We start from the raw sequence: 57,671 nt of genomic DNA, 5'->3' as shown, positions 1-57,671 counted from the left end.
AAAACTGAGATTTGAAAACCACCTCTGTCTATATGTAAATTTTCATTTTTCCCAGAAAGATGGTCAGATTTTCTTCCTGGGTGGCGAATCCATAGACTTTTTTTATTATACGGAACATAAAATGTCATTGAATCACCTCCATTGAAAACGAAAACACGGCCGCTAATAAGAAAAACCCGGAAAGAAGTTCCAGCCGAATATCGCTGCATTGGAACACTTCCCGGCCATATTTTTCATTCTTGAATACCCAAATCTCTTTTCCAATCTTTTTCCTTTGCACCGTTCTCCAGTCAAGACAACCCTATACTTCAAGTACAAAGGGAAGAATGAAGCTGCCATGCAAAACAATCCCAACATCATCATATCACTTATCTCCTTATGCAGACATTATAGCATTTGCCCGATCTCTCGTCATCCTTTTTCTACTGCCTGATTGGGAAATGAATGGGTGACAAATTGTGAAGAGATATCACTGATTGTCTTTGCAAACAACATGATTTTTATAGAATAGACGATATCGCCATTTGCTTTATGCGGTCTGTATGATATGATATTTCTATATCTAATATAAGATATTTTCTCCCTCTTCCATTACATAACCAGTGACAAAATCCTTTCACATACCTACTGATTGATTTCTCCGGCAAACAAATGAGAGGCACATTCTGATTCTCCATACCTCAGAAGCAGCCACACAGAAACAAAAGGAAAAAGAAGCAAAAAAGGAAAAAACGAACATGAAAAACTCTGAAAAAAAGAAACACATCTACTTGAAAAACTATCCCAATGTCTATCGAATCTTTCAAAAGACTTTACGATTCTGGTATGCAAAAGCCATAGGAAGTATTATTCTCTGTATCTTCATGACAATTATTTCCATCCGTTTGCTTCACAAAGGATCCATCGAAACAGCGATTCTCTTCGGATTTTTTACGTTACTTATCGGGGTGACAACGCTGCTCTATTTTCTCGGGAAATACCAGATGCTTACTTCCTCTGATCTCACGAAATTAGAAAAAGCATTGCAGACGTTACAAAAGACCGTTGGAAACCGTTTCTTTTTTACAGAATCAGCAATTATCATTCTGAATGATTTTTCTCTTTGCTATTATGACTGCCGAAAACTAAAACGAATCTATTTTTCCGATGAACGGGAACGTGGTAATCTTTACCAGAATGCAGTAATCCACTTTGTCAAAAAAGATGGCAGTGAAGAAACCATTTCCCTTCGGTGCGATTGTTCTGAATTTCTCAGAACAATCCGGACTTACTATCCAAAGATTCAATTGCCGAAAATACCTCTGACTTTCCAGCCTATTTCTGAATCTTCCTGGAAACGTCCTTAATCTTCTCTTTCAGAAGTTATTTTGATTTTTTATGCCAATTTCCCTTTCACTTTTTCAACTGATTCTTTATCATCCAGCACTAAGGAGGTGTTCGCATTGTCATCCGGACAACAACATGATTATAATTATCTCGAAAATGAGACAGTCTTGCTCCAGAAGGAGCAGTTGATCAAACAAAATTCTCGGAGTGCCCGCCTTATAGCAACAGGAAAGTTTTTGGAACGGTCTTTCTTTGTGCTTACCGCATCAGGTATATTCCTCCTTCTTCTGGAAGGCGGACAAGTACACCACGACTGGGCAAAGATTCTACTGCTTATCATTTCCATCGCTCTGCTGCTTTCTCTGATTTTCAGCGTTGCCCTGCTATATTCCTCAGATATTCTGCACCATCGTTTCTGGAAATGTCCGAATTGCGGCGGTGAACTTCCGCTTCTGACCATGCCGCGGACATTTCTAACCAAACAGAGATCTGTACAGAATCCTGACCTCTATGATCTATGTATAAAAAAGCAGATTCAATGCGTACGACTTCCCGGAAGTAATCTTCTGATTCCTTCCCGCTGCCCGCACTGTGGTGAAAAGTTCTGGAAATACCAAAAAAACATAACAGACAATAATACTTCTCCCTCATAATACGAAAGGACTGATCTTCCATGCAAAAAATATCCGCTGGAGTTTTTAAAAATTTCCCCCGCTTCTTTTTCATTCCATTCCTTCTGGCATTTTTATTTCTTACGCTAACCGCCTGCCAGTTTGAGGATTCCTCTCTACGAGAAGATACGACTACTTTTTCAAAAATTCCTGAACAATATTTGTCTAAGATCCAGATTTCCGACATCAAACAAATTGAGCGTATTTCCATCACGGGTGGAAAGGATTCTCCCACCTCACAGAACCTTTCCAAAGAAGAAATTTCTGCCTTCACTGACTGGATGCATCAACTCCGTTTTCACGGGGAGATTTCGCGCAAGGAAGCGCTCTCTTCCGGTGCGGTCACTTACTACCATATTTTCTTCTTGGACGGAAGCAAATTAACGATCAGCCCTGGGGAAATTATGCAGATGAATGACACTTACTATCGCATGAACGCGGAAGTTTCCACGATAAAACCACCATGTTAACTTGCGTTGCTTGCCTTTTCTTCCCCTGATTTTTATACTGGCAGTGGAACATCAATCTACATGTGAAAGGAGACTTCGATATGTTAGGAGATCAAATTAAAAAATATCGAAAAGAGAAGAAAATGAGTCAGGAGGAACTGGCAATCCCTCTGAATGTTGTCCGGCAGACCGTATCAAAATGGGAAAATAATCTCTCCGTACCGGATGCGGAACTTCTGATCCGTCTCGCAGAAGTGTTAGAAATTTCTGTTGCAGAACTGCTTGGGACAGACGAACAACCACGTTCAGAATCCCTCTCTGCAGAAACTCTTGCTATAGAACTTGCTCGCCTCAATGAAGAGCTTGCCAAACAAGTGCAGGAACGGAGTCTTTCTTCCCGCGCCGAGCAAAAGCGGAATCTGATTCTCTTTTTCTCGATGCTTTCTATGCTCTTTGCACTGATCATCGACAATACTATTGTTTCCGTTTTACTGACCTTTGCCTGCCTTCTGACAGCAGTCATCATTCTGTACCGGAATACTGCTCTGCTCACCCGCACGACAACCTCCGTAAAAAAACTCGGTGCCGTTCGAATTACAACCCTTTTTAATATTGGCGTCCTCACTGTCTGTATTGTAACTTTTGTCTTGTCCGAGATGGGCATCCTTCCTTTTTCCAATACCGATGGGAAATTTTTTGCAATGCTGCTCGTATCTGCCATTATCCTTTTTACCGGCATGATATCGACAAGACTTCCCTTCAACAGACATACCGGATTGCGACTTCCATGGACCGTACACGACGAAGATACCTGGAATGTAGCTCATCGTGTCCTTCATGATCTGTCCATCCCGATTGTGCTTCTCTATCTGGTCTGCACACTGACTGTCCCGGATTTTGAGACTGTCACATTATGTGCGGTGGCACTTTGGGTCGGTCTTCCTTCAGTAATCTCCGGCGTCTTTTTCTGGAAAAAGATGCATGGCCGCTAAAAAAGTACACGTTTCAAAAAATGGGAGATTGCTGTAGCATGATTTCATTCTCTACTGCATCATGCTACAATACAAAAAAATATTCTATTAGATACAGGAGGTTCTACGCCTATGTCACAACTGCAAGCAAACCATTTCAGCCATATAACACTCAGACCTTACACCCCGAAGACTGTGAAGAAATCAGCATTCTTTTCTGTCAACTACCCACGACCTAAAGGTCATGGGCTTGTAACTGCCCAGTCGTACGAACGACATACGTCTCCGACTTTTAACCCCAAAAGATATTGCTATCTAAAGTGGCGTTACATCATAGGGTGGTTGACAACACCCTTTACGGATAAGATATGCTCATCTGTAACTGTATCAGGTACTAAACTTCCCATGCCATACAGTAATAATGTCTTTACGATTAAGATTTTACGCAGTACACGAATTTCGTATTGCAACCTCATATCTTGTCAATGTACAAAAGAGTGCCTTGATGAGCAGCACATCGAACGGTTTTCTCTTTAAGAACTGCTACAGTCAGTGTAGCATATTTAACAACAATCAACTAGGCTCCTCCCGCCAGCAGATGGATGTATGGGCGACCGGTTCCATAGATCTTGCTGCATGGAATAAGTCTTTTCTCGCGCATACATCCTTTGTCGCTGTCGATGGGGAAACAATTGCTGGATTCGGCGATATTGATTCCTCCGGCTACCTAGACCGTCTCTATGTCCACAAAGATCATCAGGGAATCGGTATTGCTACTGCACTCTGCGAGAAACTGGAAGCATCTGTGGAAAGTGCGACAGTTACCACACATGCCTCCATCACTGCAAGACCATTTTTCGAGCACCGTGGATATGTTGTAAAAAAAGAGCAACAGGTCGAACGACAGGGAATCCTGCTGACCAACTATGTAATGGAAAAACAGCAAAAAAATACAACCTCGCAACGTGTACTTTCTAATTCACTCTAGAGGTTGTATTTCCATATTTATATTCTTAAGATTTTGAATAACTTTTATTTCATATTTTTCTATTCCCTGCTGTCTTCCACTGCCTTGGAAACCGCCTCATTAAAAGTCGGATGTGCACGCATCGCATACATTAGCTGTCGGGATGTCAGACCGTTGGCGATCGCTGTCGCCAGTTCCCCGATCATATCTGTTGCCCGCTGACACATGATCTGTGCGCCCAGCAGTACGTCACTGTCTGCGGCAAACAGTACTTTGATAAATCCCACTTCCTCTTTTGATAAAATCGTCTGTCCATTTGCGTCCATCCGGTAACGCCCACAGCGCACTGGGATGCCTTTCCTCTCTGCCTCTTCTTCAGTCAGTCCGACCGTTGCAATCTCCGGATTCAGATACAGACAGTTTGGGATGATCGACATGGAGACAAACAGACAACTTGGCACGATGGATAAGATGACTGACGGTTCTAAATTGTTCATGCGCTCCACAACATATTTCGCCTGAGCGGAAGCAACATGCGCAAGCTGAACTCCTCCGATCACATCTCCAATCGCATAGATGCCCGGGATATTTGTCATGAAGAATTCATTGACAAGCACTTTGCCGTGATCCATGCGAATCTTCAAGTCTGCTGCAAACAATTCTTCCGTATAAGGTTCCCTTCCCACAGATACCAGCACTGCATCCGCGGAAAGAATCTGCTTTTTCCCTTCGGACATCAAATGACAGCTTACACCATTCTCTTCTTTCTCGAACCGCTCTATCAAACTTTTCTTATACACATGGATTCCACGCCCGACAAGAATCTTCTCCAAAGCCTCAGCAAACTCAATGTCCATCGACGGAAGAAGCCGCTCTCCCAATTCTATCACAGTCACTTCTGAACCGAGCGCCTGAAATACAGTGGCAATCTCCAGTCCAATGACACCGCCTCCTACAACAACCAGCCTGTCATAACATCTGTCCTTCGCCTGAAGCAGTTCTTCACTCGTCATTACTTCCGACAACTCCTCCCCAGGAAGCCCAAGTTTCCTCGGCGCTGCTCCGGAAGCAATTAGAATTTTATCTGCCTCATAGATAACGGTATCTAGTATATCGGCCGGGTTCTTTCCATCATCTGACAGTCCACTGCCAACGGTACGCTTCTGCATATGTGCCATTTTTACGACCACTCGTTTATCTGCCTGAACCTGTGCAATTCCCTGTACAAAAGTAACACCAAGTCTTGAAAATTCTTCCTCGATTGCTTTCCGCATTTCTACGACGGATTCCTCTTTATACTGATATAATTTCTGCAAGTCAAATCCGATTTCCTTTGCATAAAGTCCGAATTTCTCACAGTCTTTCATATCTTTATAAATCGTGGAGGCATGCAGCAATGCTTTTGTCGGAATGCACCCTCTGTTTACGCAAGTTCCCCCTGCCTCTTTCTTATCTACAACAAGTACCTTCATTCCCCGTTTTGTTGCCTCAAGCGCCGCTACATATCCCCCCGGTCCGGCGCCGATAATCAGAAGATCATACTTTTCCATAGTCACTTTCCTCTCTTTTCTTTTATTTTTCAATCGTTCACTCTATCTTATCAATCTGCCAGTCAACCGGCTCCACTCCATTTGCCATTAAAAATGCATTTGTCTGGCTAAACGGTCTGCTTCCGAAAAAACCACGGTAGGCAGAGAGCGGACTTGGATGTGGCGCTTCCAAGATCAGGTGTTTCGGATTATTTAACATTGCTTTCTTAGTCTGTGCCGGTCTTCCCCACAAGATAAATACGATTGGTCGATCCTGTTCATTCAGTACCCGAATCGCTGCATCTGTAAATTCTTCCCAGCCAATTCCCCGGTGCGAATTTGCCTGATGAGCGCGCACCGTCAGAACTGTATTGAGCATCAATACGCCCTGTTTGGCCCATTTGACAAGGTATCCATGATTTGGAATTTCACATCCAAGATCATCATGCAGTTCCTGATAAATATTCACCAGTGACGGTGGAATGTCTACTTCCGGTTTCACTGAGAAGCAAAGTCCATGTGCCTGTCCTACGTTGTGGTATGGATCCTGCCCTAAAATGACTACTTTCACTTCATTTAATGGTGTCAGATGAAATGCATTGAACACATCATCCGCAGGCGGAAAGATCTGTCTCGTCCGATACTCCTGATTGACTGTCTCAAATAATTTCTTATAATATGGCTTCTTAAACTCTCCTTTTAATGCTTCTAACCAAGCTCCGCTAATTGCCGCCATCTTCTTTTCCTCCTGCTTTTCCTAACTTTTCTTTTGTTTCCTTTTTCCTGCCGGTATCTGTTATTTCATATCCAACTCGAACCAGAATGCTACCCCATTGTCATAATTTTCTACCCCAAATTTCTGATGAAAGGACTCCATGATCGCCTTCACGATAGAAAGTCCGATTCCATTTCCACCGTACTCCCGCGAATGCGCTTTATCTACTTTGTAAAACTTATCCCAGATCCGTTCCACATCTTCCTGTGGAATCGATTTTCCGGTATTGAAGACAGAAATATGTGCTTTCTCTCCTGTTTCTTCTACTTTGATCTCGATAATCCGCTCTCCCTCCACATGGTGGATTGCATTGCTGATATAATTTCGCAGCACCTGCTCTGTCTTAAATTCATCTGCCCATACATAGATTGTCTCTTGCATTTTCAGGCTCACCTTCGCCTCGGCCTGCTGGATCAAAATCTCACAGCTTTGCAGCACTCCGCGGATTAAGCCTGCCAGATCAAATCTTGTCATGGACAATCCGTCATCTCCAGATTCCAACTGATTTAATGTCAGCAGATTTTTTACCATCTGGTTCATCTTATTGGCCTCATCGATGATGACGTCACAGTAAAATTCCATGCTCTCCGGATCATCATGGATCCCTTCTTTCAGTCCTTCTGCATAACCCTGGATCAGTGCAATTGGCGTCTTCAACTCATGGGATACATTTCCGATAAATTCTTTCCGGCGCTCTTCCTGTTTTTCCTTCTGTTCAATATCTTTTTGCAATTCAAAGTTTGCGGTCTTTAACTGGGAGATTGTCTGCTCCAGTTTTTCCGACATTCGGTTAAAGCTGTCTCCCAATACCCCAATCTCATTGTCACCGCCGCTTGTATATTTGGCATTGAAATCAAGATTCGCCATCTTCTGCGAGAGCATAGCAAGCTCCATGATGGGATCTGTGATCTTTCTGGAAAAATACCAGACGAGAATACAGCTCACTCCGATCATAATGCAGCCCACATACGCAAGAAATCTCGTAGAAAGTTTTGCTCCCTCCCGAATACTGTCAAGCGGTGTCCGAATCAGAAAATGGTATCCACTGTCAAAACTTCCCCACATTTCAATATATTCTGTTCTGCTTCTGATATCCTTCGCCTTCCGTATTTCATAATAGGATGTCTGCTCTAAGATCTTTCCGTCCTGCTTATCAAGAAGATAGCCGTTTAACTGACTGTTCAGCTCATCCTCTCCCTCTTTCATCATACCGATGACCGGATTTCCTGATCGGTCGCGCACGATAAAAGATATATTTGCCCGCTCTGCAAGACGTTTCATAGCTTCCAAAGACTCCGTGTAAATCACACTGCTTCCGACAGACTCATTTAACATCTGGTACATATTTTTTAAGTCCTCTTCCTTGTTTGCAATGTAATAACCTTCCATGAATCTTCCATTGATCAAAAGTGCGATGATCATAGTAAATGCAACTATCCCGACACTTAAAATAGTAATCTGACGTTTGATCGAATCTCTCATTACTCTACCTCAAATTTGTATCCCATCCCCCAGATGGTCTTAATGTACTCACCTTTGTCCCCCAGCTTATTTCTCAACTTCTTGACATGTGTATCGATCGTTCTCGCATCCCCAAAATAATCGTAATTCCATACATTATTCAAAATCTTTTCTCTCGAAAGTGCGATTCCCTGATTTTCAATAAAATATGCCAACAGTTCGAACTCTTTGTAACTTAAATCTATCGGAACTCCGTCAATCTTCACCTCATGTGCTGCCTTATCCACAGAAATGCCACCTGCATCCACAACTTCATCTGCCGCAAATACATTCGTTCTTCTTAAAATAGCCTCAACTCTCGCAACAAGAATCTTTGGACTAAACGGCTTGGAAATATATTCGTCTACCCCAAGTTCGAATCCTTGCAACTCATCCCGCTCCTCTCCTCTGGCCGTCAACATGATGATCGGTACTTTCGAGTGCATACGCACCTCCCGGCACACCTGCCAGCCATCCATCTTTGGCATCATCACATCGAGAATGATCAGTGCAATATCATTCTGCTCATAGAAAATGTCCATCGCCTCCATACCATCTGCTGCCTCGACAACCGTGTATCCACTTCTTGTCAGGAAATCTTTGACAAGCTTTCTCATTCTGCTCTCATCATCCACCACCAATATTTTTAATTTATCCATCAAACATTCGCTCCTTCGTTTTTTCTCATCATAACAAATACTTGTGTCACTTTTGTGAAAAACAAAAATATCTCCAGGTACGAGATTTATTATACCATACCCGGAGACATCCCCGACACTTTTTTCTAAATGCAGTCTGAATTTTTCAATAACATTCTCGTCGTCTTCTGTTTCTTTCTATTCAACACTCTTTAATGATTCCACCATATTGATCTTCTTCAGTTTGAAATACATCACACAATTTACAAAAACAGAGAATCCACATGTAAGCAGTGCGCTGTACAGAAAACTAAACCCTTTGATCGTTCTTGCAAACATCACAGTATCAATCTCAACAGTCGTAATCACGAACCGGTGAAGGATACTGCCCAATATCACCCCGACAACTGTTCCAATCAATGTCAGAAGAATATTTTCACGGTATACATAGGCAGAAACTTCATTATCATAAAATCCAAGTACTTTGATCGTCGCAAGCTCCCGCTTCCGCTCATTAATGTTAATATTATTCAGATTGTAGAGCACAACAAACGCTAACAGCCCCGCAGAAATAATCAGCACAACGATGACAATATCCAGACTTTCCAGCATCTCATCCATTTGTTCCTCTACATTATAAGTATAGGAAACATTGAGCGCCGCACGCTCCTCGAGCACTTTTTCTCCGATTTCCTTTAACTTTTTCTCATCAAATTCTTTCATCTTAAAGTAAATATTATTTGCTTTTGGAAATGCACCAAACATTTCTTTGTAAATTTCAGGAGATACATAAAGATAATGCTCCATATAATTTTCACATACATTTGTGATCGTCAGTTCTTTTTTGTCACCATTTTCCCCTTTCACTGTAATCGTATCGCCCTTCTTTACCTCGAGTGTCTTTGCCATCTTCTCTGTCAAAATGACGTCCCGCTCTCCAAGCTCAAATGTTTCCTGTGTCTTTCTGTCACGGTAGACTAAAAATTCCTGATTTTTCTCTAAATCTTCCGGCACATACAGATATACGTCTTTCTTTATCTTTCCCTTCTCTACATTTGTTTTCTTTAAATATCCTTCTGAAGCCTGACTGATCTCCTTCTCCCCTTGCAGATACTGCTCCAGTGATTCCTTATCCTTTTCATCTGCATCTGTATTTAAGATAATCATCCCATCATATAAATTCAGTTCTTGATATTGAATCCTTCCTACATCAAAGATAGAATCCCTCAGTCCGAATCCGACGATCATCAGCGCCATACATCCACCGATTCCAAAGACCGTCATAAAGAATCGCTTTTTATATCGGATCAGATTCCGGATCGTGGATTTCCATATGAAACTTAATCTGCTCCAAATAAATGTGATACGCTCTAAGAAAACGCGTTTTCCCTGCTTCGGAGCTGGCGGGCGCATCAACACTGCCGGTTGGGATGCCAGTTCTTTATAACATGCAAGAAGTGTCGCCGCACTTGTGCAGATCACTGCCGCACCTGTTGCCATCGCCGCATATCCCCAATGGTAAGGGATCACAATATCCGGCATATGTATATAAATGATCTTATATGCAGTTACAATAATATACGGAAATACTTTCTCTCCGAACAATACTCCGAAAATACTTCCTCCGATCGTTGCCATCAGCGCATAATTCAGATATTTCCCTGCAATACTGAATTTCCCATAGCCAAGCGCTTTCAGCGTTCCGATCTGTGTACGCTGTTCCTCAACCATCCGCGTCATCGTTGTCAGACTGATCAATGCCGCCACAATGAAGAATAGTATCGGAAATACTTCTCCGATTGCCCGCATACGGTCTGCGTTATCTCCATATCCTACATAGTCAGAAAGTGTGCTTCTGTCATTGACATACCACTTGGCATCTTCAATATCCGCAATCTTCTGCTCTGCATCTTTGATCTTATTTTCTCCATCTTTGATCTCGGCTTCGGCTTCTTTTTTTCCATTTTCATATGCTTCTTTTGCCTCAGCAAGTTTCTTTTCATTGACTGCGATTTCATTTTCTCCCGCCGCAAGCTCAGCCTCCCCGGCATGGATTGCTTCCCATCCGGCATCAATCTGCCGCTGTCCTTCTGCCGCCTGCGCTTCTCCGGCATACAGCTCATTTTCAGCTTCTGTAAGCTGTCCTCTTGCTGCTTCGATCGCAGTCTTTCCTTCCTCCAACTGTGTTCTAGCCGCCGCAAGTTCCTGCTCCTTCTGTACAATCACCTGTTCTGCCTGCGCGATCTGGTCTGCTGCCTGCGCTAACTGCGGCTCCAATTGTGCGATTGTCTTCTGAAGCGCTGCAATCTGCACCTCTGTCTGTGGAATCTGTTCCTCTGGGATCATCCCATTTTCCAGCGCCGCCTGCAGTTCTGCCAGCGTGATCTTCATCTGATCTAATCCTGCTTTCCCTGCCTCGTACTCGGCTTTCTTTGCTTCCAGTTCTATGCGTCCGGCTGCAATCTGCTTCTCTCCGGCTGCAATCTGTTCCATACCTGTCTCGTACTGACTTCTGAATTCCTCTTCTTTCGCCGCAAACTCTGCTTTCCCCTGTGCAAGCTGTGCCTGTCCATCTGCAATCTGTGCATAAGCTTCATCGACTGTCGTCTGGCTCACGAGAAGTTCATTTCTTCCTGCTTCCAGTGCTTGTTTTCCACTCTCCAGCTGTTCTTTTGCACTTTGTAACTGCGCCTCAGCATCTGTAATCTTTGCTTTTCCGTCAGAAAGTTCTTTCTCTGCTTTCTTCTTTCCTTCTTCCAATTCCGCTTTTGCATCGGAAAGTTCTTCCTTGGCATCTCCACGGATTTCCTCTGCGCGGAGCGCTCCCTGCCGTTCTCCAATGGATTCAATCCGCTCTGCAACCTTCTCCACCTTCTGATCGTATTCCTCTGTAAATGCGGTCTCCTCTTCTGCTCCCTCCACTGAAACGTAACACTCTGTGTATGCTTCTGTCACAAAAGATTCTTTTGGCACGGCAAGAAAACCGCTGACCTCTCCATTTCCGATCATACTGCTTCCACGGTGAAAAGAAATATACTCCGGACTGCTTCCTGCACCTACGATCCGAAATGTTTCCTTCGTAAACGTATCTGTAACCAGATCCTTCGTTCCACTGATCAGCGTGATCTCATCCCCGACCTTTAAATCTGATCCCTGGATAAAATCTTGATCGATCAGACACTCTCCGTCCTTTTTCGGCATTCTTCCTTCTTCCACAGTATACTGGTTCATCGAATCTAAAATCGACGATACATGAAGCACTTTCTGATTTCCATCACGCTCAACCATTACATCCGCGGAGTAGCCGGGTTCTGCCTGTGCCACTCCTTCCAGTGACCGGATTGCTTGCACATCATTCTCTGTCAGCCCAAGCGTTCCCATCACCTTCAGATCCATCAAATGATTCCGGTCAAAATAAGCATCCCCGGAATAGCGCAGATCCGGCTCAGATGCCCGGATTCCTGAAAAGAACGCGACACCCATTGCCACGATAAAGAAAATGGACAAAAAGCGCCCCAGACTCTTTCGTATTTCCATATAAAAATCTTTTCTCAATGCTCGTTTCTTCATCTGTCTCCCTACCATTCAATCGTTTCTACCGGTACCGGATGTGCATTCATCTCCATACTCTCCACACGGCCGTTTTTAATATGGATCACACGATCTGCCATCGGCGCAAGTGCAGAGTTATGTGTGATAACGATCACGGTCATCCCCTTATTTCTACAAGTATCCTGAAGCAACTTCAAGATTGCCTTCCCGGTATTGTAATCAAGCGCTCCCGTCGGTTCATCACACAAAAGCAGCTTTGGATTTTTTGCCAGCGCCCGGGCGATCGACACTCTCTGTTGTTCCCCTCCAGAAAGTTGTGCCGGGAAATTATTTAGTCTTTCTCCCAACCCGACTTCCTCAAGTACCGTCTTTGCATCCAGCGGTTCCTTACAGATCTGAAGCGCCAATTCTACATTTTCCAACGCAGTCAGATTCGGAACAAGGTTATAAAACTGAAAGACAAATCCAATGTCCTCTCTGCGGTAGCCGATCAGCTGCCGGTTAGTGTACTGTGCCACATCATTTCCATCAACAAGCACTTTGCCGCTCGTTGCCGTATCCATACCGCCAAGAATATTTAATACCGTCGTCTTTCCCGCACCACTCGGGCCGACGATCACGACAAACTCACCTTTTCCAATCTCAAAGTCAATGCCATCCACTGCTCGGATCTCGACTTCTCCCATTTGATATATTTTTCTTACATTTTCCAGTTTTACAAAATCCTTCATGTTATGCCCCTTCTTCTTTTATGATAATCCCAAGCCGCTTTGACAGTTCCACTGCCTGAATCATCTTCCGCAGGGAAGTCTTAAAGAAATTCACTTCACTTAATTCCACATGCTCCCACCGGACTTTCCTGCAAAAGCAGTCTGATATGCCTGCTGCACGAAAACTGCTCTCTGCCGCTTCTATCAATGGTTCCTGCCTCTTCATACAGTCACCTCCAAAATAGCGCCTTCCAGCCCTTTTGTCATCAGCTTTCCGGTAAGCTCCGCCATCTCCTTCGGGCTTTCCATACAGCCCCGCTCAATCCAGTACAGCACAATTCCGATCACCCCGGACGTACAATAGCGAAACTGTACCTGAAATGCAAATGCCTGACGATTACAGGAATCTTCAAATGCAGTCAGATATTTCTCAAAAACTGATTCCAGCACTTTCTGCCCGACTGAAATCCGAGTGCGATTCTCCAGCATCAGCATGCAATATTCTCTTCGCTCCTTCAAATATGAAAAAATAATCTCAAGCACATCGCTTGCATTCTCCCGCAGCTGCTGCGGAGTAAACTGCTCTGTGGCCTCAGCTGCCACAGTACACATGTGATTTTCCAGATCATCCAGAATCCCATAAACATCTGTATAATGAATATAGAATGTGTTTCTGTGGATCTTGGCGCGCTCTGTCAGCTCCCGGATGGAAATCTCATTGATACTCTTCTCTTTCGATAGTTCCAAAAGTGCCTCTAATATTTTCGCCTTCGTCCGCTCCGTTCTGCGGTCTGTTGCCGTCTTTTCCATTGCAAGCTCCTTCAATTCATTTCTGTGTATTTTCCTATGCATTTGCACAGTAAATATAATTTTATAGTAAAATTTCATTTGGAATTTGTCAATAAAGGAAATATGAAATTTCTATAAAAGAACAGCGCAGGCAATTCTGACTGGATAAGCATATCTATGCGATATTTTCTTATCTTTCAGTCAGACAGCCTGCGCTGCTCTATTCACTTTCTACTCTTATCACAATCGTAAACCTGTCTTTGGTTCTAATTATTTAAAACCGAAATAAATTCAGCCCGATCTCTTCATCATGATATCGATCGACTTTCCCATCGATCACATGGATCACCATCTCACAAGTCGCGCTGATCACTGCCCGATTTAAATGTCCTCCAAACACTTCTCCCTTTTCATTTCCTGCGCTCATATGAAGGTGGCAGTAAAACTCGTCATGCATTGTATTGATCGTTCCGGTCAGAGACACAATCTCAAAGCTTCCTTGAAATTCATTCGCCAGATATTCTTTTTCCTCTGTCTTAAATACGCCGACCGTAAACTGGTCAACCGCGCCGAGTGCCTGCACACTTGCAAAACTTATTTTCTCTCTCAGTGCAATTTCCTTTACCTGCTCAAGAATTTCCTCTCCTTTATCCATCCGTGCAATGATCGTATTTCCAAATCTTCTGTAGTCCATCTCTCTGTTTTCCTCCTGCTCTTTTTATATTTCACATTCTGTTTCTGTTGTTTCCTCCGGATACACAAGGCTCCAGCGCTGTCGGATTTTTGTCATGATGTCCATCACGTCAGAAGTATAGGACAGATCCATCTCATTCTTTCCGCCTAATACCGCCTGTTCCATATCTTCCACCTCATAGAACAATGCCTCTTCCTTTCTACCGCAAGCGACTATCTCCTTCCTGCCATCTTCGGTATAAGTGATCACTGCCTGATCTGCCCTTGGATAATCATAGATTTCCACATACCCTTTCTCAAAGATCACAACCCCTCTTTTTGGTTGTTTTGCATGGAGTGTCAGTGTGACTGTAACCATCTCGTTTGCCGGATTTGCCATCAGAATTCCGACCTGCTCGTCAACACCACTCGGTGCAGTCCTCACCTTGGATAAAATCTGATCCGGCGCCTGAGACAAAAATATCCTGGCAAATGCAAGGGCATAGACACCAATGTCCATCAAAGCTCCTCCTGCCAGTGCCGGATCAAAAAAGCGGTTGCTCATATTATACTCTTTATAGCTTCCAAACGATACCTGGATCATTTGTAGTTTTCCGAGCTTCCCATCTGCAACTACTTCCTGCAGCTTTTTATAAAGTGGCATATGATAAATGGTCATTGCCTCCGCTAAAACTATGTCCTGTTTCTCTGCAAGTTGTCTTGCTTCTTTCAGTTCCTCTGTATTCAATGTGACTGCTTTCTCACAGAGCACATGCTTCCCGGCTTTCAGTGCCTCCCGCAAATATTGGATGTGCGTATTATGAGGTGTTGCAATATAGACAATATCTACCTGATCATCCGCAAACACCTCCTCAATCTTCCCATATATCTTTTGGATTTGATATTTCTCCGCAAATGCCGCTGTCCGCTCTTGATTTCTCCCTGCCACTCCATAGAACATCCTGCCATGCTCTGCCAACGTCTGCGCCATCTCATTTGCGATGGCACCATAGCCAATCACTACCCAACGATATGTTTCGATCATTCCTGCGCTCCTTTCTCTGCTCCTGTTTTTTATGTTTCTTTATTTACAGATTACAGGCAATGTCCCACATCTGTCAAGAACCTCCTTTTTCCATCGGAGGTAAGCGTAAACCCTATAAAATAGTCAATCCCCCTCTGAAAGTGGGATTTGATTCATCAGTCCTCTAAAACCGCACAAAAACTTCTCCCCCTTCTTCCCAGTTGCCTAATACCAATTCTCCTTTGTGTGCGCGGATCGCCTGTGCGGCTGACCACAACCCCAGACCATGGTGTCCATCTGTCCTGCGGGACTTTTCTCCCCTCCACAGCCGCTCAGCCGCATGGCGCACTGCCTCCTCATCAAATCCTGTCCCTTCATCTTTCACGCAGACCTGCCATCCGTTGTCTGTCATTTTTCCTTCCAGATAAACTGTTTTTCCCTTCGGCGTATATTCCACTGCATTAAGCACAATATTAAATATCCCACGCTGCAAACGCTCCGGCTGAATTCTCCAGGATCCTTCCAGTCTGTTATCCGTTATCAGATTTACTCCCTTTGCTTCCGCAGCAGCCAGAGCATTTTCCCGCAGTTTTTCAAACCATTCCCCCAACTGCATTTTCGTAAATGCTTCTTCTTTTCCCGACGAAGTCTCCAGAAGACTTGCAACATACTCCTTCGCCCGAACAGTTGCCTCCAAAATTTTTCTGATCAGTCTCTCATAATCCTGCGGCAATTCTTCCTCAAGCAACAGCTCTGCATTTCCGCCTGCAAGCGTCAGCGGTGTCTTCAGGTCATGAGCCAGCGCAGCAATCTCTGCCTCGCGCTGCTGCTGCGCCGCCCACTGAGAGGTCAGTGCCTGATACAGAGCTTCCCGCATCTCTTCCATCGCATCCAGTGCTTCATCGTACTCACGGATTCCCGCATGCGGAACTGTAAAATCAAGTTCCTGCGCCGCCACCTTTTTGCTGATCTCCTGAAACAGTTTCAATTTTTTCCCAAGAAATTTTCCAAGCCATATCGTATGCAGAAGCAGTGACAGCAAAAGCCCCATCCCAAGCAAAATCAACCCGAGTGTTTCCGCCGGAGGGAGCGTCTGTCGAAGCGACGGATCGGTAAATTCCTTCCGGAAATGCCAGCGGATCAGTGCAGTGCTCCCATCTGCATAAGTGCGCCTGGAAAGGTGTGCCGCATATCCGGAAACGTATGAAAACTTTTTCTGGTCTTCTGCGATTTCTCTCTCCACATTCGTCTTTAATATAGTTCCTTTGGCATCATACAACGCATATTCGCCCGGAAAGCACTCATCCGGTTCTGTGAATTTCCCACTACTTGTCCCAAGGATCTCTTCTACCTGATGATTGATCTCAGATCCAGAACAGATAATCCCTTTCTGCTCAAGAAGAGACATCACAAGTGACCAGATCATAAAACACAACAGCATCGTAACAAACATTCCCGCCACAAATCGGAGTAACACAAAAGAAAGACTTAACGTATGTTTTCTTTTTTCCATTTATATCCCATCCCCCAGACTGTCTCAATCGGACTTTTCCCATATTTCTTTAATTTTGCGCGGATATTTTTAATATGCTCTGCAATCGTCCCCGGATCCCCCTCCGCATCGAAACCAAAGACCGCCTCATACAACTGTTCTTTGGAAAACACCTGCCCGGCATGAAGCGCCAGATGCTCACAGATCTCATACTCCCCTTTGGTAAGCGGAAGAATCTGCTCCTCAACCATAGCCTCTTTTGCCTGCATATCAAACCGTACCCCGCCGCGTGCCATCGCCCGCACTGGTTGCCGTCCTTCTCTCCGCAAATGTGCATTGACCCGCGCCCGCAGTTCTGCGATGCTGAATGGCTTTTTGATATAATCATCTGCTCCGAGCCCAAATCCCTGCACAAGCGCCGCATCTTCTGTCTTTGCCGTCAGAAATAAGATTGGACAATCCACTTCTGCCCGAATCCTGCCACAAAGTGAAAACCCATCTTCGCCTGGCATCAGCACATCCAACAGAAGCAAGTCATATATCCTGCAGCGCTCTGCCGATACCCGCTTTACATCTTCTTCTGTATCCACCTGATGTCCATCACGTTCCAGCGCCATCTTCACCAGTTCCAGCATCTCTTCTTCATCATCTACTGCCAGTATTTTCCCCATTTCTTTTCCCCCTTTTTATCTCCCTGCATCTTGACTGTTTGAAAAAGGAAGCACTGCCGCAAGCAGTAAATATGCAAGGATTCCATTTGGAAACAACAGACACAACCCAAAACAAAGAATCCTCACACTTTTTGGAGACAGTCCCAGATAGGCCGCAATTCCTCCACATACTCCGGTAATCTTCTTATCTGCTCTGCTTTTTCCTAACCGTTTTTCTTTATTTCGTTCCATTTCTTTTCTCTCCTCTTATCATATCACATTTTTCCCGTATCCAAAAGATGCTCAGACATCCACATAACAGCAAAACAACCGCACTGATCATTCTCCTCTCCAGCGATGCAATCTGATATCCGGACACATTAAACACTGCCGTGATCGGATAAAAATCTTTCACGCGATCCGCCATCCCTGCAAATAATCCAAATACCGAATAGATTTCCGTAAAAAGGAAGACGGACCAGCAGTTTTTCTGTCTTCCTGCTGCAAATGCAATGATCGGAAATACTGCAAAGAATATGCCGATCCCGCCAAGAACATATTCTTTCCACAGCATAAACACGAATGATGCCGACAGATCTTCTATATGTAGCACGGCCTCTGTCAAAAAGGTGATTCCAAAACACAACATGGAAAGCCCGATGCTAAAAAGCAGTGTCAGAATCATTTTCACCCGCATCAGGTCAATTTCCCGCAGCGGTATCAGGCGCAAAGATTTCATCGTGTCCTCTTCTTGTTCCCGCACACTTAAATAGCTCCCAAACAGAGCTGTCATACCCGGAATCACAAAAAAGAACGCCCACGGTTGCACCTCATCCATATACCAGCCCGCATTTTCAAGGTACCGCATCCCATCTCGCATCACCTTCAGCCCATAATGCACCTCCGATCCATGATACACTTCCAGTCCGCCCACAAATAGAATCCCTGCCGTCAGAAAGACTGCTGCTACCGCGATCAAAATCACTTTTGAACGGCGAAGCTTCCTGCACTCCGCCCAAAACAAATTTCTCCAGTTCATATTCCTATCCCCCTATTTTCTTTTGGACAACTGATATTTTACAAGCCCAAAGGAAATAATGTCCCACACGAAAATACAAAGAACCGCCTTTCCCACACAACTCTCCTGCGTCACAAGCAGCCCCGAAATGTCTTTCTTTCGGATAAGGATCGCTCCCATACTTGTGATCGGATGAACATACATATTGACCGGCATCAGGAAAAAACCTGCCAGCGCATATACAACTGTCATACAGGCAGGCATCACATAGCCTCTTCCCACTATCGCCAGCGCCAAAATCGGCAGCATTGCAAATGCAAGCAGAATGCCAATTTCCATACATTTCTCAAATAAATACATCATATCTTCTAGACGAAACGGTACAAATCCCGGAAGCACACTGCAAAGAACAGATGCCACTGCTGTCAGCATCATAAATCCGACTGACAAAACTAATACCATACAAAATTTACTGAAAAAGTAACTTTCTTCCTTCACCGGCACAAGCCAAATCTGCCTCACGATCTGCAATCGTTTCTCTTCACACACGATCATCGTTGCAAAAATCCCAAGGATTACCGGAAGAATGATCCATGTCGTATATCCAAACGCAGACCATTTATAAAATTGTGCCGGCTCCACCTCTGCCTGCCCCAGATATCCGAAATAACAGACCGACAACGCCGGCATAAGAAATGCAGCAAGAACCATCATCCACACGCTCTTTTTCCGTCTCAGCTTGTAAAATTCCGTCTCGATCAGTCTAAGCAATGCCAACACCTCCCGTCACATTTCTAAAATATGTCTCCAGTGTCTCTTCACCTTTTTTGAGTTCTTTCATGTTTTTCTGTGCCAGCAGCACTCCATGATCCATAATTCCAACGCGGTCCGCTACCAGCTCGATTTCCGAAAGAATGTGGCTGGAAATCAATATCGTCTTTCCTTGCTCTCTGCTAAGCTTTACGAGAAATCCTCTCATTTCCGCAATCCCAATCGGATCCAGCCCATTCATCGGCTCATCCAGAATGAGTAGCTTCGGATCATGTAAGATTGCATTGGCAATGCCAAGCCGCTGCTTCATGCCAAGCGAATAGTTTCCAAAAAGCTTTTTATCCCTGTAAGGAAGCCCCACCACCGCAAGCGCTCGCTTGACCGTCTGCTCCCTCTTCAGCCCTTTCAGTCTTGCAAAAATCTCAAGATTTTCTGTCCCGGTCAGATTCGGGTAAAATCCCGGTGCCTCGATCATCGCGCCAATCTGCAGATAAATCTGCTTTTCCTGCCCTCGCAGCTTTCTCCCAAACAATTCCACCTCACCTGAGGTCTCCGGTGTAAGCCCGAGAATCATCTTCATCAATGTCGTCTTCCCTGCCCCGTTCCTTCCGAGCAGCCCGTAAATCTCACCCTTTCTGACATGAAGATCCACTTCCTTTACAACAGTCTGTTCTCCATAACACTTCGTCAGCTTCCGCGTTTCTATCACAAATTCTTTCATTCCATTTTCTTCTCCTTCCTTGATTTACAAAAATCATAACGGAGAATTTTAAAGATTTTATAAAGCTGTGATATTTTTTCATAATAGAATCTTTTTTATGATACTCTGCTCACCAAAGAAATGATTGAGACTGGCTCATGAGATAAAAAAAGGATATGTTACCTAATATGGGACTTTTATATTTCATCGTCCTATACGATAGTATCATATCCTTTTTAATCGTTTTACTTTTTCGGCTTTTCCACTACGATCAGCGGAACGGTCATCTCTTCTTTTGTCATTCCTGCATGTACACCGATGATGTTCTCTTTCTCCTCATTCGTATCAAATAGATTGAGTGCTCCGACTGCGACGGCAAAGTAATCACCGATCGCCTCCTGAAATCTCGGATGATATGCCCCTTCTCCAAATAGCTGGCTCTCCGTGATCTCTTCTCTGGAAAATAACAGGAACTCTTTCCCAAAATGTTTCTTGAAACTCTCAAGAAACTGTTCTTCCATTCCTTCCTTCAGATGAAAGGAAAGCGCCCGCGGTTCCACTGCCGGAAGACATTTCAAACATTCCCTCAATTCCGGATAATTTTCCATCGATACATTTCTTCCGTCGATATGTCCATGATCTGCTGTCACAAGCAGAAGTGTATCAGAAAGCTCTTCACTTAATTTTTCCAATTCACGGTCAATCTTTTTCAGCCATTCTCCCGCCTCTCTGCAAGTACAGCCACCTTCATGCATTACATGATCCGGCTCCGGCCAGTATACATACAGATAATTTTTCTCATCTCTTCTGCATAACGTCTTCACACCGCTGAGTAATTCCTCAAAGGTATCTATATGGTAATCTCCAAACGGAGATACTTCATATGCCTTTGCCTCACAGGCATGCATAATCTGGCTTCCCAGCTTTTCATACGGCATCATCCTATCAGCCAGCAATTCTCCTTCGATCACTCCGCCACTTCCGGTCGTATTGAGAAATACATTGACCTTGTCCTGGATTTCCGGAAAATACATGCTCCACCCAAGCCATCCGTGTTCCGCCGGTGCAAGTCCACTCTCCAGTGTTGTTGTGGCGGCAACCGTTGTAGGCGGAAATACACTGGAGATTTCTTTTTGAAAATGACTGCGAAGGAAACTTTCCTCCGGCAAAAACCTCTCAAGGACACTGACACCCATTCCATCCAGCACAAGAAGCACCACATGTCTGTAATCCTTTTTCAAAATTTCATCCGCCTCCGGAAGGGTAGTATATCGATGCGGTGCGCCATAATTGTGCAAAATCGAATTGACTAAATTCAAAATACTATTTTGATAATCCGGCTTTTGTACCTGCATGTTTACATCTCTCTTCCTACTACCTGCGCGATCATCCTTCCTTTTTCGATGACCTGTTTAAATTTCTCTGGTTTTAATGACTGTGCCCCATCACTCCATGCCGCTTCCGGGTTATTATGCACTTCTACGATCAGTCCATCTGCTCCTGCTGCAATCGCCGCAAGACTCATAGACTCAATCCATTTCCAGTTTCCAGTTGCATGAGAAGGGTCGATGATGATCGGCAGATGTGTCTTCTCCTTGATGATCGGAACTACACTGAGATCTAATGTATTTCTCGTATATTTTTCAAATGTACGGATTCCTCGCTCACACAGAATGACGTTTTCATTTCCGCCTGCCATAATATATTCTGCTGACATGATCCACTCTTCGATTGTATTGGAAAGTCCTCTCTTTAATAAGATTGGCTTCTGAATCTTTCCGACTGCTTTCAGAAGAGAAAAGTTCTGCATATTTCTTGCCCCAATCTGGATCAGATCCACATGCTCCACAAACTCTTCAATATGCTCTGCATCCATCAGTTCACTGACGATCGGAAGTCCTGTCTGTCTTCTTGCTTCCACCATATCCTTAATTCCTTCGGTCTCCAGTCCCTGGAATGCATATGGAGAAGTACGCGGTTTGTACGCTCCGCCTCTTAACATATCTGCTCCTGCCGCCTTCACTTCTTTTGCAATCTCACAGATCTGTTCCCTGCTCTCCACGGAACATGGCCCTCCGATGACAACAATCTTCTCCTGACCGCCGATCTTCACTCCTGCCACATCTACAACTGTGTCTTCCGGATGAAACATCCGATTTGCTTTCTTATACGGCGCTGCAATTCTTGTCACCTCAGAGACAAGTGGATTGGCCTGAATAATTTTTTCATCCAGACTCGTGGTATCTCCGATCAGCCCTAAAATATGATAATCTGTTCCCTGAGAATCATTTACCTGAAATCCTCTCTCCTCAAATGTGTGGACCAGTTTTTTCACTTCTTCCTCGGGAATCCCTTTTTTCACTGTAATGATCATAATTTTTTCTCCTTCTCTCTACCCTTTGTCACTCTGACTTGTTCCTATTTTCTGCACAGCTTTTCAGATGTCTGCTTCTTTTTGCATTTTCCTAATATTAAATATCTCTTCCGATCACCTGTGCGATGACTCTTCCTTTCTCAATCATCGTCTTGAATTTTTCTGGCTTCAGCGATTGTGCTCCGTCACTCCATGCCTTCTCCGGATTGTTGTGTACCTCCACGATCAGACCATCTGCGCCTGCTGCAATCGCCGCAAGGCTCATAGATTCTACAAGATCCCAATCACCTGTTGCATGAGAAGGATCAATAATGATCGGCAGGTGGCTCTTCTTCTTTATGATCGGAACAACACTGAGATCCAGCGTGTTTCTCGTATAACGCTCAAAGGTACGGATCCCCCGCTCACAAAGAATGACATTCTCATTTCCGCCGGACATAATATATTCTGCAGACATCAGCCATTCCTCAATCGTATTGGAAAGTCCTCTCTTTAATAAGATCGGTTTGTTGATCTTCCCAAGTGCTTTGAGCAAATCAAAATTTTGCATATTTCTAGCTCCTACCTGGATCAGATCTACATACTCTACAAATTCATCAATTTTATCTGCGCTCATGATTTCAGACACGATCGGTAATCCTGTTCGTTTTCTTGCCTCTACCATATCTAAAATACCCTCAGTTCCAAGTCCCTGAAATGCATATGGTGACGTTCTCGGTTTATATGCACCACCTCTTAACATGCATCCTCCGGCTTGCTTTACCTCTTCGGCAATCTCACAGATCTGTTCCTTTCCTTCCACGGAGCAAGGTCCACCAATGACAACAACTTTTTCCTTGCCTCCAACTTTAATTCCCGCCACATCGATGATGCTGTCCTCCGGGTGAAATAACCTGTTAACCTTCTTATATGGCGCTGCAATCCTTGTCACATCCTCGATCCACGGATTGGCACGCACCATCTTCTCATCTACAACTGTCGTATCTCCAACGATTCCAAACACGTTGTAATTCGTTCCAAGAATCGTGTTGACTTCCAGTCCTTTTTCTTCAAATCCTTTTACAATCTTCTCTACCTCATTCTGAGGAGCTCCTTTTTTACATGTAATAATCATTTTCTTCTTTCCTCGTCCTCTAACCTATTTTCTTTCTCTCTATGTGTATGGCATCTGTCACCTGCAGATCAATGCCCCAGTTTTTCTTTCAATACCTCAATCGCCATCCGGTAACCTGCGATTCCCTGTCCGGTAATCGTATGGAAACACGCCTGCCCCGCATAAGAAATCTGCCGGAACGCTTCTCTTTCTTCCACTTTGGAAATGTGTACTTCCACACATGGAATTTGTACCGCTTTGAGAGCATCCAAAATAGCAATACTCGTATGTGTGTATGCTGCCGGATTGATGACGATTCCGTCCATCACTCCATACGCCTGCTGGATTTTGTCGACGATCGCTCCTTCATGATTGCTCTGAAAACACTCAATCTCTATCCCATAATCTTCTCCGGTTTTCCTACACAGTTCCAAAAGTGCTTCATAATTCTCTTTTCCATAAATCCCCGGCTCTCGAATCCCGAGCATATTGATGTTCGGTCCGTTAATGATCAAAAACTTCATCAAATCCCTCCTTCACTTTCTGTACAGCCAGCTTAAATACTGTATCATTATTAATTTCAATATCACTATATTTCTGATAAAGCGGCATCCGCTCCTGCTCCATCTGTCTTAATTTTTCTCTGCTTGTGCTAAGTGGTCTGTTTCCACCGACTGCCAGCGCATTCACATTCCGTCGGATATGGAATACAATCCCATTTTGCCGGAGTTTTTCCATATTTTCAGCGTTTTTGATAATTCCTCCTCCGCAGGAGATCACTTGTCCATGCTCTTTTGCAATTCTGGCACAGACTTCCTGTTCAATTTCCCGAAACCGACTCTCACCATATCTCTCAAAAATCTCAGGAATCGTCATCTTCGCTTCCTTTTCAATTTCCTTATCTAAATCTACAAATGTCTTCCCGATTTCTTTTGCAGTCTTCTTGCCAATCGTAGACTTTCCGCATCCCGGCATCCCGATCAATACAAGATTCATCATATCCTTCTTCATCTCAGCAACTATGCGGTCTATCTCCCTGTCTGCAATCTTTGTATCCAGAAAAAACTCCACTGCGTATTTTGCCTGCGCCACAAGCATTTCCAGTCCATTGACTGCCCGCAGCCCCTGCTCCTCTGCCTGCTGACAGAGCTTTGTCTTCATCGGATTGTAAATGACATCAACTACCGCCTCTGCATTCGGAAATTTCTTCAGATTGATCAGGCATTCGTCATTTTTCGGATACATCCCAACGCTGGTCGCATTGATAAACACCTGTATTTCCTGATACTTCTCCAAATCCTCATAAGAGATTATCGGATCCGTCTGATTTCTCCCTACAATATAAACCTTCTCTGCCCCCATATCATGAAGGACTGCCTCCGCGGTCTTACTTGTCCCCCCGGTGCCAAGAATACAACAAACTTTTCCACAAATCTCTACGCCATTATGTTGAATCATCTGCTTCAATCCCGCAAAATCAGTGTTCGTTGCATATAATTTTCCATCCCGATTGACAATCGTATTGACCGCATGGATCGCACTTGCTTTCTCATCGATCACATCACAATACTGCATCACTGTTTCCTTATAAGGAATTGTCACATTCACCGCATCAAACTCTTTCTTTTTAAAAAATTCATGAAATTCTTCCTCGGTTAATGGAATCAGATCGTATGTATAATCTGCAAGTTTCTCGTGGATTGGTTTCGAAAAACTATGTCCAAGTTTTCCCCCGACAAGCCCTACTCTCATCTGGTCACCTCCTGTATATTTTTATCAGCAAAATTTTCTCATATCCTCGATCTTCATATCGATCAGCTCCGCCTTTCCAATTTCACGGACCTGAACGATTGTAATCTGGTCTCCGCTTGCCTTTTTATCTTTCTTAATAAAATCAATGACCTCCTGGATTTCATACGGAACATCCAGCGGAATCTCCATCTTCTTTAAAATGCTTTTCAAACGCTCTTTCAACTGCTCATCCTCGAGAATCTTCATCATCCCCATTGCTACACATTCCCCATGATAATAATCATGCAGATGGTAAATACTCTCGATCGCATGCCCGATCGTATGCCCGAAATTCAATATCTTTCGGAGATTCTGCTCCTTCTCATCCTCTTCTACCACATGCTTCTTCACAATCAGCGAGCGGGTGATGATCTCTTCAAGAACCTGATCGATCTCTTCCTCCTCAAACAGTCGGAAAATTTCCGGATCTGCAATCATTCCTGCCTTGACCGCCTCCACAAGTCCATTGTAATAATGACGTTTCGGCAATGTCCGAAGTGTATTCAAGTCAATCAACACTACCTCCGGATGATAAAAGGTCCCGATCACATTTTTCACTTCCCCGAGATTGACTGCAACCTTCCCTCCGATACTGGAATCAATCTGCGACAAAGTCGTTGTCGGAATGGATGCAAACTTCATCCCACGCTTAAAGGTCGCTGCCACAAATCCACTGAGATCTCCAATCACTCCGCCTCCCAGCGCAAGGATCCGATCCTTTCTGGAAAAATTCAGCTGCAGCAGTTTTTCGCAGATCTGCTGATAGACCGGAAAGCTTTTTGCCCCCTCACCGTGTCTGCATACATGTAGATACCCCTGCGGACACTGTGCAAGCACTTGCTTCTGATATCGTTCCGGCACTCCATCATCGGTAATGATCATCACCTTACAGTTTACATCTATATAATCTGCCAGATGAAGCATGGCATCTCTTTCTATAATAATACGACTTTTCTGTTCTGTCAGATTAACGGATAATTCCATCTGTCCACTCCTCCCACTTTCTCTGTTTAAAGTAAAAAAGTATCTGCCTATTCTTATAAAATAAGTTCTTCATGCACCCAAAAGAAACAACTCGAATGTTCAGGGTTGAAAGATACTTATCTATAAAAATAAAAGACAGATACTAAATAGTTCATTCTCATTATTAATCACTCCAAGTAGTTTGATTTTATTACTTTTTTAATGAGAACGCAAGTATATTATGAAATTTTTCTAAAGTTTTTCGATATTAGCTTCCGATTACGGATGGCAGTTGCCACATGGAGCATATCCCTGCTCGATCACTTCCTCCCGCTTTCCGGTATAAACCTTTTTATTCTTCTCTTTCATCGACTTGACACCGGAGCAGGATTCTTTGTGAAACTTCTTACTGCTCGTATTTAATATATAAGTCTGCTCACTCACCGGATCTGAACTGTCTTTGTCAGAAGCAGTTCCTGAAGCAGCGTTTCCTGCTTTGTCAGAGTTTTTGGAAGCTGTCAGAAGTTCGTTTGCCTCCCGGCTTTCTCCGGTTTTATAATCAATCTCCACTCCCGGCTGTACATTATACACATATACATTAAAGGAAAGATCTGCTCCCTGATCTTCCACCGATTCTGCTTCCATCTGCACTCCCGATGCCACAAGATTTTCCCCTTCAAACACCGGTGTGACACGGTACATCACATGATTGCCAGTTTCTTTGATGTAGTCTGCAACCATATTTTCAAATGGAAGCATCCCTTCCGTGTTCATATATCTCGTTCCTGTGATCAAATTTTTCTCATTGGCATTTTCGGCAGTCAGCTGATAACCGATTAAATGACAACGGTTATACAGATATTTTCCCTCCACCATATCATACTTTACAGTATGCCATCCAGTCGGTTTCACCTGCCCGATCGCTCCACGCTTCTCCGTCGGCATTAGTCCCTCCCCGATACTTGCCTCTGCAGTACTGCAACGCCCAAGTGCATCCAATGTTCCATATGTCTCATATGCTTCTGGCTGCAATTCTTCTTCCGTAAAATTTGGCTCATTGTCATCAATCACCACATACGGTTCCCCATCATATTCTGGAATGGTCTCCATAGAAATATCTGACTGCTGTGTCCCAGACACCGGAACCGTCTCCTGCTGCGCATTTGCTGAAGTTTTCTCCTGTTCTGCCTTGCCTGCACATGCTGACATAAAAACCATCACACATGCAGTCACTACACCGAGAAGCCGATATTTCCCATTTTTCTTCCATTGCTTCATCCTGATTCCTCCTATTATGCTTTTCCTTATCTGACATAAACTTCCTTCGTAATTTTCTCATGAGAATGCCCCGAAAATTCCACGCATTCCACCATCTTCCACCTAGAAAGGTCCATAGCAAATCTTATGTCTGCCGGATATTTCCGATTCCATCGATATAACACCACAGTTTGTATTTCATCTTTATATTCCTGGATCGGCACATTTTCCACAAAACAATACTCCTCTTCGCCAGCTTCTTCCAAAAATCTTTCTGACACAGAAATATCCCCTGAATACGTTCGAAACAATTCGGAGGAATATTCATTCATCCAAATTCTTGCTCGTCCATCTTTCTTCACTTCTTTGGACACCATCCGAAGAATGTCCTCTATTACAGCCCTGTCTCTGCTGATACGACGATTATGGAACAACATGGCATTGTTATCCCCCACACATACAATAATCTTCATATTTTTTCCACTTCCTCCCGAATGCTACCTGAGGCTTTCCTCTAAATACTTCAGATATCGCTCAAACACTTCTCTCTTTTTTAACCGTCTCTGAATCTTTTTCCTTTCACTACCAAAATCAGCCAATGCTGCAAACATCCATCTGAAAAATACTATCATCCCGATTACTCCGACAATAAGACTCATCCCCAAAGGGAAAGATCTTGAGACAGCAATCCCGATACAGCCTATGCACCATACCAGTAACCCTGCTGTCGTACATGGATATCTCTGCCCAACATATACCAAGGTCAAAAAGATTATTTTTAAATAAATCATTATTTTTATCTTCCTTATTATTTATCCCAACAAGCTTCAAACCTTTTGCAACACAAAATGCTATATAAAAATAAAAACCCCAGTGTACACTGAGGTTTTACATGGACCTGAGGGGAGTTGAACCCCTGTCCGAAAGCCCGTCCATTGCGGCATCTCCCATTACAGTCATTATTTTAACATTCCCTCCATGAATCGCCTAATGACAGGCTCTTCACTTTAGTAGCTTCATAAATTCTTCCATTCCCTCAAAGCTTTGGAAACGAAGTGCCTCACCTCTTTGAAGCCGGTGACTTAAGCAGTGAGTGACTTAAGGCCGACTGCTGCAACTAGGCAGCGTACGCTAAATTTTCGTCTGCGTTTATATTTAAATACGGATTGATACGCGGTCCCGCCCCGCGAATGGCTTCCTCAACTTCAGAACCCCCGTCGAAACCAGTACAAGCCCTAATCATGACTTCTCTGTCTGGTATGACTGCAAACGATTCGTGTCATTATTATATTCTATATATAACACAAATGTCAAGGATATTTTATTCTGAGTGCTCTACTGTACTCTCCCGTACGACAAGTCTTGGCTGAAATGTAATACACTTCTGAGAATTCACTCCACTGCCTATCTCACTGATCAGCTGCTGTACTGCCTCCACTCCCATGTCATAGACCGGCTGACTGACTGTTGTCAGCGGGACATCCAAAATCTCTGAAAAGAAAATATCGTCATAGCCAACTAGCGAAATTTCTTCCGGCACAGCTATTTTATGCTTTTTCAGACAATTATATACCCCATATGCACCCTTTCTGCGCCACTCCCAGTTTGCATCCGGTAGGTTCCCCAATCAGCAAAAGAGAGCCTGACGACAAATCTATTTCCTCTAATATTTTGTCCACTCCATTCACACTCGGAATTGCGAGAATCTCTTTTAGCAGTGTGATACTTTTCTTGCTTCTGTTTTTAGATATATTTACAGTATATCCGATATTATTAAAACGTTTTTCTTATCATTCTAAATCGAACTTCTTCTTGCTCACTCCACTCTATCATGCTATAATTTTTTCATAGAATTCCTCTGTTTCAAGGAGGAACTTACCATGAAAAAAACTTTACAAGATCTTACAATCAAAGACAATTTTATGTTTGGCGCTGTAATGACTGATCCAGAAAACTGCAAAGGCTTACTGGAATTACTTCTTCACAAAAAACTGGACAGAATCATCGTAAGTACCGAAAAAAGTATGATCTATCATCCAGAGTACAAAGGCGTCCGTCTTGATGTCTATGCAAAGGATGATACAAATACCCGGTACAATATTGAAATGCAGGTACTTCGAAAATCCACTCTCGGCAAGCGCAGCCGTTATTATCACAGCCAGATTGATATGGATCTGCTGCTGAGCGGTTCCGATTACCGTGAACTTCCTGATACTTATGTAATCTTTATCTGTGATTTTGACCCATTCGGCTTCGGAAAATACTCATATTCCTTTTACACTGCCTGCAGAGAAGAAGGTTCTCTCGCATTCAACGACGGTCTTTACACTATCTTTTTAAGCACAGCAGGCAAAAATGAATCGGAAGTTCCGGAAGCACTCGTTTCTTTTCTCAAATTTGTCAAAGCCGATTTATCAGAAAGCAGCAAGGATTTCCATAACGAATATGTCAGGAAGCTCCAACGATCCATCAGCCAAATTAAAGAAAACAGAGAAATGGAGGAACGATTTATGTTACTGGAAGAATTACTGCAGGAAGAGCATGAAGAAGGACTTCGCCAAGGTCGTATAGCGGAACGCACTGAAAACATCCAACGTCTCACAGATCTTCTCTTCTCTCTTTTAAAAAAATTTGACAAACTTCCTGACAGTCTTTTTGAGAAAATTGAAGCAGAAAAAGATCCTGATCGTTTCATGCAATGGATCCAGTTCGCAGCTGAGTCTGCATCCCTTCCGGATTTTTTATCAAAGATTGAATAATCTTTTTCATTTATATCAAAAGAACAAAACTAAAGAAAAAGGCATATCAGTACCACTGTTACATTCTGGTTGTTTCAAAAACAGCTCAGAATTTGCAGCGTGATCCCGATATGCCTATCTAAATTTCACTTCTTATTTTCAAATAAAATTTATTCTATTATTTCATCTGATTTCACAACGATTTTACAATTTTATTACAGAGGAATTCTATCTCATTTCTTATTCCAGTCCCAGAATCTCGGCAAGAACATCGACGATAATCTCATTTGTACAAGATTTTACATACCCGAGTAAATGCAGGGAAATTTCATCCTGCTTCTGCGCCTCAGTCAGTTTTTCATCGTGCTTTGTCTGATCGATCATCTGGATCAGCTGCGGTGTCAGATCTTCATAAATCTCTATCGTCGTATCTGTCACCAGTTTTCTCAATGCCTCTTTTGTTGTAGGTACCATGTTTTTCTCCTGTTCTTTTTCAGATTTTCTATTGTCATACTGCCTTTTTACTGCTGCTTTACAAACCGACTTTCTTCACTTTGCAGCCGCAGCCTTGTAACCGCAGCTGTCTACCCAAGATTTCTAATCTTGAAATCTCTCTGTGCCTCTCTTTGCTGATCTTTCTTTGCGATGTCATTTCGCTTGTCATAGAGTTTCTTTCCTCGCGCAAGACCAATCTCTACTTTCACTAAACTTCCTTTGAAATATACTTTGAGTGGCACGATCGCCATCCCTTTTTCCTTTGTCTTTCCGAGCATTTTATTGATCTCTGCCTTATGTAACAGCAACTTTCTCGGGCGAAGTGGGTCTTTGTTGAAAATATTTCCTTTCTCATATGGACTGATATGCATTCCATAGATAAAAACTTCTCCATTTTCCACCCGGATAAACGATTCTTTGACGCTGCATTTTCCCATACGGAGGGATTTCACCTCCGTACCATGCAGCGCAATTCCTGCCTCGTAAGTGTCTAAGATAAAATAATCGTGGTATGCCTTTTTATTGTTGGCAATCAGTTTCGTCGATGTTTTCGCCATCTTCCTCATCCCCCTTATTTACCAGTTCAAAATCTATTGTACGCTGCAGACGGTCTGTGTCAAGTACCCTGACATAGACTTTCTGTCCGAGCTTATATGATCTTCGTGTATGCTCCCCAATCATCTCAAAGCGGTCTTCATAGTAATCGTAGTGGTCGCCATGCATATTGGTAACATGGATTAACCCTTCCACTGTATTTTCCAGTTCTACATACATGCCCCATTTTGTAATACTTGAAATGACTCCTGCAAACACTTCACCAATGTGTTGCTCCATATATTCTGCCTTCTTTAAGCGGATTGTCTCACGCTCTGCCTCTTCTGCCCTGCGCTCCATCTGGCTTGCATGCTTTGTTACTTCCGGTAAAATGGATTCATAATGTTCCATACGGTTTTCATTCATCCTTCCACGCAGTGTCTCTTTGATGATCCGATGGATCTGAAGATCCGGGTATCTTCGGATCGGTGATGTGAAATGGCAGTAATACTGCGCTGCAAGTCCAAAATGCCCTGTATTTTCCGGTGTGTATTTTGCCTGTTTCATCGAACGCAATGCCAGTCTGCTGATAAAATCCCCTTCCGGCGTACCATCTACTTTGGCGAGCAGCTTTTGAATTTCCTTCGGTCTTACTTCTTTGTTTGCCACATGCATGGAATGTCCAAAATTATTGATAAATGTGCATAATTTTTGAATTTTTTCCTCATCTGGCACATCATGTGTCCGGTAGACAAACGGGATCTCCTGCCAGAAATAATCCTCTGCCACCGTTTCGTTTGCAAGCAGCATAAAATCTTCAATGATTTTTGTCGCAGTATTCCGATCATATGGTTTGATCTCTGTCGGAGTGCCATCCGCATTCAGCATGATCTTACTTTCTGGAAAATCAAAATCGATCGAACCTCTGCGGTGTCTTTTCTCTCTTAAAATCTTCGCAAGCTCTGCCATCAGTTCAAACATTGGCACAAATTCTTTATACACTTCTATTTCTTCCGGATCTCTGTCCTCCAGTATTTTTTTGACACTTGTGTAGCTCATGCGCTGATCAATATGGACGACGGTCTCTGCGATTTTGTGGTCGATCACCTCTCCTTTTGGATTGACAGTCATAATACAGCTAAGCGCCAGTCTGTCTTCCCCTGCATTCAGAGAGCAGATTCCATTGGAAAGTGCATGTGGCAGCATCGGGATCACCCGGTCAACAAGATACACACTCGTTCCGCGCTCATATGCCTCCCTATCAAGTGCACTTCGCTCCTGCACATAGTTTGTCACATCCGCAATATGCACACCGAGCTGATAATTTTCTCCTTCTTTTGTAATGGAGATCGCATCGTCCAGATCTTTCGCATCTTCTCCATCGATCGTTACCATTCTCCAGGAACGGATATCCATACGCCCTGCCATATCTGCACTTGTGACGTCTTTTGCCACCCGCTCTGCCTGATTTAACACCTTCTCCGGAAATTCTACCGGAAGATCATACCCTTTCACGATTGACATAATGTCCGTGCCCGGATCATTCACATGCCCGATGATCTCAACAACCTTTCCTTCCGGCTTCTTGCCGTCTTTTCCATAAGAAGTCAGTTCAACAACAACTTTATGCCCGGTCACTGCCCCTTTTGAGCGCTCCAGCGGCACAAAAATATCTTTGACAAACCAGTCATTGTCCGGGATCACAAAACCAAAGTTTTTATTTTTCTGAAAGTATCCGACCAGCTTCACCGTTCCATGGGAAAGAATCCGCACGATTTTCCCTTCTCTTCGCTTTCCTTCGGGTGCTTTTGTTATGACAACTTCCACCTGGTCCATGTGAAATGCCCCATTCGCATCGTCCTCTGAGATAAAAATATCATCGGCTTGTCCTTCGACCGTAACAAAGCCAAATCCTCGTGCATGCGCCTGATAAGTTCCGACAAGCTGCTTTGCAGTTCCTTTCACATACTTTCCTTTCTGTGTAACAGAAACCTTTCCGTCTGCCACAAGCGCATCCATCACTTTCTTTAATTCATTTCTCTGATCCTTCGGCACCTGAAGAAGAATTGCCAGTTCTTTCAACTTCATCGGTACATAAAAATCATCACAAATAAAATCGTATATAATCTTTTTTCTTTTTTCAAATGTCTGTTCCAATCGTTTCACTCCTTTTTTTCGTATCTGATTTCCCTACAATTATTTCTGAACTTGCCCAGAAACGAGCAAAGAATCTCGCAAGTCAGACTCTCCGCACGCGAACGGTGTCGTTAGCAGCGTGTTTTTCGTTACATAGGAATTTCCTATGTAACGAAAAAGAACATACCTATCTGACAACAGGTATGTTCTACATTTACACATTTTTCCAAACTGTCTTTTTCTGATTTCTTTGACAATTTCTGCAGCAAATCTTTGTATTGCTTCTCAGTAACACTTCACCGATAGCATATCCGCTCTCCCTCACATCCTGCCAAATCGCACAGACGAAAGCAATAGCAAGTACGCTCTAGTTAAATACACCGAGATTCAAAGCTGCTGCCAGTATCATAAATAAACATGCTAAGAACTTCGTAGATTTGACAAGTGCACCTTCCATAGAACGTCCCTTGTTCTGTCCCCAGTATGTTTCCGCTCCACCTGCGATCGAACCAAGCCCTGCGGACTTCCCTTCCTGAAGAAGTACAATGATTGTCAATGCGATACCGTCTATTACAAATAAAATAGTTAATACAATTTTCAAAATTTCCATTTTTACACCTCCCGTGGATAAACAATATTCATTATACCACAAGAGAGAATCGGTTGCAAGTTCAACTCAGATAACTTTCAAAGAAGTTTTTCCGAGAAACTAGCAAACGATTTCTTTCTATTCTTCCGGCTCTGCGAGAAATGGAAAAGGATTTTGGTACTCCGCCACATCCCCCAGCGATTCTTCGATCCGGAGCAGCTGATTGTATTTTGCCACACGCTCGGATCTGCACGGTGCTCCTGTCTTAATCTGCCCGACATTCAATGCGACTGCAAGATCTGCGATCGTACAGTCTTCCGTCTCTCCCGAACGATGGGAAACGATGGCATGATACCCGGCATTTTGCGCAAGTTTTACCGCATCCATCGCTTCTGTGAGCGTACCAATTTGATTAACTTTCACGAGAATCGCATTGGCCACGTTCTTATCAATCCCCTTCTTTAACCTTTTTACATTTGTGACAAACAGATCATCTCCCACAAGCTGCATATCTTGTCCAAGTCTTGTTGTGAGCAATTCCCAGCCTTCCCAGTCTTCTTCATCTAACGGATCTTCGATGGACACAATCGGATAATCCGTCGCCAGTTCTTCGTAATAATCAATCATCTCTTCCGACGATCTGGCGATTTTCTGACAGTTCATTTTCCCCTCGCCTGGGAAATAATATTTTTTCATCTTTTTATCATACAGCTCACTCGCCGCCGCATCAAGGGCAATGACAATATCTTTTTTCAGACGATATCCGGCTCGCTCCACTGCCTTTGCAATCAGCTTCAATGCCTCTTTTGCATTTGGAAGATCCGGGGCAAATCCTCCTTCATCTCCGACTCCGGTCGCCAGTTGTTCTTCCTTCAACAATTTTTTCAACTCATGATAAATCTCCACACACATGCGGAGCCCTTCCCGAAAGCAACAGGCCCCTACCGGCATGATCATAAATTCCTGAATATCTAACGTATTATCCGCATGTGCCCCTCCGTTTAAAATATTCATCATCGGAACCGGCATCTTTTTTGCATTTGTTCCTCCCAGATAGGAATACAGCGGAATCTGAAGCGCTTCTGCCGCCGCCTTTGCCGCTGCCAGTGACACACCTAGCATTGCATTTGCCCCAAGCCCACTTTTATTTTCTGTCCGATCCAGCTCCATGAGAAGCTGATCAATCTTCGCCTGCTCAAACACATTTATCCCAATCAAATTTTCAGCGATCTTCTCATTGACATTTGCCACTGCCTGCTGTACGCCCAGACCATTGTAACGCTTTTCCCCATCACGCAATTCAACTGCCTCATATTTCCCTGTCGATGCACCGGAAGGAACTGCGGCTCTGCCTATATATGCTTCTCCGGCAAGTACCTCCACTTCCACCGTCGGATTTCCTCTGGAATCTATAATTTCTCTGGCGTAAATGTCCGTAATCGGCAAACATTTATACATCATAATTACTATCTCCTCTCCGATTTTATTATTGCCGGAACAATTCCGTTCTATCCGTTGACTTTTCATTTCCTCCGCGGTACAATCTACATAGATTATTAAATTTTTATAAAATGCTGAGGTCTGCACAAATGAATACAAAATCAAAATGGAAATCTTTTTCACTATTAACCGGAAGTATCCTAATCATGGCGGTTGGTATCTATTTTTTCAAATTTGCCAACAATTTTACCTTCGGAGGAATCACCGGTCTTGCCGTTTTAGTTGCCAAGACAGGGGTCATGTCAGCCAGTGACTTTACTTTTCTGACGAACATGCTTCTTCTCCTGCTCGGGTTCATTGTGCTCGGAAAAAAATTTGGACTGAAGACTGCTTACTGCAGCACACTTCTCTCCGTCACTCTTTCCCTTTTAGAGCGGATCTACCCAATGAGCCATCCACTGACAGATCAGCCGATGCTCGAGTTGACCTTTGCGATCGCACTGCCGGCATTTGGCTCTGCCATTTTGTTCAATATCGGAGCTTCCAGCGGAGGTACGGATATCATTGCAGCGATTTTAAAGAAATACTCAGATTTCAATATCGGAAGGGCGCTTCTGCTCACCGATCTTGTAATCACAATCGCAGGATGTTTTGTCTTCGACATCGAGACCGGACTCTATTCTTTCCTTGGTCTTGCTGTTCGCTCACTGATGATCGACAATGTCATTGAAAGTTTCAACCTATGTAAATATTTCAATGTCGTCTGCGATAATCCAGAACCAATCTGTGATTTTATCATGCATGAGCTTCATCGAAGTGCGACAACCTGTGAGGCAAAAGGAGCTTTCTCCGGTGAACCAAAGAGTCTTGTTTTCACCGTATTGAACCGTCATCAGGCGATCCGCCTCCGAAACTATATCAAAGAGGTGGAACCAACCGCATTTATCCTGATCTCCAACACAAGTGAGATCATCGGAAAAGGATTTCATAATACAATTTAATAGGATTACTCCCATAAAATCTGTAGCCAAAGAGCTTCTCAATATTTTCTGATTTTTGAAGTATATTATATTATCACAGATTTTCATTCTCCCGGCATTATGCGTTGCATAATCGCCGGGATTTTTTTCTAAAATAGTTTCGAAATCGCCTCATTGTTTTCAAGCAATTTATTTATTTTTTATATTTTTTTCATTTTTATAAAGAAAATCCTTGTTTTTTCTTACATCTCGTGGCATAATGATTCCTAAATATTCTGTTTTTAGCATTAATGTTGTATCACTCTAAAGCAGAAAACAATAAACTTATGATGGGAGGAAATTATTATGGACAAAAAACGAGGATCATTTTCAGGCAAAATGGGCTTTGTACTTGCTGCTGCCGGCTCTGCAGTAGGTCTTGGGAATCTTTGGAGGTTTCCTTATCTGGCAGCAAAATATGGTGGAGGGATCTTTCTGCTAGTCTATTTAATACTGGCTGTCACATTTGGTTTCACTCTTATGATCACAGAAATTGCAATCGGCCGCAAAACCGGTGTCAGTGCTATTGGTGCTTTCCAAAAACTAGATAAACGTTTTGGATTCGTAGGCGTACTTGCCTGTATCGTTCCGTTTATTATCACCCCTTACTACTGCGTCATCGGCGGATGGGTAATCAAATACTTATTCACCTTCCTGACCGGGAAAGTAAGTGCAGCTGCAGGGGATGAATTTTTCACCGGTTTTATCAGTGAATCCGTATCTCCAGTTGTCTGGTTTGCTATTTTTATCCTTCTGACTTCCGCAATTGTAATCTTCGGAGTAGAAAAAGGTGTAGAGAAAGCAAGTCGCTTTATGATGCCGCTGCTGATTGTTTTAATTGTAGGTGTCTGCATCTTCTGTATTACAAGACCAGGCGCTGCTGAAGGAGTAAAGTACTACCTGCTTCCTGATTTTTCTAAATTTTCTGCCACAACGGTGCTGGCTGCTATGGGACAATTATTTTATTCCATGTCTCTTGCCATGGGTATCATGATTACATACGGTTCCTACATGAAAAAAGACAGCCACCTGGAAGCTTCCGTGCGGCAGATTGAACTTTTTGATACAGCAATCGCTTTCCTTGCAGGTCTTCTCATCGTACCGTCAGTGTTTGTTTTTTCCGGCGGAGATGAAGCTGCACTTGGCAAAGGACCCTCTTTGATGTTTATCACCCTCCCAAAAGTATTCAATGACATGACATTGGGCGGAGTAATCGGTGCTGTATTTTTCTTATTAGTATTGTTCGCAGCCCTCACATCCTCTATCTCCCTTATGGAGACAAATGTTTCCATTCTCCGGGATAAATTCGGGTGGAGCCGCAAAAAATCAACACTGATTATTACTGTATATGTTTTAATCCTCGGATCGATCGTCTCTCTTGGCTTTGGTCCTCTGAGTTTCATCAAGATCCTTGGTCTGGGACTTTTAGACTTTTTTGATTTTATCAGCAACAGTGTACTGATGCCGATCGTGGCAATCCTGACCTGTATCTGTGTCGGACACTTCGTCGGAGCCAAAGTCATTTCCGATGAAGTAGAATTAAATGCTCCATTTAAGATGAAGAAATTTTATACCATAATGCTGAAATGGATCGCACCTGTATTTCTCGTACTTGTCCTCGCATTTGCGGTATCAGAAGCAATGGGATGGATTCGTGTATAAGCTCAACTTTCCCCTTTCTGATGAACAAGGGAACATAACAAAGACAACCGTTCTTTTTGAATGGTTGTCTGTTTTTATTTTCTCATTATTCATTGATCGGGAAGTAGCACCGCAAATATTGCTGCATCTAAATCAGATTCCCAAAATCTTCTTCATCACATCTATACACTCACTTCGTGGATCTGCGCTGTAAATATTCACATGGTTTAAATCCCCGGCTCTATCTGTAAATGCCGGAAAGAGAAATCCGCATTCCGGTTTCCCTGGCTCATAGCTGCCCAGAAGTGGACAGACTGCACAAATCAAATATTCAAACATTTCCTCGGATTCCCCTAACCGCTCCTTGTCTGCCGCCTTTGCTGGAATGTCATAGCGGTCATGAAACATGTAGACTGCATATCCCGAATCCATATAATAATTTTCCATGACCACATCATAAAACGTTTCCATCAGCGCATCATTTTTCAGACCACACTGGCGCAGTCCCATCAAAAGCTGCCACATGCTGCCGGCCCTTCTTGCTTCCCGATCAAATTGAAATTTTTTCAGCTGTACATTTGTCTCTGAAAACGGAATTACTTTTGCAATTTCTAAATGCTTTTTTCTCTCCTGCGGGGAGAGCTTCAGAAAGTTTGTATTAAAGCTCCCATCATATTCTCCCTCTGCATCGACATAACATCCGGCAATCCGGGTAAAAGATGTGCGGGAAAGTGTCATACGTCTGGTAAGCTCTAGCATATCCTCACGATTAATCATACTGTTCTCCTCTCACCATTGTTCGGAACTCTTTCGGCGAAATTCCATACTCCTTCACAAATGCTTTATAAAAGACCGAGTAATCGGAAAATCCACACAATTCCGGGATACTTTTTAGAAGGACTCCATCCACAATCAGTTTTTTTGCCTCGATCAGCCTTCGCTGTGTCACAATCTTATAAAAACTGACATCCATCTGCTTTTTAAACAGCTGACCGATTGCCGATTCGCTGATCAGAAAATGTGCCGCAATCGTCTTCAGGCTAATCTCTTCTGCAAAATGTTTTTCAATATAGCTGATAATCTCATCGAGAAGAGCCGCTTTTTCTGACTTCAGTTCTGTCATAGCCTGTCCCTTCCAGCTGCGATACAGCAGACAGATCAGCTGAAGGAACAATCCGCGGCTGAATAATTCTGCCCCTGGCTTTTCTTCCTTCTCCTCCCGCAGAAGTTCCTCGAAAATTTTCTGAAACTGGTAGAGTACTGCCCCGTTTGTACGAATAATATAGGACTTTTCCTGACGCTCTTTCTTCTCTTCCCATTCTGCTGCATTTAACTCTTCACTGCATTTTTTCCAGTAATCTGCACTGACCCACAGCGCAGTTCGCAGATACGGCTCCGTGAGTTGTTCTCCGAAGATTGGTCTGTGACTGACCCCTGGCGGAACGAAGATAATATCATTTGGCTGCAGCTGATAGCGCATATCTCCGATCAAATATTGAATATTTCCGCTCCGGCAAAAGAGAATCTCATAGAAAATATGGCTATGCAGCGACACACTGTCTTTTAAGTAACTGATATCCTCATGCACATCAAGATATTTGCTGTCCATCTCCATCTCCTGATAGCCGATAAACTGTCCGCTTTCTTTAAAATACAGCTCAATATCTTCTCCCATAGTTTCCCTTAATTTCTCATACTGCTTATTTTTGATCTCTTCGTAGGTCACTTTTTTGAGTTGGCTAAGTTTCACAAAATTCCTCCTATCATTTTATAAATATTTCACAAATCGTTTTCTTTCTTTTTCTATCATAGCAGAAAATGTATTATTTTTGCAATGTTTTATGCTAATTATGCAATTCAAATTGCAAATTTAAAGAAGTATGATAGTAAGCACCGAAATAAACTACACAACAAGGAGAAAAAGTTATGACAGACAAAAAAAATCGCCCTTTTGGGAAAAAAGATGAACTGGGCTATGTATTCGGTGATATGGCAGGAAGCTTCGTCAACTTATTTATCGATGCTTACTTCCTGACATTCTGTACGTATGTACTCGGAATCAGCCCTGCATGGATGGGATCTTTATTCCTCTTTGCAAGACTTTGGGATGCGATCAACGATCCGATTATGGGATCTTTCCCGGATCGCTGGATGATTGGAAAATCCGGTGACAAATTCAAACCGTGGATTAAAATCTTTATGGTACCTCTTGCACTTTCCGGTATCCTCTGTTTCATGAATGTTCCACTGGAAGGTGTTGCACTCCATGCATATGTTGCATTTGCATATGTCCTCTATGGAATGAGCTATACAGGAACTTCCATGCCATTCGGTGCGATGGCAAGTGTTGTCAGCACAGACCCTATCGATCGAAGCAAGCTTTCCCGTGCAAGAAGTATCGGTGGAACTTTAGTAGGTATGGTAGCTCTTTCCTTTGTTCCGGTTATCTGCTTTGACAAGAACAGTAATATTATCCCGGAACGTTTTACAATGCTTGCTGTTCTCTTCGGCGTGCTCTGTATCGTATGCTACGTCTTACTGACAAAACTGACTATAGAGCGTGTCAGACAGTCTGAAAACAGCCAGAAGGAAAAATTCAACTACAAAAATGTCTTAAAAGCAGTTGTAAAGAATCGTCCTCTGATCGGTGTCATGGTGGCAACTGTCGGAAGTATGCTCTTTATCACAGGTTCCGGACAAGTCCGCAGCTACCTGTTCAAGGAATACTATCACAATACTTCCGTAATGACATTATTAAGTCTTTCCAGCCTCCCGATCATCATTGTATGCTTCCCGCTTGTTCCAAAGCTTGTTGCAAAATTTGGAAAGAAAGCAACATTAATGGCAGGTATCATCAGCAGTACGATATTTAGTGTGATCACATTTATGATTAAAATCGAAAATGTTTACGTATTCACTGTATTAAGCATCCTTGCAATGATCGGACAGACAATCTTTACAATCTTAATCTGGGCACTTGTCACAGACTGTCTCGATTACAGTGAATGGAAACTTCACGAAAGAAGCGATGGATCTATGTACTCCATCTACACATTCAGCCGTAAGATCGGTTCTACAATTGCTTCTTCCGGTATTTCTTTCGCCCTTAGTGCAATCGGCTACGTTGCAGGTACAAACGTAACACAGTCTGCAGCAACCATCGACGGTATCTACAATCTGGTAACATTGATCCCGGTTGCAACTTGTGTTCTGGAACTGATCGGTATCGGACTGATCTTCAACCTGAACCATAAACAGACAAATCAGATGTATGCTGAACTTGCTGAAAGAAGAAGCCAAAAAGAAAGAGGGTAATCTTTTATGAAAAAGACAGATATCCATCTGCACCTCACCTTTGAACAGCACCCGAAGACTGAGCACATGTTTGTGTCAAGCGCAGAACATATGCTCCCGCATCTTCGGGAGCTTTCCATTGAAAAAGGAATCTTAATGTCCTCTGGAGAAGGGAACTCTGCGGTTCCTTTTGGAAGCAATGACGAGTGCAGACAAATTGCAGAGGCATTTCCGGGAATTTATTTCTGGATGTGCAATCTCGATGATGTACCGGAAAATATTTTTGAGCGGCTTGAAACTTATAAAAATCAGGGCGCTGTCGGTATTGGAGAACTAATGATCAACCGCAGCATTGATGATCCTATGATCCAGGAAATTTTTGCTGCTGCAGAAACACTTTCCCTTCCGGTTCTATTTCACATGAGTCCGGAAGTCGGATATGAATATGGCATTGTCGATGATGCCGGACTTCCCCTTTTAGAAGAAAGTCTGAAAAAATATCCAAATCTGAAATTCATCGGCCACAGCCAGCCATTCTGGCATGAGATCAGTGGCGATGCCTCCGGAGATCTCTCCTCCCGTATGGAGTGGGGCAAAGGAGAAGTAGCCCCTGGCGGAAGACTTTCTTACCTTTTCGATACCTACCCAAACTTGTACGGAGACTTGTCCGCCAACAGCGGTGGCTGCGCAATTATGCGCGACGAGACCTTCGGTCTTTCTTTCCTTGAGAAATACTGTGACCGCCTGATGTTCGCGACAGACATGGTCAACGTCGATATGGAATTTCCTCTCGGAAAATGGTTGGAGGAAATGTACCAGTGTGGTAAATTAAAAGAAGAGGTTTACAGAAAAATCGCTTATCAAAATGCAGAATCCCTCTTCGGGCTGCATTAGAAATGGAGGAAACAGATATGCGTACAAGAATATTACCAAAGATGTTAAATGATGAAGTAGAAGAATATTTATCACGGAATGATATCATTATCGTTCCGGTCGGAACTGTAGAAATGCACGGTGGATTTCCACTTGACTCCGAGACAACCATCAGCGAAGCTTATGCTCTCAAAATGGCAGAAGCATGTGACGGTCTTGTCCTGACCGGACTTCCATATTTCTATGCCGGAGCAACTGCTAGCGGTCGTGGAACAGTTCAGGTGAGCATCCGCGAAGGGATTGACTACCTGACAGCAATCGCAAAGAACCTGTTACGTCTCGGCTTCAAACGCCAGATCTATATCAGCTTCCATGGTCCTGCACATATGACATGCAGTCCGATGGTCCGCGATTTCTTTGACGAGACAGGCGTTCCGATCCTCTACATGGATCTGACGATGCAGATGTTGAAAAATGCATCTGATCTTTTCAAATCCATGGATAGCTTCCATGCAATCACAACCGGAGCATACAAGATCATGAACCGTCTGGAAGACGTTCCGCTCACAACAAAGTATGCACACAGCAAGCCACAGTCCTGCAAAAAGTTTGACGACATCTTCGGACTCGCTTACCAGAGTGCTTCGATCGGTTACTACTTCGGAGAAAAAGAAGACCACATGAGCACAACTGCAATTCCGGACGAAGCATCCCGTGAAGCACTTGCACAAGAAGGAGTAGAAATCATCGAAAAAACTGTAGAACTTCTGGACCTTCCACATATTGTCAGCCAGATGAAAGATCTGGAACAGTATAACCAGGAAGTTGCTGAAAAATGCCCTTGGGTTCCTTATCAGTTCTTCCAGAAATAACTTTCTGTCAGGAACCTATGGCATTTAGACAAACAGGTGTATCTCAATAAGAAATTTGCAAACGAAAAGGCTTACACAAAAGCTGCTGAAACATCTAACACTGATCTTTCAGCAGCTTTGGTAAGCCTTTATTTTATTCTATTTTAAGAAAGCACCAGCCCTTCTTCTGCCATGACATCGATAACCTTATCGACACACTCTTTGCAGAGTTCATCGGTCGCGGCTTCAACCATCACACGGATAACCGGCTCTGTCCCACTCTCTCTTACAAGTATCCGTCCGTCATCTCCAAGTGTTTCTGCCACTTCTTCCACCGCTTTTACAACAGCCGGATTCTCTCTCGCTTCCTTTTTATCTGCCACTCTGACATTTTTCAGAAGCTGCGGATAGATCTTCACTTCCTCCACAAGTTTCCCGAGAGACTGTTTTTTCTCCATGACAACTTCCATCAAAAGCAAAGAGGTAAGAATTCCGTCCCCGGTCGTTGCATATTTACTGAAAATAATATGCCCGGACTGTTCTCCTCCAAGCGAATAGTTATTTTGAAGCATGTTTTCATAGACATACTTATCTCCTACCGCTGTTTTCTCATAGCGGATTCCGGCTTTGTCACATGCTTTGTAAAGTCCGAGATTAGACATGATCGTCGTCACGATTGTATCGCCATTTAATCTTCCCTGCTCTTTTAAATATTTTCCACAGACATAGAGGATCAGATCTCCGTCTACAACATTTCCATTTTCATCGACAGCGATACAGCGGTCTGCATCTCCATCATATGCAAATGCAATATCAAGTTTCTTCTCTTTCACAAACTGCTGAAGCACTTCAATATGGGTAGACCCGCAGTTCGTATTGATGTTTGTTCCGTCTGGCTCATTGTTGATCACATAAGTCTTTGCTCCCAGCGCATCGTACACACTCTTTGCGATAGCCGAAGCACTTCCGTTGGAACAGTCCAGACCGACTCTCTTATCTTTGAAAGATCGCGTCGCAAGTGAAATCAAATGTCCGATATAGCGGTTTCTTCCTGCTGCATGATCCACAGTTCTTCCGATCTCTTCTTTTTCCGCAAGCGGAAGTTCCTCCAGTTCCCCATCAATGTATGCCTCAATCTGTGCTTCAACTTCTGCCTCCAACTTGTGTCCCATACCGTTGATCACTTTAATTCCATTGTCATAAAATGGATTGTGACTTGCCGAAATCATAATTCCACAATCAAAATCTTCCGTTCTCGCCACATAAGAGACACTTGGTGTCGTTGTCACATGAAGAAGATAGACATCCGCCCCGGATGCTGTCAGCCCTGCAACGAGCGCATACTCAAACATATAACTGCTACGTCTTGTATCCTTCCCGATCACAACCTTCGCCTTATGATCCTTTCCATAATACCATCCAAGAAATCTTCCGACTTTAAATGCATGTTCTACTGTCAGAACCTTATTTGCCTCACCACGAAATCCGTCTGTTCCAAAATATTTTCCCATGTTTCCTCTCCTTTATTGCAAGTTTGTTCTATTATCCACTTTTTTTGTACAATCTGCTTTTTATTCTTTTACATTATATAGACTTTCTCACAAATATACAACCATTTTTTTCAATTCCCGCAAAAATATTTTTCTGACGACTCCTAAAATATTTTCCGGTTATCACGGAAAATTCACAAGAACAAGTCTATACAAATCACTGATTTTCATGTATGATAGAAGAGGTATAAACTTTCAATATCGTATATGAAAATATACACAAAAGAATTAAGGGGTGTTTTATAATGAAATGTAACAAATGTCATGAAGAAATGAAACTAAAAGAGATTGAGGTCGGAAAAGATTCCGCCGGCAATCCTGTCTATAACTTATATGCCTTTTGCTACCACTGCAAGACAAAGGTCAATATTGATAAATTAAAAAAAGCTGCCAAGGAACGAAAAGAAGCCGAACAACTTGCAGATGCAAAAAGGGAAGCAGCACAAAGAGAGGAAGCTTCCAGATCTGCTGCCACAAAAGATACTACGGCTCCAGTACATGTCTCAGCAAGAACTCAAGAGATCCCTTCCCAGAGTGCTATTTCCCGTGCGTCCTCATCAACTTCTTCCGACCGTCCGAAGAAAAAGTCCGCACCAAAATCTGAGAAAGCATCTTCTCCGAAGAAAAAATCTGATGCTTCCCGCTCCCGCCAGACTGAAAAGCCTGCAAAGAAGCGTTACCGTGAGGATGACTTTGATTTTGATGATGACGATTACGACTACATTCAACCGGATAAAGTAAAATCCACAGAGAAGCGTGTTGTTTCTAAAAAGAAAAAAGGCGGGTGCCTAAAGCCGTTTTTAATCTTCCTTTTAATTCTGTTACTTGCAGGTGGAGGCGCTTTTATTTACGGTACTTATGTCGGATATGATTTTTCCTTTATCAATGATCTCAAGGAAAAAATCTTGAACCACACAGACGGAACCGATGAGAAAGACAAAAAAGAGGATGAAAACAAATCTGATAACGGAACAACAGATCAGACAGCAAATCCAGAATCTGATAAAAATGGAGCAACTACAAACTCTGATCTCTCAGACGGAACTGACAATACAAATACTACTGACAGTACAGACGGATCTGCTTCAAACGACACAGACAACTCCGGTACAACAGAACCAGAGACTACCACAGACAACAGCGGAACTGCTGCACAGTAAGACAACTATAACAAAATACCTGAACAGCAATCTATCTATTTAGATCTGCCTGTTCAGGTATTTTTTGCTCTTTGTCAAGAGTTGGGTGAATTATTTTACTCTTTTATCTCTCTGCCTGTTCCGGTATCTTCATCCATACTTTTCGGATTCTCTTTTCTTTCACTTCCAAAATTTTAAAATGCACTCCATCTGCGTCCAGTTCGCATTGTCCGGAATCTTTTGGAATGTATCCCAGCTCTTCAATCAAATACCCGGAAAGTGTATCATAATTTTCTGTCTCCAGCTTCAGGTTTAATTTTTCATTCAGCTCTTCGATCAGAATCGAACCATCCAGTAAATATTCCTTCTCCCCGATTTTCTGAAGTTCTACAACTTCTTCCTCATGCTCATCGGTGATCTCTCCCATTACTTCCTCCACAAGGTCCTCCACCGTAAGAATACCCGATACACCACCGTACTCATCAATCAATACCGCCATACGATTCTTCGTCTTCTGCATCTCACGAAAAAGCTCATCGGTGCTCTTTCCATCCGGCACAAAGAACGCTTCTTTCAAAAGAGCTCGGATGTCCACTTCCTCAAAGGACTTCTTTCTCGCTTCAATCATCACATCTTTTACTTGAAGAATCCCGATAATATTATCGATCTGTTCTTCATAGACAGGAATTCTTGAATGCCTTGTCTCGAGGATCTCATCCAGAATCTTCTCTAACGGCTCCTCAATGTCAATTGCAAATACTTCTCTTCGAGGCACCATCACATCTTTCGCTGTCTTATCATCAAAAGAAAAAATCGAATTGATCATTTCCTTTTCAATCTCGTTAAACACACCATTCTCGCTTCCGGTCTCTAACATCTTTTTAATCTCTTCTTCTGAAACTGCTTCCTCGAGATTCTCAGTCTTCATTCCAATCAGATGTAAAAATCCATTCGTAGACAGTGATAACAACTTAATAAACGGTGATAAAATCTTTGAAATAATATAAATCGGCTGCACAACAAATAAACTGAATGCCTCCGCTTTCTGAAGCGCAATTCTCTTCGGCACCAATTCACCAAACACGAGGGTAAAATAAGATAAGATAATCGTAACGACTACAACAGCGATCGTATTGCTGTACGGAATCCCGAACTGTGCGATCCATCCGCCCAGCACCTGTGAAATACCAGTTGCCGCAGAAGCACTTGAGAAAAATCCCGCCAGTGTGATTGCCACCTGTATCGTTGATAGAAACTTTGTAGAGTCTTCAAACAATGTCTGAAGCAAAGCTGCTCTCTTACTTCCCTCATCTGCCAGAACCTTGATCCGATTCTTATTGACTGACACCACTGCCATCTCTGCTCCCGCAAAGAAAGCATTCACCAAAGTAAGAAATGCAAGAAATAATAGTTGAAATAAAATACTGTTCCCGTCAGGGTCGCCTGCGTCCATGATAAATAAAACCTCCTGTAATTGAAATAATCTGGCTCTGATTATATCTCTTTTCAGGAGGTTCTGCAACTAGAATTCTAGTTTTTTATTTAGATTTTATAGAAGTTTTACTTTTGGATTATTTCTTAGTGGTGGAACAGACGGATTCCGGTAAATGCCATCGTCATATTGTATTTATTGCAAGTAGCGATCACATTGTCATCTCTCACAGATCCACCTGGCTGTGCAATGTATTTAACACCACTCTTATGCGCACGCTCAATATTATCCCCGAATGGGAAGAATGCATCTGAACCAAGGGCAACATCTGTCAGTTGGTCTAACCATGCACGCTTTTCTTCGCGGGTAAATACCGGTGGTTTTACTTTGAAGATATTCTGCCATGTTCCCTCTGCAAGCACATCCTCATACTCATCTCCAATGTAGAGATCGATGGAATTGTCTCGGTCTGCTCTTCCGATGCTGTCCACGAACTGAAGCCCGAGTACCTGCGGAGACTGACGTAACCACCAATTATCTGCCTTCTGACCTGCCAGACGGGTACAGTGGATTCTGGACTGCTGTCCTGCGCCTATTCCGATAGCCTGCCCACCTTTTGCATAGCATACAGAGTTTGACTGTGTATATTTCAGCGTGATCAGAGCAATTGCGAGATCGATCTTTGCCTGCTCTGGAAGTTCTTTATTTTCTGTCACAATATTGGAAAGTAATTCATCATTGATCACCAATTCATTTCTCCCCTGCTCAAATGTGATTCCGAATACTTCTTTGTGCTCAATCGGATCTGGCTCATAATTCGGATCAATTTCGATGATCGCATAATTTCCTTTTTTCTTCTGTTTTAAAAGTTCCAGTGCCTCCGGCTCATATCCCGGTGCAATCACACCATCAGACACTTCTCTCTTGATCAGCTTTGCAGTTGCAACATCACAGACATCTGACAGAGAGATAAAATCACCGAACGAAGACATTCTGTCTGCACCTCTTGCTCTTGCATAAGCACATGCTAACGGAGATAACTCTCCCATATCGTCTACCCAGTAAATCTTTGCCAGTGTGTCGTCCATTGGAAGTCCGACTGCTGCACCTGCCGGAGAAACATGTTTGAAAGAAGTTGCTGCCGGAAGTCCTGTCGCTCTCTTTAATTCTCTTACAAGCTGCCAGCCATTAAATGCATCCAGAAAGTTAATATATCCCGGTTTTCCACATAACACCTTGATTGGAAGTTCTCCCTCTTCCATATAAATTCTGGAAGGCTTCTGATTTGGATTACATCCATACTTTAATTCTAACTCTCTCATGATCTGATTCTCCTCATCTTATTTATTTTTATTTACAATCTTTGTCTCATAGTTTCCTGTCTCAATATCGATATAGCGTACAAACAGCGATACTTTATTTTCTTCGTTCAAGCTATTCCAGAGCATCTCTGTAAACTGTTCCATATCGTCTGGGATTGAGATCAGTTTTGGTTCTCCTTCAAAACTTGGAAGTGGATTGCCATCACATTTGTAAGTATGGATAAAATGTCCCTCTCCGGCTACCGGATTCTGATATGCAAATGTATAGCGGTTGCATGCGTCCGGATTTCCGTTATTGCTCTTTAAAATAGACATCGCATAGTTGTATGTTCCATTTTCAATATGCATGATCCCTGAAATACGAGGTGTATAGTTTGGAGCATCCGGTTCAAATTCTCTGCTGCGAAGTGACTGCTCAAAAGTGAGCTGCTTGTCCATTCCCTCATAAATCGTGTCTGTCTGATCTCCGTTTGTCACGATCGTCTTATTGCCAAGTACCCGCACTGGCGCATAGATAATTAAACTTGGATCTGTTAATTTTGAAGGGTCAAATGCCTGTGTGCGAATCCCCTGTCCTTCTTCTACAAATACACGGTTTCTGCTGTTCTCGCTTCTTCCCATAATAAAATATGCAGTGACTGCCTTTTTCCCATCCGGTGTCTTTCCGATGATGATTCCTCTTCCCGGATATGCGTTTCCCTGCAATTCTTTTTCAATTGATAACATTTCCATGAATGATTCTCCTTTATCTCTGTTCATTGTTGACCGTTTTTTCCATTTTATTATAGACCACATGTCGGACTGTTGACCAGTATATTTTACTAATAAGTCTTAATAACGCCCGGTTATAGGTTCTGCTTTTTATTTACACAAATTCTCGGAAAAATTTTTATAGAACAAAAAAATAAGACTGCCGTGCTTCTTCGTGAGATGCTTCCGGCAGTCTATTCTTTTTAGCTCATTGTCGCACCATCTACTGACAGAACAACACCTGTGATATAACTTGCCATGTCACTTGCAAGAAATACAAATGCATTTGCGATATCTTCCGGTTCTCCGACACGGCGAAGTGGAATCGTATTGATCAAAGGCTGAATTACAGACTCTGGAAGTGCTGCTACCATATCTGTGCGGATCACACCCGGTGCCACTGCATTGACACGGATATTGTCCTTTCCAAGTTCTCTTGCCAGAGATTTGGTCATTCCGTTTACTGCAAATTTCGATGTCGGATATCCACATCCTGCTGGCTGTCCATAAATACTTACCATGGAACTTGTGTTCAAGATCACACCGCCTCCCTGCTCTTTCATGATGCATGCAGCTACCTGAGAGCAGTTAAACACTGCATTGACATTTAGATCCATAATCTTCTCAAATGCCGCCGGATCATAGTCATACAGCGGATCTCTTGCAGAAATTCCTGCATTATTCACAAGAACATCCAGAGATCCAAACTCTTCTTTCACTTTCTCAAACACTTCTTTCACTTCTTCGTGTTTAGTCAGATTCGGCCAATATCCTACAACCGGATACTCTGGGTTTTCCTCCTTCAGCGAAGCAAGTGCCTTCTGAACCGTCTCCTCTCTAGATCCAAGCATTGCAACCTTGGCTCCATTTTCTAAAAATTTCTTTACAGTCGCATATCCGATTCCTCTTGTTCCCCCTGTAATGACTGCAACTTTTCCCTGTAACATACCAGTTTCCTCCATCTTCTCTTCAAAATTTCATGCCAGTTTTTGTGTACTTTCTATTTGGAACTGCACACCTTTCTGTACATTAGCTGTTCTTATTTTAGCACTTATTTTCTAACAATACAATCTATATTTTAAAATTTCCTTTTAATTTCTGAATAGTTTTTTAATTAACAAACACTTCCCTATACCCAGTATAAAATAATTCCTGCCACAACAGCGACTCCATAAAGCACTCCCATCATCTTTATATTTTCCTTCCGATTCCGATTTACTCTCCACAGTACAACCAGTCCGACTCCTGCGCTCGTACAAAGTCCTGCCACTGCCGCCGCAAAGCTGATTACGCCTTTGATATACAACTCCGTCAGAAGAACGGATGCAGCACAATTCGGAACAAACCCGATCAAAGCCGTCAAAATTGGCTGAAACACCGAACCACTCCAGAAAAGGCTTTCCACCTTTCCGATTCCCGCCACTTCCAGAACCAGATTCAGGCAGGCAGAGAAGAGGAAAATATATATAAACAGTTTCAAAGTATGATTCCATGCCGGCAGGATTACCCCATGAGAATGCCCACAACCACAAGATTCTTTCTCACACAGATCGTGAATTTCCTTTTTCTCAGAAAAAAGTTTCGGAAAGCAAAAATCTATTAGATATCCCGCAAGCACTGCAATCACGACTTTTACGAATAATAATTTCCCTACGACACCCGCACTTTCCGGCTGACCCATGATCATCAGAATTGCCTCATCCGAGGTCGACAGAAAAACGGCAAGCAATGTTCCTGCAGAAATCATTCCCCCGGAAAACAAATTTGCTGCAAGCACGGAAAATCCACACTGCGGGACACATCCAAGTACCGCTCCCAGAAGAGGCCCTGCGCCTCTGATACCAGTCAGTACCCGCTGGCTAAAATTCCCCGCATGCCTTTCCATCGCCTCTAGCAGGCAAAATGCCGCAAATAAAAACGGAAGCATCCTTACACTGTCTATCGCTGCATCCATCAGCACGTCTATGAATAAGTTCATTTCGATTCTCCTCCCATTCTTCTGATACCAGACCAAAAATCTGGTATGAACCTATTTTGAAAATCCTTCTCAACTTGTATCTTTCTGATTATAACACGTTTTTTTATCTATTGACAATTAAAGTTTTTCGCCCTACACTATAAGTAGTTCACTTTGTAAACTATTTTTGATTGTTTGTAATCGATACTGACATATTTTGTACAGACTTATAGAAATGGAGAACCGTGATGGATTACGACTGGATTGAAATGATGAACTACATGCAGAACCTGCGTCAGTTTTGCAGTAGAAATGTACGGCGCACCGAAAAAGGGAGTATCTCAACTTCCCAGGAACTTGATCTTCTGTCCCGCATCTCACTGTCTGATGTGCCACTGACACCTCATGAACTATGCGGTTGTATGGGACTTGGCAAATCTGCAGTCAGCCGTCTGATCGAACATTTGGTAAAAAAAGAACTACTTACAAAAGAGCCAAGCCTGACAGATAGGAGAAGTTATCACCTCTCGATCACAGAAAGAGGGCAAAAAGCATTGGAGGAGACTTACAACTATTACCTCTCACCGATTTACACAATGTGGCGCAGACTAGGAGAGGCACAATTTTTGAAACTGATGGAACTGATTCACGAAACAAACGATGTCCTGCAAGACATCGAACACTAGGAGGGATTTCTATTGACTTTTTATCAAGAACTACAACTAAATCAAGCCGGTTCAAAAGCACTGATCCAAAATATCAAAGATCCAAAAGAAAAGTGGAAACACATTTGTATCTACCTGTTTAAGATTTTACTGACAGTAGCATTCTGTGTTGTATTTGTCACAATCTATACAAAAGTATTCGGAGAAGAAAACAGTATCGTAGGAGTCGTTGTTCTACTCGCCGTGATGGTCTTCCGCAATGCAGACCTCGGCATCAAGAACTCTCACGGAGTTCTACTACTTGCTATCATTTACGGAATCCTTGCATTTGGACCAAGAATCTCGAACATGGTCGGACCATTCCCGGCATTTTTGATCAATGTAGTCTGCATCGGCGCCCTGATGTCTCTTGGCTGTCACAATGTAATTATGTCCAATCATTCTACATTCGTCCTCGGCTACCTGCTCCTTCAGGGATATGATACTACCGGAAACTCTTACCTTTTACGTCTTGCCGGACTTTCTGTCGGAGCTTTGGCAACCTGCTTTATCCTCTGGAGAAACCACCGGAAAGTCCATTACAAACGTACGATCCGACATATTTTCCAGGAATTTGACATTCACTCTATGCGTACACGGTGGCAGATCCGCCTGACACTTGGTGTTTCTACCGCAATGCTGTTCGCGTCTCTGATCCATCTTCCGAGAGTGATGTGGGTCGGGATCGCAACGATGTCCGTTCTGCTTCCATTTAAAAAGGATCTGATCGAGCGTGTCAAATACCGTGCACCCGGAAATATTCTCGGAGGGCTCTGTTTCCTCTGCCTCTACTATTTGCTTCCTGAAAGCTGTTATGGCTATATCGGTATGATCGGTGGAATCGGAGTCGGACTCTCTGCAACTTATGGATGGCAGGCAGTATTTAACTCTTTCGGAGCGCTGTCAATCGCCATGAGTTCCTTCGGAGTTGCAGGAGCAATCATCCTCCGTGTGCTCACAAACGCATTCGGTTCTGTGTACGGACTGCTCTTCCACAATATTTTTGAAAGCGGATACAACTGGATTAGCGAAAAAGTTTTTGCAAAAAAAATTGTTTCGGAGAATTAATAATTTTCGAGCTGTATAATTATCACTGGTATTTTGATTTAGTAGCATAATTCATTATACAAAAAATCGCCCGGGCCATGAGGTCTGAGCGATTTTTCTATTAGGGGAGTTTTTTACAGTCCCTATCTTTTTATCAAAATCAGTGTGCAAAAGAATTAAAAAATTTCTATTTTATCTTGTCGTCCATGCTCCTTTAGTAAAATCTGGAATCATTACCGGCCTGCCACCTGCAAGAATAGACTCTTCAGAAAGTGCTGTGATACACATCCATGCAGCAGTGTCATAAACATCGATTGGACACGAAGTTTCATTTAAAATACTATCAAAAAATTCCCGGAACACTAACCAGTCCATTCCATCGTGGGAACCACGCACTCCTTCTTCTTTATATTGTTTCCACATCGGATGTTCATACTCTTTGCTGTACTCTTCTGCATTTCCCCACTGTTCTTTCCATTTGAAATCATATGCTTCATGTTGTTTATCGAGAAATACCGAATCCGTCACTTCTTCATACATTCCCTTTGTCCCACGCACAGTAAAATCCCGGCTGTAATATCTCGGAAGTGTTGTATCCAGCGTCAATGTGATCGTCTCTCCTCCAGCACAACGAATCACAGTTGTAACAACATCTCCCTGAGCAAATGCTGCGTGAGCAAGTTCGTGTTCTTCTCCCATACGATCTGTAATATATTCGTGGAGCCCTGCTGCCTTTGAGGATGTAGAAGTCAGTGAAACCATTCTATTTCCATGGTTAATATGAAGTAACTGTGCAATCGGCCCCAACTCATGTGTCGGGTAGTTCTCACAGTTCCGGTTCAAATAATTTCTCAAACGATAATGACGATACTTCTCTCCACCACTCACTTCATCTCGAAGATCATGATGATATCCACCTTTACAATGTACCACTGTTCCCAATACCCCAAGTTCTGCCATATGCATCGCCATCATTTCCCGGCGTCCATAACAGCAATTCTCTAGCATCATAATAGGTGTCTTTGTCTCCTCATAAGTCCGCACAAGTTCCCAGCACTGTTCCACTGTATATGCTCCTCCGACTTCCATACCGACTGCCTTTCCTGCACGCATTGCTTCGATTGCAATGGCAATATGATCTTCCCATGCACAGGTAATGATCACTGTATCGACTTCCGGATCTGCAATGACTTCATGATAATCTAATGTGACTGTCGGTCTTTTTCCCTGCACCTCTTCGACCTGATCTGCTGCCTTTTCTGCGCGATCTTCATAACTGTCACAAACAGACTTAATATCCGCCTTTCCAAGCGGAAGAATGATGTCCCGCAAAAGTAACGTTCCTCTCGCCCCAAACCCAATCATTCCTACATTTAATTTTTCTCGATTCATTCTGTCAGTTCTCCTTCTATCCTTCTTACTTTTCCTCAAATTTCAATACACCATCCAGGTAAAATCGTTCCCCCTCCATTGGAGGAAATGTATCTGTCTGGAAAATCTTATTTCCACTCATGTGAATTTCTTCAATATTCTGCGCCCATAAAATACGGTCATCAAAACAATAAAATTCATTGTCTCGCAGTTCTAAATATTTATGATAACGTTGTCCTTGCACATATTTCTTTGCACTTGGTGATACCTGAATTGGTGCGTTTCCCCAGTCAGGTACATATGCACAGTCGATAAACTGATTCTGTTCCACAACGATATGTCTTGTGGCTCCAGACTCAAACCAATAATTGGAATCTCCCTCAATCAAGATCGCCGAGCCCGCAGTCTTAAATACATTCTTTCTCACAAGAACATCCCCCGCACTCGTCAGAAGCAGTCCTCTTGCACGATTGTTCTGAAATGTACACCCTTCCACAAGCACATCCGGTACATAATCTGTATTTTCTACTACAAAGCTTTCCTTCCACTCCGTTACCGGACGATCAAACTTCATATACTGATAATCTCCATTAAGCATCTGATGCTCTTCCAGTCTGACAGTCTCAATTTCCAGCATTGTCTCATTATCAATAATCCGGAACTGTTCCCCTTTCTTCCCAAGTGGAACTCCTTTCTGCATCCCTTCCACAAGTTCGACCATTACTTCTCTCTCACTGATAATCTTGTGGATCCTTCCGTAGATCCCATGGACGTTCAGCGGATCATCCAGCTGATTTTCCAGCAGGCAGTCCTGAATCTGTATCTTCCCTCTGCAATAGATCAGGTGGAATCCATCTGCAGTCGCTGTAAAAATTCGCTTCTTTTCCGGGTGTCTGCGTACATCAAATCTGCGCATCGTAAGGTTTTCCGAAAACTGTGCAATCACTGCCATCCCGACACAATGGTACAGTACGATATCCTGCAGCACGATATCTTTACTGTACGTCACATAAAATGCCGGATGTGTCCTTGCATGATGACGAAAGATTAGATTATTTCCCACCTGTGACGTCTTTAAAAATTCCTTATCTCCGAGCAACCTGATTTCCACAACTCCCGGTTCCAGCTCATCAAACACTGCACCGTAAGACCATGGATATGGACGGTTGAACCCGATATCGTGTCCCTGACAGACTGGCGCATGCCTCTTTCCATCCATCTCCAAACATCCATATGTCATTTCATTGAAAAAATTTTCGCCGCGAAAATATAATCTTCCATTAAAAATCTCATATGGATACTCGGTTGGATCAATCTCCACGACCATCCGCTGCGGTTCCAGCTCCCGAATCTTCCCTTCTGAATATCCCGGTCGCACGTAGTCAATCTTGACTCCTTCGATTGTTATATCCTCACATGCATGAAGGTAAAACGGAATCACATCCGTGTGAAATAAAAACTGTGTCTCTTCTCCCCGGATCACGAGATGTTGAAATCCCGTCAGATCAAATGCAATCCGCTTGATTGTATCTTCATCGTGATTGGATATATAAAGAAGCTTCTCCACCGCATAGTCTGGATAAAAATGGTACGTTCCCGGCTCAAATATGATCTGAATTCCCTCCTCTTCTCTGAGTTGATCCAGCATCTGCCTTAACTTCCATGTATTTTCCCGGCAGTCTTCCGGGAAAATACCATAAGTGCTTACCTCTATCTGTTTCATAACCTTGCTCCTTTGTGACCGCTTTTTCTGTTCTTTTATCGATTTATCCCTTCACACTTCCCATGACAAGTCCTTTTGTGAAATACTTCTGTAAAAACGGATAAATCATCATCACCGGAAGTGCTCCAAGGAATAGTTGTGCAGCCCGTCCAGTTCTTGCATTCATTTGCACAAGAAGTCTCTGAATATCCCCTGCTCCTTGTTGCTGTAAAATCTGCTCAAAATTCTGAAGCAGTGATTGCAGGTAAGTCTGAAGTGGATAATTATCTGGATTATTCATATAAATCATTCCACTGAACCAGTCATTCCAATGTGAAACGATACAAAAAAGTCCTACCGTTGCAAGTGCTGGTTTTAAAACTGGAAGAAGAATCCTTACCAGTATCTGAAATGGTGTCGCCCCATCTATCACTGCTGCCTCCTCAATCTCCTCCGGGATTCCCCGCATAAAATTCATGAGGATTACCATATTGTAGACTGGAAGTGCCCCCGGCAAAATCAAAGACCATATCGTATCTTTTAATCCTAGCTTTGTGACAACAAGATACGTTGGAATCATTCCTCCACTGATTAACATTGTAATCACAAAAAATGTCATATAAATATTTCGTCCGGCAACTTTTTTGCTGGATTTTGACAGTGGATATGCTGTAAGAACCATCAAGATTAAGTTTAGCCCCACACCAAGAACTACTCTCTCCACCGAAATCAAAAGTGCCCTCAGAAATTTCCCTCCTCTTAGTGCAAACTCATAAGCTGATGTCGTAAAATCTACCGGAAGCAATCCGACTTTTCCTGCATTTACTGCCGCACTTCCACTAAAAGATACTGCAAGAAGATGTATAAACGGAAGTAGGCAGGTCGCGGAGACCAGAATTAAAAATGTTATATTTACGGCATTGAAAATCCTATTTGCCCTTGTCTTGTATTGTTTCATAAATTTATTTCCCCCTGTTTAGAAAATTCTGTATCCCGCCAGCTTATCTGCTAAAATATAAGACAGTCCTACCATGATGCATGAGACAACTGACTTAAATAATCCGATGGCTGCTCCAACGGAATACTGCGCCTGCTGTATACCAAGCCGATATACATATGTATCAATAATATCTCCGGTCTCATAGACAATCGGGGAATATAAGTTGAAAATCTGGTCAAATCCGGCATTTAACACACTTCCCAACGCGAGTACTGTCATCAGGATAATCGTCGGCATCAAAAGCGGAATCGTAATGTAACGGATCTGCTGCCATCTTGTAGCTCCATCAAGAAGTGCTGACTCATACAGTCCTGGATCAATGCTCGTAAGCGCTGCAAGATAAACAACCGTTCCAAATCCAAAACCTTTCCAGATGTCGCTAATGATCATTGTCCACGGAAACAC

57 protein-coding genes, 1 other RNA gene and 2 pseudogenes (1 of these 60 only partly in view) are annotated in these 57,671 nt (G+C 43.1%); 13 read left to right on the top strand and 47 right to left on the bottom strand.

What is annotated here, in order from left to right; all coding sequences use genetic code 11:
- Positions 1–162 precede the first annotated feature (162 nt).
- Positions 163–363 (bottom strand): hypothetical protein, encoded by a 201-nt coding sequence (locus tag ACESPO_RS11030; RefSeq protein ID WP_035103140.1) that lies wholly within the window; start codon positions 361–363, stop codon positions 163–165.
- A gap of 374 nt (positions 364–737) precedes the next feature.
- Here ACESPO_RS11030 and ACESPO_RS11025 point away from each other — a divergent pair, with 374 nt between their 5' ends.
- A complete protein-coding gene (locus tag ACESPO_RS11025; protein ID WP_016439802.1) occupies positions 738–1,346 on the top strand; it encodes a hypothetical protein in 609 nt (202 codons plus the stop codon).
- A 349-nt stretch (positions 1,347–1,695) separates the two neighbouring features.
- Here the strand turns inward: ACESPO_RS11025 and ACESPO_RS11020 are convergent, their stop codons facing one another.
- Positions 1,696–2,001: a hypothetical protein gene (locus tag ACESPO_RS11020; RefSeq protein WP_499788834.1), complete on the bottom strand. Its 306-nt coding sequence runs from the start codon at positions 1,999–2,001 to the stop codon at positions 1,696–1,698.
- Here ACESPO_RS11020 and ACESPO_RS11015 point away from each other — a divergent pair.
- Both ACESPO_RS11015 and ACESPO_RS11010 read left to right on the top strand, forming a co-directional pair.
- On the top strand, positions 2,000–2,467 hold the full coding sequence (locus tag ACESPO_RS11015) for a hypothetical protein (RefSeq protein WP_016439804.1): 468 nt from the start codon (positions 2,000–2,002) through the stop codon (positions 2,465–2,467). The genes ACESPO_RS11020 and ACESPO_RS11015 overlap by 2 nt on opposite strands.
- 80 nt (positions 2,468–2,547) lie before the next feature.
- Positions 2,548–3,438 carry an XRE family transcriptional regulator gene (locus ACESPO_RS11010; protein ID WP_119987479.1) on the top strand — a complete coding sequence of 297 codons (891 nt, stop codon included), beginning with the start codon at positions 2,548–2,550 and terminating at the stop codon, positions 3,436–3,438.
- 305 nt (positions 3,439–3,743) lie between these two features.
- Here ACESPO_RS11010 and ACESPO_RS11005 read toward each other — a convergent pair whose 3' ends face one another.
- A complete protein-coding gene (locus ACESPO_RS11005) occupies positions 3,744–3,887 on the bottom strand; it encodes a hypothetical protein (protein WP_165851565.1) in 144 nt (47 codons plus the stop codon).
- Between the two features lie 35 nt (positions 3,888–3,922).
- Here ACESPO_RS11005 and ACESPO_RS11000 point away from each other — a divergent pair, with 35 nt between their 5' ends.
- Complete coding sequence (locus tag ACESPO_RS11000; RefSeq protein WP_499788831.1) at positions 3,923–4,405, top strand: GNAT family N-acetyltransferase; 483 nt, start codon at positions 3,923–3,925, stop codon at positions 4,403–4,405.
- 59 nt (positions 4,406–4,464) lie between these two features.
- On the opposite strand, the gene lpdA is transcribed toward ACESPO_RS11000, so the two are convergent.
- The 27 genes and pseudogenes from lpdA to ACESPO_RS10865 form a co-directional block, all read right to left on the bottom strand.
- Positions 4,465–5,934, bottom strand: coding sequence for a dihydrolipoyl dehydrogenase (lpdA, locus tag ACESPO_RS10995; RefSeq protein ID WP_270666565.1), 1,470 nt, complete (start codon positions 5,932–5,934; stop codon positions 4,465–4,467).
- 37 nt (positions 5,935–5,971) lie between these two features.
- A complete protein-coding gene (locus ACESPO_RS10990; protein ID WP_009263620.1) occupies positions 5,972–6,649 on the bottom strand; it encodes a uracil-DNA glycosylase in 678 nt (225 codons plus the stop codon).
- A gap of 60 nt (positions 6,650–6,709) precedes the next feature.
- Complete coding sequence (locus tag ACESPO_RS10985; RefSeq protein WP_008977416.1) at positions 6,710–8,170, bottom strand: sensor histidine kinase; 1,461 nt, start codon at positions 8,168–8,170, stop codon at positions 6,710–6,712.
- The gene (locus ACESPO_RS10980; RefSeq protein ID WP_008977417.1) at positions 8,170–8,847 is read right to left on the bottom strand and encodes a response regulator transcription factor; all 678 of its coding nucleotides are present in this window, start codon (positions 8,845–8,847) and stop codon (positions 8,170–8,172) included. The genes ACESPO_RS10985 and ACESPO_RS10980 overlap by 1 nt, the downstream gene beginning before the upstream one ends.
- 177 nt (positions 8,848–9,024) lie before the next feature.
- On the bottom strand, positions 9,025–12,396 hold the full coding sequence (locus ACESPO_RS10975; protein WP_499788829.1) for an ABC transporter permease: 3,372 nt from the start codon (positions 12,394–12,396) through the stop codon (positions 9,025–9,027).
- 8 nt (positions 12,397–12,404) lie between these two features.
- A complete protein-coding gene (locus ACESPO_RS10970; protein WP_008977419.1) occupies positions 12,405–13,109 on the bottom strand; it encodes an ABC transporter ATP-binding protein in 705 nt (234 codons plus the stop codon).
- Position 13,110: 1 nt separating this feature from the next.
- Entirely contained in the window at positions 13,111–13,314 is a 204-nt protein-coding gene (locus ACESPO_RS10965; protein WP_499788827.1) for a hypothetical protein, read from the bottom strand.
- Positions 13,311–13,898, bottom strand: coding sequence for a TetR/AcrR family transcriptional regulator (locus tag ACESPO_RS10960; RefSeq protein ID WP_499788825.1), 588 nt, complete (start codon positions 13,896–13,898; stop codon positions 13,311–13,313). Before ACESPO_RS10960 ends, ACESPO_RS10965 begins: the two co-directional genes overlap by 4 nt.
- Before the next feature lie 253 nt (positions 13,899–14,151).
- Positions 14,152–14,571, bottom strand: coding sequence for a PPC domain-containing DNA-binding protein (locus ACESPO_RS10955; protein ID WP_499788823.1), 420 nt, complete (start codon positions 14,569–14,571; stop codon positions 14,152–14,154).
- A gap of 24 nt (positions 14,572–14,595) precedes the next feature.
- Positions 14,596–15,594 carry a Gfo/Idh/MocA family protein gene (locus ACESPO_RS10950; protein ID WP_499788821.1) on the bottom strand — a complete coding sequence of 333 codons (999 nt, stop codon included), beginning with the start codon at positions 15,592–15,594 and terminating at the stop codon, positions 14,596–14,598.
- A 163-nt stretch (positions 15,595–15,757) separates the two neighbouring features.
- A complete protein-coding gene (locus ACESPO_RS10945) occupies positions 15,758–17,086 on the bottom strand; it encodes a sensor histidine kinase (protein ID WP_016439817.1) in 1,329 nt (442 codons plus the stop codon).
- Positions 17,062–17,736, bottom strand: a complete 675-nt coding sequence (locus ACESPO_RS10940; RefSeq protein WP_120105562.1) for a response regulator transcription factor — start codon at positions 17,734–17,736, stop codon at positions 17,062–17,064. Before ACESPO_RS10940 ends, ACESPO_RS10945 begins: the two co-directional genes overlap by 25 nt.
- Positions 17,737–17,751: 15 nt before the next feature.
- Positions 17,752–17,967: a PspC domain-containing protein gene (locus ACESPO_RS10935; RefSeq protein ID WP_008977426.1), complete on the bottom strand. Its 216-nt coding sequence runs from the start codon at positions 17,965–17,967 to the stop codon at positions 17,752–17,754.
- Positions 17,954–18,754, bottom strand: a complete 801-nt coding sequence (locus ACESPO_RS10930; RefSeq protein ID WP_499788820.1) for an ABC transporter permease — start codon at positions 18,752–18,754, stop codon at positions 17,954–17,956. The genes ACESPO_RS10935 and ACESPO_RS10930 overlap by 14 nt, the downstream gene beginning before the upstream one ends.
- Before the next feature lie 12 nt (positions 18,755–18,766).
- Positions 18,767–19,513 (bottom strand): ABC transporter permease, encoded by a 747-nt coding sequence (locus tag ACESPO_RS10925; RefSeq protein ID WP_499788819.1) that lies wholly within the window; start codon positions 19,511–19,513, stop codon positions 18,767–18,769.
- A 43-nt stretch (positions 19,514–19,556) separates the two neighbouring features.
- Positions 19,557–20,225, bottom strand: a pseudogene (locus ACESPO_RS10920) (ABC transporter ATP-binding protein); the annotation flags it as partial.
- Positions 20,226–20,449: 224 nt separating this feature from the next.
- Complete coding sequence (locus ACESPO_RS10915) at positions 20,450–21,559, bottom strand: alkaline phosphatase family protein (RefSeq protein ID WP_009263630.1); 1,110 nt, start codon at positions 21,557–21,559, stop codon at positions 20,450–20,452.
- A 2-nt stretch (positions 21,560–21,561) separates the two neighbouring features.
- Entirely contained in the window at positions 21,562–22,578 is a 1,017-nt protein-coding gene (gene aroF / locus ACESPO_RS10910; protein ID WP_008977431.1) for a 3-deoxy-7-phosphoheptulonate synthase, read from the bottom strand.
- A 97-nt stretch (positions 22,579–22,675) separates the two neighbouring features.
- Positions 22,676–23,692 (bottom strand): 3-deoxy-7-phosphoheptulonate synthase, encoded by a 1,017-nt coding sequence (gene aroF, locus ACESPO_RS10905; RefSeq protein ID WP_008977432.1) that lies wholly within the window; start codon positions 23,690–23,692, stop codon positions 22,676–22,678.
- A gap of 68 nt (positions 23,693–23,760) precedes the next feature.
- Positions 23,761–24,195, bottom strand: a complete 435-nt coding sequence (gene aroQ, locus ACESPO_RS10900) for a type II 3-dehydroquinate dehydratase (RefSeq protein ID WP_009263631.1) — start codon at positions 24,193–24,195, stop codon at positions 23,761–23,763.
- The gene (locus ACESPO_RS10895) at positions 24,176–25,423 is read right to left on the bottom strand and encodes a shikimate kinase (protein WP_117501561.1); all 1,248 of its coding nucleotides are present in this window, start codon (positions 25,421–25,423) and stop codon (positions 24,176–24,178) included. Before ACESPO_RS10895 ends, aroQ begins: the two co-directional genes overlap by 20 nt.
- 24 nt (positions 25,424–25,447) lie before the next feature.
- On the bottom strand, positions 25,448–26,446 hold the full coding sequence (gene aroB, locus ACESPO_RS10890; protein WP_336305111.1) for a 3-dehydroquinate synthase: 999 nt from the start codon (positions 26,444–26,446) through the stop codon (positions 25,448–25,450).
- Between the two features lie 258 nt (positions 26,447–26,704).
- Positions 26,705–27,703, bottom strand: coding sequence for a DNA/RNA non-specific endonuclease (locus ACESPO_RS10885; protein WP_499788817.1), 999 nt, complete (start codon positions 27,701–27,703; stop codon positions 26,705–26,707).
- Positions 27,704–27,729: 26 nt separating this feature from the next.
- Positions 27,730–28,155, bottom strand: a complete 426-nt coding sequence (locus tag ACESPO_RS10880; protein WP_009263635.1) for a hypothetical protein — start codon at positions 28,153–28,155, stop codon at positions 27,730–27,732.
- Positions 28,156–28,179: 24 nt separating this feature from the next.
- Positions 28,180–28,473, bottom strand: coding sequence for a hypothetical protein (locus ACESPO_RS10875; RefSeq protein ID WP_117577643.1), 294 nt, complete (start codon positions 28,471–28,473; stop codon positions 28,180–28,182).
- Between the two features lie 99 nt (positions 28,474–28,572).
- Positions 28,573–28,918: a transfer-messenger RNA gene (gene ssrA / locus ACESPO_RS10870) on the bottom strand.
- 85 nt (positions 28,919–29,003) lie between these two features.
- A pseudogene (locus ACESPO_RS10865) lies at positions 29,004–29,264 on the bottom strand (substrate-binding domain-containing protein); the annotation flags it as partial.
- A 298-nt stretch (positions 29,265–29,562) separates the two neighbouring features.
- Here ACESPO_RS10865 and ACESPO_RS10860 point away from each other — a divergent pair.
- Positions 29,563–30,441: an Rpn family recombination-promoting nuclease/putative transposase gene (locus ACESPO_RS10860; RefSeq protein ID WP_117577645.1), complete on the top strand. Its 879-nt coding sequence runs from the start codon at positions 29,563–29,565 to the stop codon at positions 30,439–30,441.
- 219 nt (positions 30,442–30,660) lie between these two features.
- Here ACESPO_RS10860 and ACESPO_RS10855 read toward each other — a convergent pair whose 3' ends face one another.
- The 5 genes from ACESPO_RS10855 to eno form a co-directional block, all read right to left on the bottom strand.
- Entirely contained in the window at positions 30,661–30,894 is a 234-nt protein-coding gene (locus tag ACESPO_RS10855) for a hypothetical protein (RefSeq protein ID WP_008977449.1), read from the bottom strand.
- Between the two features lie 110 nt (positions 30,895–31,004).
- Positions 31,005–31,472: an SsrA-binding protein SmpB gene (gene smpB / locus ACESPO_RS10850; protein WP_008977450.1), complete on the bottom strand. Its 468-nt coding sequence runs from the start codon at positions 31,470–31,472 to the stop codon at positions 31,005–31,007.
- A complete protein-coding gene (gene rnr / locus ACESPO_RS10845; RefSeq protein ID WP_499788815.1) occupies positions 31,435–33,606 on the bottom strand; it encodes a ribonuclease R in 2,172 nt (723 codons plus the stop codon). The genes smpB and rnr overlap by 38 nt, the downstream gene beginning before the upstream one ends.
- A gap of 346 nt (positions 33,607–33,952) precedes the next feature.
- Complete coding sequence (gene secG / locus ACESPO_RS10840) at positions 33,953–34,195, bottom strand: preprotein translocase subunit SecG (RefSeq protein ID WP_008977452.1); 243 nt, start codon at positions 34,193–34,195, stop codon at positions 33,953–33,955.
- A gap of 117 nt (positions 34,196–34,312) precedes the next feature.
- The gene (gene eno, locus ACESPO_RS10835; RefSeq protein ID WP_039930857.1) at positions 34,313–35,632 is read right to left on the bottom strand and encodes a phosphopyruvate hydratase; all 1,320 of its coding nucleotides are present in this window, start codon (positions 35,630–35,632) and stop codon (positions 34,313–34,315) included.
- 131 nt (positions 35,633–35,763) lie between these two features.
- Here eno and ACESPO_RS10830 point away from each other — a divergent pair, with 131 nt between their 5' ends.
- The gene (locus ACESPO_RS10830) at positions 35,764–36,615 is read left to right on the top strand and encodes a YitT family protein (RefSeq protein WP_008977454.1); all 852 of its coding nucleotides are present in this window, start codon (positions 35,764–35,766) and stop codon (positions 36,613–36,615) included.
- A 324-nt stretch (positions 36,616–36,939) separates the two neighbouring features.
- Positions 36,940–38,295 (top strand): sodium-dependent transporter, encoded by a 1,356-nt coding sequence (locus ACESPO_RS10825; RefSeq protein ID WP_009263642.1) that lies wholly within the window; start codon positions 36,940–36,942, stop codon positions 38,293–38,295.
- Between the two features lie 132 nt (positions 38,296–38,427).
- On the opposite strand, the gene ACESPO_RS10820 is transcribed toward ACESPO_RS10825, so the two are convergent.
- Complete coding sequence (locus ACESPO_RS10820; RefSeq protein ID WP_116441159.1) at positions 38,428–39,051, bottom strand: DUF4317 family protein; 624 nt, start codon at positions 39,049–39,051, stop codon at positions 38,428–38,430.
- Positions 39,044–40,024, bottom strand: a complete 981-nt coding sequence (locus ACESPO_RS10815) for an AraC family transcriptional regulator (RefSeq protein ID WP_016439840.1) — start codon at positions 40,022–40,024, stop codon at positions 39,044–39,046. Before ACESPO_RS10815 ends, ACESPO_RS10820 begins: the two co-directional genes overlap by 8 nt.
- Positions 40,025–40,200: 176 nt before the next feature.
- Here ACESPO_RS10815 and ACESPO_RS10810 point away from each other — a divergent pair, with 176 nt between their 5' ends.
- The 3 genes from ACESPO_RS10810 to ACESPO_RS10800 are packed head-to-tail and all read left to right on the top strand — an operon-like array spanning position 40,201 to position 43,313.
- A complete protein-coding gene (locus ACESPO_RS10810) occupies positions 40,201–41,589 on the top strand; it encodes an MFS transporter (protein ID WP_499788813.1) in 1,389 nt (462 codons plus the stop codon).
- A 6-nt stretch (positions 41,590–41,595) separates the two neighbouring features.
- Positions 41,596–42,462: an amidohydrolase family protein gene (locus tag ACESPO_RS10805; protein ID WP_009263646.1), complete on the top strand. Its 867-nt coding sequence runs from the start codon at positions 41,596–41,598 to the stop codon at positions 42,460–42,462.
- Positions 42,463–42,479: 17 nt separating this feature from the next.
- A complete protein-coding gene (locus ACESPO_RS10800) occupies positions 42,480–43,313 on the top strand; it encodes a creatininase family protein (RefSeq protein WP_009263647.1) in 834 nt (277 codons plus the stop codon).
- 143 nt (positions 43,314–43,456) lie between these two features.
- On the opposite strand, the gene glmM is transcribed toward ACESPO_RS10800, so the two are convergent.
- Complete coding sequence (gene glmM / locus ACESPO_RS10795) at positions 43,457–44,803, bottom strand: phosphoglucosamine mutase (protein WP_016439842.1); 1,347 nt, start codon at positions 44,801–44,803, stop codon at positions 43,457–43,459.
- A gap of 284 nt (positions 44,804–45,087) precedes the next feature.
- Between glmM and ACESPO_RS10790 the strand changes: the two genes are divergently transcribed.
- The gene (locus ACESPO_RS10790) at positions 45,088–46,002 is read left to right on the top strand and encodes a hypothetical protein (protein WP_499788812.1); all 915 of its coding nucleotides are present in this window, start codon (positions 45,088–45,090) and stop codon (positions 46,000–46,002) included.
- Positions 46,003–46,105: 103 nt separating this feature from the next.
- Here the strand turns inward: ACESPO_RS10790 and ACESPO_RS10785 are convergent, their stop codons facing one another.
- From ACESPO_RS10785 to ACESPO_RS10765, 5 genes are all read right to left on the bottom strand, one after another.
- Positions 46,106–47,434: a hemolysin family protein gene (locus ACESPO_RS10785; RefSeq protein ID WP_008977464.1), complete on the bottom strand. Its 1,329-nt coding sequence runs from the start codon at positions 47,432–47,434 to the stop codon at positions 46,106–46,108.
- Between the two features lie 125 nt (positions 47,435–47,559).
- Complete coding sequence (locus tag ACESPO_RS10780; RefSeq protein ID WP_008977465.1) at positions 47,560–48,735, bottom strand: phosphoribosylaminoimidazolecarboxamide formyltransferase; 1,176 nt, start codon at positions 48,733–48,735, stop codon at positions 47,560–47,562.
- 18 nt (positions 48,736–48,753) lie between these two features.
- Positions 48,754–49,467 (bottom strand): IMP cyclohydrolase, encoded by a 714-nt coding sequence (locus ACESPO_RS10775; protein ID WP_008977466.1) that lies wholly within the window; start codon positions 49,465–49,467, stop codon positions 48,754–48,756.
- A gap of 221 nt (positions 49,468–49,688) precedes the next feature.
- The gene (locus ACESPO_RS10770) at positions 49,689–50,432 is read right to left on the bottom strand and encodes an SDR family NAD(P)-dependent oxidoreductase (RefSeq protein ID WP_008977467.1); all 744 of its coding nucleotides are present in this window, start codon (positions 50,430–50,432) and stop codon (positions 49,689–49,691) included.
- Between the two features lie 182 nt (positions 50,433–50,614).
- Positions 50,615–51,463 (bottom strand): putative manganese transporter, encoded by an 849-nt coding sequence (locus ACESPO_RS10765; protein WP_016439845.1) that lies wholly within the window; start codon positions 51,461–51,463, stop codon positions 50,615–50,617.
- A 227-nt stretch (positions 51,464–51,690) separates the two neighbouring features.
- On the opposite strand from ACESPO_RS10765, the gene ACESPO_RS10760 reads away from it, so the two are divergent.
- Together ACESPO_RS10760 and ACESPO_RS10755 are read left to right on the top strand one after the other, a co-directional pair.
- On the top strand, positions 51,691–52,128 hold the full coding sequence (locus ACESPO_RS10760; RefSeq protein WP_499788809.1) for a MarR family winged helix-turn-helix transcriptional regulator: 438 nt from the start codon (positions 51,691–51,693) through the stop codon (positions 52,126–52,128).
- 12 nt (positions 52,129–52,140) lie between these two features.
- Positions 52,141–53,214 carry an FUSC family protein gene (locus tag ACESPO_RS10755; RefSeq protein ID WP_499788808.1) on the top strand — a complete coding sequence of 358 codons (1,074 nt, stop codon included), beginning with the start codon at positions 52,141–52,143 and terminating at the stop codon, positions 53,212–53,214.
- Between the two features lie 171 nt (positions 53,215–53,385).
- Here ACESPO_RS10755 and ACESPO_RS10750 read toward each other — a convergent pair whose 3' ends face one another.
- The 4 genes in view from ACESPO_RS10750 to ACESPO_RS10735 are tightly spaced (at most 43 nt apart) and all read right to left on the bottom strand, a layout consistent with a single transcriptional unit that may run on beyond the window.
- Entirely contained in the window at positions 53,386–54,585 is a 1,200-nt protein-coding gene (locus ACESPO_RS10750) for a Gfo/Idh/MocA family protein (RefSeq protein WP_119987536.1), read from the bottom strand.
- A gap of 25 nt (positions 54,586–54,610) precedes the next feature.
- On the bottom strand, positions 54,611–56,287 hold the full coding sequence (locus ACESPO_RS10745) for an alpha-1,3-galactosidase-related protein (RefSeq protein WP_499788807.1): 1,677 nt from the start codon (positions 56,285–56,287) through the stop codon (positions 54,611–54,613).
- 43 nt (positions 56,288–56,330) lie between these two features.
- Complete coding sequence (locus ACESPO_RS10740; protein WP_008977473.1) at positions 56,331–57,224, bottom strand: carbohydrate ABC transporter permease; 894 nt, start codon at positions 57,222–57,224, stop codon at positions 56,331–56,333.
- An 18-nt stretch (positions 57,225–57,242) separates the two neighbouring features.
- Positions 57,243–57,671, bottom strand: the 3' portion of a protein-coding gene (locus ACESPO_RS10735; protein ID WP_016441502.1) for an ABC transporter permease. It continues 462 nt past the right edge of the window; only the last 429 of its 891 coding nucleotides appear in the window; its start codon lies beyond the right edge, outside the window; the stop codon is at positions 57,243–57,245.

It is taken from the genome of Coprococcus sp. HPP0074 (assembly GCF_964238105.1).
In the GTDB taxonomy this organism is placed as follows: Bacteria; Bacillota; Clostridia; order Lachnospirales; family Lachnospiraceae; genus Faecalimonas; species Faecalimonas umbilicata.
The sequence above is the reverse complement of the archived record's forward strand: the minus strand, read 5'-3'. Positions and strand labels throughout refer to the sequence as shown.

Coding starts and splice junctions, on each gene's coding strand:
- aroB (WP_336305111.1), bottom strand. CDS start 26,446: ATGGAATTATCCGTTAATCTGACAGAACAGAAAAGTCGTATTATTATA.
- ACESPO_RS10980 (WP_008977417.1), bottom strand. CDS start 8,847: ATGGATAAATTAAAAATATTGGTGGTGGATGATGAGAGCAGAATGAGA.
- ACESPO_RS10765 (WP_016439845.1), bottom strand. CDS start 51,463: ATGAACTTATTCATAGACGTGCTGATGGATGCAGCGATAGACAGTGTA.
- ACESPO_RS10975 (WP_499788829.1), bottom strand. CDS start 12,396: ATGAAGAAACGAGCATTGAGAAAAGATTTTTATATGGAAATACGAAAG.
- ACESPO_RS10825 (WP_009263642.1), top strand. CDS start 36,940: ATGGACAAAAAACGAGGATCATTTTCAGGCAAAATGGGCTTTGTACTT.
- ACESPO_RS10770 (WP_008977467.1), bottom strand. CDS start 50,432: ATGTTACAGGGAAAAGTTGCAGTCATTACAGGGGGAACAAGAGGAATC.
- ACESPO_RS10855 (WP_008977449.1), bottom strand. CDS start 30,894: ATGGTACCTACAACAAAAGAGGCATTGAGAAAACTGGTGACAGATACG.
- ACESPO_RS10790 (WP_499788812.1), top strand. CDS start 45,088: ATGAAATGTAACAAATGTCATGAAGAAATGAAACTAAAAGAGATTGAG.
- ACESPO_RS10895 (WP_117501561.1), bottom strand. CDS start 25,423: ATGAGAGTAGGGCTTGTCGGGGGAAAACTTGGACATAGTTTTTCGAAA.
- ACESPO_RS10950 (WP_499788821.1), bottom strand. CDS start 15,594: ATGATCGAAACATATCGTTGGGTAGTGATTGGCTATGGTGCCATCGCA.
- ACESPO_RS10935 (WP_008977426.1), bottom strand. CDS start 17,967: ATGGAACGAAATAAAGAAAAACGGTTAGGAAAAAGCAGAGCAGATAAG.
- ACESPO_RS10785 (WP_008977464.1), bottom strand. CDS start 47,434: ATGGACGCAGGCGACCCTGACGGGAACAGTATTTTATTTCAACTATTA.
- ACESPO_RS10805 (WP_009263646.1), top strand. CDS start 41,596: ATGAAAAAGACAGATATCCATCTGCACCTCACCTTTGAACAGCACCCG.
- ACESPO_RS11015 (WP_016439804.1), top strand. CDS start 2,000: ATGCAAAAAATATCCGCTGGAGTTTTTAAAAATTTCCCCCGCTTCTTT.
- lpdA (WP_270666565.1), bottom strand. CDS start 5,934: ATGGAAAAGTATGATCTTCTGATTATCGGCGCCGGACCGGGGGGATAT.
- ACESPO_RS10985 (WP_008977416.1), bottom strand. CDS start 8,170: ATGAGAGATTCGATCAAACGTCAGATTACTATTTTAAGTGTCGGGATA.
- ACESPO_RS11010 (WP_119987479.1), top strand. CDS start 2,548: ATGTTAGGAGATCAAATTAAAAAATATCGAAAAGAGAAGAAAATGAGT.
- ACESPO_RS10930 (WP_499788820.1), bottom strand. CDS start 18,754: ATGAACTGGAGAAATTTGTTTTGGGCGGAGTGCAGGAAGCTTCGCCGT.
- ACESPO_RS10800 (WP_009263647.1), top strand. CDS start 42,480: ATGCGTACAAGAATATTACCAAAGATGTTAAATGATGAAGTAGAAGAA.
- ACESPO_RS10740 (WP_008977473.1), bottom strand. CDS start 57,224: ATGAAACAATACAAGACAAGGGCAAATAGGATTTTCAATGCCGTAAAT.
- aroF (WP_008977432.1), bottom strand. CDS start 23,692: ATGATTATTACATGTAAAAAAGGAGCTCCTCAGAATGAGGTAGAGAAG.
- ACESPO_RS10830 (WP_008977454.1), top strand. CDS start 35,764: ATGAATACAAAATCAAAATGGAAATCTTTTTCACTATTAACCGGAAGT.
- ACESPO_RS10940 (WP_120105562.1), bottom strand. CDS start 17,736: ATGGGGAAAATACTGGCAGTAGATGATGAAGAAGAGATGCTGGAACTG.
- aroQ (WP_009263631.1), bottom strand. CDS start 24,195: ATGAAGTTTTTGATCATTAACGGACCGAACATCAATATGCTCGGGATT.
- ACESPO_RS10750 (WP_119987536.1), bottom strand. CDS start 54,585: ATGAATCGAGAAAAATTAAATGTAGGAATGATTGGGTTTGGGGCGAGA.
- ACESPO_RS10760 (WP_499788809.1), top strand. CDS start 51,691: ATGGATTACGACTGGATTGAAATGATGAACTACATGCAGAACCTGCGT.
- ACESPO_RS10915 (WP_009263630.1), bottom strand. CDS start 21,559: ATGCAGGTACAAAAGCCGGATTATCAAAATAGTATTTTGAATTTAGTC.
- ACESPO_RS10875 (WP_117577643.1), bottom strand. CDS start 28,473: ATGATTTATTTAAAAATAATCTTTTTGACCTTGGTATATGTTGGGCAG.
- aroF (WP_008977431.1), bottom strand. CDS start 22,578: ATGATCATTACAGTGAAAAAAGGGATTCCCGAGGAAGAAGTGAAAAAA.
- eno (WP_039930857.1), bottom strand. CDS start 35,632: ATGTATAAATGTTTGCCGATTACGGACATTTACGCCAGAGAAATTATA.
- ACESPO_RS10955 (WP_499788823.1), bottom strand. CDS start 14,571: ATGGACTACAGAAGATTTGGAAATACGATCATTGCACGGATGGATAAA.
- ACESPO_RS10860 (WP_117577645.1), top strand. CDS start 29,563: ATGAAAAAAACTTTACAAGATCTTACAATCAAAGACAATTTTATGTTT.
- glmM (WP_016439842.1), bottom strand. CDS start 44,803: ATGGGAAAATATTTTGGAACAGACGGATTTCGTGGTGAGGCAAATAAG.
- ACESPO_RS11020 (WP_499788834.1), bottom strand. CDS start 2,001: ATGGAAGATCAGTCCTTTCGTATTATGAGGGAGAAGTATTATTGTCTG.
- smpB (WP_008977450.1), bottom strand. CDS start 31,472: ATGGCGAAAACATCGACGAAACTGATTGCCAACAATAAAAAGGCATAC.
- ACESPO_RS10885 (WP_499788817.1), bottom strand. CDS start 27,703: ATGAAGCAATGGAAGAAAAATGGGAAATATCGGCTTCTCGGTGTAGTG.
- ACESPO_RS10820 (WP_116441159.1), bottom strand. CDS start 39,051: ATGATTAATCGTGAGGATATGCTAGAGCTTACCAGACGTATGACACTT.
- ACESPO_RS10775 (WP_008977466.1), bottom strand. CDS start 49,467: ATGGAAATGTTATCAATTGAAAAAGAATTGCAGGGAAACGCATATCCG.
- ACESPO_RS10990 (WP_009263620.1), bottom strand. CDS start 6,649: ATGGCGGCAATTAGCGGAGCTTGGTTAGAAGCATTAAAAGGAGAGTTT.
- ACESPO_RS11000 (WP_499788831.1), top strand. CDS start 3,923: ATGAGCAGCACATCGAACGGTTTTCTCTTTAAGAACTGCTACAGTCAG.
- ACESPO_RS10745 (WP_499788807.1), bottom strand. CDS start 56,287: ATGAAACAGATAGAGGTAAGCACTTATGGTATTTTCCCGGAAGACTGC.
- ACESPO_RS11030 (WP_035103140.1), bottom strand. CDS start 363: ATGATGATGTTGGGATTGTTTTGCATGGCAGCTTCATTCTTCCCTTTG.
- ACESPO_RS10945 (WP_016439817.1), bottom strand. CDS start 17,086: ATGGAAAAAAGAAAACATACGTTAAGTCTTTCTTTTGTGTTACTCCGA.
- ACESPO_RS10965 (WP_499788827.1), bottom strand. CDS start 13,314: ATGAAGAGGCAGGAACCATTGATAGAAGCGGCAGAGAGCAGTTTTCGT.
- ACESPO_RS10810 (WP_499788813.1), top strand. CDS start 40,201: ATGACAGACAAAAAAAATCGCCCTTTTGGGAAAAAAGATGAACTGGGC.
- ACESPO_RS10780 (WP_008977465.1), bottom strand. CDS start 48,735: ATGAGAGAGTTAGAATTAAAGTATGGATGTAATCCAAATCAGAAGCCT.
- ACESPO_RS10880 (WP_009263635.1), bottom strand. CDS start 28,155: ATGAAGATTATTGTATGTGTGGGGGATAACAATGCCATGTTGTTCCAT.
- ACESPO_RS11025 (WP_016439802.1), top strand. CDS start 738: ATGAAAAACTCTGAAAAAAAGAAACACATCTACTTGAAAAACTATCCC.
- ACESPO_RS10970 (WP_008977419.1), bottom strand. CDS start 13,109: ATGAAGGATTTTGTAAAACTGGAAAATGTAAGAAAAATATATCAAATG.
- secG (WP_008977452.1), bottom strand. CDS start 34,195: ATGGAAATTTTGAAAATTGTATTAACTATTTTATTTGTAATAGACGGT.
- ACESPO_RS10960 (WP_499788825.1), bottom strand. CDS start 13,898: ATGGAAAAGACGGCAACAGACCGCAGAACGGAGCGGACGAAGGCGAAA.